Below are 57,292 nucleotides of genomic sequence, written 5' to 3' on the forward strand. Positions count from 1 at the left end.
TGCCGTAATTGCGCGAAGACCGGTTCCATGTGTAGCTCGGCGGCGGGCGCGAAGGGAAAGTCCCGCAATTGCCTGGTATGGGTGGTCACTGAGCTTCTCCTGTCCGTCAAGCGGGGCAGTCCACTCCAGAGCGCCGCCGAACGGCGCACGGCAGGGCCTCCCGTTTCCGAGCCGGCACCGGTCAGGAAACTGCCGTCAAGTGCTGGCCAGGGGCCTCGGGCGGAGTGGGGTCGTTGAACAAGCGGGAGAGGTGGTAGCGCATCAGGTACCGGGCCTGTGCCGCCGACCGCTGCCCGACCAGCACGCTGATCCCGACACCGTGACCGAGACTCAGAAGACGCGCGGCCTCGGCCGATACATCCAGATATGCCGCGATTTCCCCGGCCGCCTGAGCCGTGGCCAGGATGCTGGTGAGCTGTCGCTCAAGACGGTTCGGCCCCTCGATGAAGGGCTGCTCCGCCAGCTCGGGGTCGGTCATTGCCAGTACCGCGTAGGACGTCCACACGAGCTGGAAGGTGTGGCTGTCGGCGTCGACCGGCAGGGCTTCGTCGACCAGCGCTTCCAGGCAGGCCCGGGCCGAACCCGGATCATCCAGGCTCTCGAGCTGCGCCGACCACCGCTCGTGGCTCTGCTGCTCAAGGTGCTGCAGCGCGGCGTGCATCAACTGGGCCTTGGTGTCGAAGTAGTACTGCACCAGGTTCAAGGACATGCCCGCTTCTGCCGCGACCGCACGCATGGTCACCGCATGCAGTCCGTCCCGCGCGGCCACCCGGACCAGGGCATCAGCGATGTGCGCCCGGCGCTGGGCATGGTCAACGCGTTTCGGCATCGTGCCCCCTTCCTGTCTGACCCACTTTCATAGTACCCCTGTACTGTAAAAGCTCGCCGCGACGATGGGGAAGAAACATGGGACAACGCGAAGCCCGTGCCGCCGACGGATCAATCGGCACCAAGGACGAGGCAGGCGCGCTGGCGCCCCGTCAGGCAGCGCTGTTATGGCTGGCCTGCGCGGCACAGTTCATGGTGGTGCTCGACGTGTCGGTGGTGAACGTCGCGCTGCCGTCGATCCAGACCGCGCTCGGCTTCGACGCTGCGGGACTGCAGTGGGTCGTGGGCAGCTACGCGCTGGTCTTCGCGGGCTTCCTGCTTCTCGGCGGCCGGCTCGCGGACCTGTACGGCCGCCGGCGGGCGTTCATGTGGGGGCTGGTGTTGTTCTCCGTCTCCAGCCTGGTGGGCGGACTCGCCGCCGGACCTGGCCTGCTGATCGCCATGCGCGCGGTGCAGGGCCTGGGCGCCGCGGTGCTGGCCCCGGCAACGCTGACCATCCTGACCACGACCTTCCCCGAAGGGCCCGGCCGTACCAGGGCGTTGGCGATCTGGACTGCCGTCAGTTCCGCCGGAGGCGCGGCGGGCAACCTGATCGGCGGCGTCCTGACCGACACACTGTCATGGCGGTGGATCCTGCTGATCAACGTGCCGATCGGCGCCGTGGCCATCCTGGCCACCCTGCGCCTGCTGCCGGCCGATCGCTCCCGCGCGGCGTCCGGCAGGCTCGACGTCCCCGGGGCGGTGCTGGCCACACTGGGCGTCACCGCGCTCGTCTACGGGGTCAACCAGGCCGGAACACAGGGCTGGACGGGGCCGGCCACTTTGACGGGCCTGGCGGTCAGTGCCGTGGCGCTGATCGCGTTCGCGGTGACGGAGGCCCGGTACGCGACAGCCCCCCTGGTGCCGCCGGGCCTGGTGCGGCTACGACCGATCTGGGCGGGCAACATCACCATGCTGCTGGCCGGCGGCTGCTTCATCCCCATGTGGTACTTCCTGTCGCTGTACATGCAGGACGTCCTCCACTACGGGGCCTTGGCCACGGGCGTCGGTTTCCTGCCCCACACGCTGGTCGGTATCGCGGCCGCCCGGCTCGCTCCCACCGTCATGGAGCGCACCGGCGCCCGCGGTCTCATCGTCCTCAGCGCCGCCCTCAGCGCCGTCGGCTTCCTCTGGCAGAGCAGTATCAGCACGGGCAGCGGTTACCTGGACGGCCTGCTCGGGCCCGCGATCGTCATGTCCGCCGGTATGGGGCTGCTCATCACCCCGATCACCACCACCGTCACCTCGGGCATCCGCGAGCAGGATGCAGGGGCAGCCTCCGGGCTGATGAACACCACTCGCCAACTCGGCGGTGTCGTCGGGCTCGCCGCCCTCGTCACCCTCGCGACCGCCGACGGTGGACCGGACCTGTCGTACAGGGCCGTATTCATGGCGACGGCGGCTGTGTGCGCGGGCGTTGCGGTGATGGCCTTGGCTCTGCCTGCGCCACAAGAGAGCCGGGACAAGTCGATGCGGCGGTGAGCTCCCGTCCCGGCCCTCGGCCGCGAGGTGTTGGGCGTACCCTCACTCTCGGTGGCGACGGGCAGGGCGAGCAGCACGGCACCGATGACAATTACAACAGCGAAGGCCATGACGACGGTGCGCGCCGGGTGAGTCGTGAACAGCGGCTGCCGCACCCGCGTCGCGCGCCATCACATCACCGCCCGTTCATGGAGGTCCGACGCCAAGGGATCCAGCTGGGCCGTGGAGGGTGCGAGGAGTTGTTTCACGCCGCGGTGTCCGGGGACTGGCCGTCCCGTGTCCGGTCGCCCAGGTACTGGAAGAGCAGGCCGTAGCGGTCGATTCGCCACAGCTGGGCGAGCACCACCAAGGCCGTCCCCAGGGTGAGCGGCCAGATGTCGAGGGCGATCAGCCCCCAGGCGATCAATGCGAAGCCGAGCAGGCCGGTTGCGATCAGCCAGTTGAGGATCGTCCTGTGCTCGGCCGGAACCTTGCCGTCGACGTGGAGCTGCTCGCCGTAGATGCCCCTCGCGGCCCAGCTCGTGGGACCCACGGGGCCGAACAGGTGCACGTTGAGCCAGAGCCAGGCCACGACCGCGACGACGCCGGCCAGGCACCACCAGCCGAGCCATTGCCGGCTCCACACCACGAGCTCGAAGGCCGGGATGGCGGCGAATCGGGTCCAGACGCTCCAGGGGTTGGCGTGCCGCCTCCAGGACTCGTCGGACATCCCGTGCAAGTCGGCTGCTGCCTTGATCTGGGCCATGAGCGTTTCCTCACTGCTCGGATGTCAACGTCCGTCGGCCACGACGGCCGGTCGCGTTCAGAACTCAACCGTACAGAAGTTTCAGAGATCTGCGAACACTCTGAATGGAGGGGATGCTCGGTTAGGGTGTCGGCATGGGCGACGACAAGCGGCTACGGGACGCGGCGGAGAAGCTGGCGCTGATCCTCGCGCAGGGCGGAATGCAGAAGACCACTGCGCGGGTGATGACCTGCCTTCTGTTCAGCCAGCAGGAGACGCTGACCGCCGCCGACTTGTGCGCGGAGCTGCAGATCAGCTCCGGAGCGGTGTCCGGTGCGGTGAAGCAGCTCGCTCCGAGCGGCCTGCTGGAGCGCGTCCCGGCGCCAGGCAGCCGCAGGGACCACTACCGCTTCCCGGACGGCGCCTGGGCCACGCTCATGTCGCAGCAGAACCAGCTCCTCGCCACCATGGGAGAGGCCGCAGACCAGGGCCTCGCGGCGGCGGGCGACCCGTCCACCCCCGCCGGGCGACGACTGGCGGAGATGAAAGACTTCTACACGTTCATGCTGCGCGAACTGCCCCCGCTGATTGAACGGTGGCGCACGGACTTCACCGCGAAGCACCCCAACCAGGAGACACAGCAGTCCGGTTGAACGATCAGAACGGCCAACAGGCGTGGCAGACAACGACGGCGGCGGCCGCCACTGCTGCGTCACGCCTCCGGCCGCAGGCCCGTGCAGTCGGTCTCCAGCGGATCGAGGCGCTTGAGGCCGGCCAGTTCGATGCTCTTCCGGTCCGGGCACTGCTCATCGAGGACACGGGTGGACAAGACGTAGAAGGTCCACTGGCCGAGGTACCAGAAGGCCGAAGGTCTGCTTGTGCTGGTGGTGCCGCAGGCAGAGGACGTACACGTCCGAGCGCCGCAGCGTCATACAGTGCCGGGCGCTCCCGCTAGCCGAGGCCGCCGTACGTACGCAACACGGACCCTGCGCCCCGCCCGGGCGGGGCACAGTCCGGGTGCCCGAGTACGCGCCGGTGCCAGGGCGACCGGCCTTCGTCTTCCTGCCCGGGTCGGTCGGCGGCGGCACTCCTGTGACAGGCGCTGTTGCGAGCACGCCGAAGCCGGGTCTGCTCGATGGCGGCGTGCTGGACAAGACCGATATCGAGAGCGCCCCACTCTCCGGGGCTTCTCCGCATCGGCCACTGCCGTCGCGGGCTCTCGTGCTCTGGCGCTCGTGCTGGATAGGGTGTGAGGAACGCGTCAAGAAGCGCGCCGGTGTGCCGGGAAGTCTGGTCGGCGGTCAGGGGACAGGTGTCTCCCGACCCTGACTGCTGCCCCGGAGGCGTCCTTCATGCCGGATATACAGCGCGAACGCACTCCATTCCTCGGGGTGCTGCCGTGGAGGGAGCGCCGCGCGGTCAGCGAGGCGTTGCGGACCGAGACGGTCGGCGGGTTGGTCCTGCTGGTCGCGGCGGTCGTGGCCCTGATCTGGGCGAATTCCCCCTGGAACGGTGCGTACGAATCGGTGCGCGAGGCGCATTTCGGGGTTGGCTTCCTGGGGCTGGACCTGTCGGTGGGGCACTGGGTCTCGGACGGTCTGCTGACCGTCTTCTTCCTGGTCGCGGGCATCGAGCTGAAGCGCGAGCTGGTCGTCGGTGAGCTGCGGACCCCAGCGACGGCGGTATTGCCGGTGGTGGCCGCGGTCTGCGGCATGGCCGTCCCGGCCGCCCTGTACGTGGTCGTGTCCTCGGCGGGCGGCGGTTCGCTGTCGGGGTGGGCGGTGCCGATGGCCACCGATATCGCGTTCGCACTGGCCGTCCTCGCCGTCCTCAGCACCAGTCTTCCCTCGGCGCTGCGCGCGTTCCTGCTGACCCTCGCGGTGGTCGACGACCTCGGCGCGATCCTGATCATCGCCGTGTTCTTCACCAGCGGCCTCAACCTCCTCGCGCTCGCCGGTGCCGCCTGCGGCCTGGGAGTGTTCTACGTGCTCCAGCGCAAACGGGTCCGCGGCTGGTGGTGGTACGTACCCCTGGGCGTGGCGATCTGGGCGCTGATGTACAACGGCGGTATCCACGCCACCGTCGCCGGTGTCGCGATGGGGCTGATCCTGCGCGCCACGCCCGACCCCCGCACCACTGCAAGCGCCGGGCCTGAGGCGCTGTCGCCCGGGGACCGGACCGCGCACCTGCTGCGCCCGTTCTCCGCGGGGGTGGCCGTCCCGCTGTTCGCCCTGTTCGCCGCCGGAACGAACATCTCCCTGACCGCCGTGGGCGAGGTGTTCACCCGCCCGGAGCCGCTGGGGGTGGTGGCCGGCCTGGTCCTGGGCAAGACGGCCGGGATCTTCGCCGGGACGTATCTGGCGGCACGGTTCACCCGGGCCCGGCTGAACCCGGAACTGGCCTGGGCCGATGTGTTCGCACTTGCCGTACTGGCCGGCATCGGATTCACCGTCGCCCTCCTCATCGGCGAACTTGCCTTCCCCGATGTGCACGAGGCCGAACACATCAGGGCCGCCGTCCTGACCGGATCCGTGATGGCGGCCGCGATCTCAGCGGTGCTCCTCAAGCGCCGGGACCGCGTCTACCGGCGCCTGTGCGAGGAGGAGGACCGCGATGACGACGCCGACGGCATCCCGGACGTCTACCAGCGCGAACAGGGCGGTGCACTGTGAACCTCCGCCGCGAACAGGCACTGACCGTGACCGCCTGGCTGGCCCTCACCGCTGCCGCCGTGTGGGCGGGAGTCGAGCTCTACCCCTACTGGCTGCAGTTCGCCTGCCTGATCGCCGCAGCCGCCTCCTTGCGCATGGCCCTGCACACTCTGCGGCACCACATCGGCCGTGTCAGCCCAGGAAGGCGGTTCGGAGGCGGCCGCGCGGTCATACGGCTCAAACAACCGGCCACCGGCGAGAACCCGGACCGCGTCACTCAGAATCTGACCGCAGCGCTTGACCCGCCACCGAGCGTGCTGGAGATCAGCCTGACCGGCATCCGCACACTCGGTACGGACGACGCCCAGGTCCTGTTCACGGTCCTTCGTACGGCCCACGAGCGCGGCGTGCCGGTCCTCGTCACCCACGCGAACAGCCATGTCCGAACCGCCCTGCACAGCATGGGCCTGGACCGGTTCTTCAGCTACCCCGACGACAGACCACGCAGCAAGGAGCACCGCGGTGAGCAACTCTGAGGCAACCGATGGCTGCTTCGGCGGTTATACGGAGCTGCTCGCTACGGCAGCCACGACCGGCCGTCGCCTCACCCGTAGCGAACTCAACGCCCTGCGCGCGTTCGGTGAACAGGCTGCCGGAGGCGGGGCGACGTTGCGTCAGGTCGTCGCGATCCATCTCGAAGCGGCCCGTTCGGCGTGGCCGGGTGCCCCCGCTTCGACCGACAGCGTCCTTGCCGTCATGGCCCAGGCCATCGACGCACTGGCCGAGGGCTACGACCGGGCCCAGCACTTCGCCGTCCGGCAGCAGGAAGCCGCCCGCCGCGAATTCATCGACGACCTTCTCTACGGACGCAGCAACCTCGGCCGCCTCGCCGAACGGGCGGAACGTTTCGGCCTGCGCCTGTCCCATGCCCACGCCGTCGCCGTGGCCCAGGGCCCCGACCCCTACGCCGAGGGTGACGAAGTGCCCCGGCGGGTGGAACGCGCGGTGACCGGCCGCTTCGGCGAGCGCCAGATCCTCCTCACCACGAAGGAAGGGCGGCTGATCTGCATCGCCCCCGGTGACCAGCGCGACGTGCTCACCTACTTCGCCAAACAGGCCCACGCCGCGACCGACGGAGGCCGGACCGCGATCGGCCGCGCCCACCGCGGCGCCGGCGGCGTCGTCCACTCCTACGAGGAAGCCCTCAACACCCTCGACCTCGCCGTCCGCCTCGGCATGGACACCCCCGTCCTCAACACCGCCGATCTGCTGGTCTATCCCGTCCTGACCCGCGACCGCCAAGCGATGGCCGACCTCGTCCGCACCACCCTCGGCCCCCTCCTCCAAACACGCGGCGGCGCCCAAACCACCCTCGACACCCTCACCACCTACTTCGACACCGGCTGCAACGCGACCGAAACAGCCCGCCGCCTCTCCCTCAGCGTCCGCGCCCTCACCTACCGACTCGAACGCATCCACCAACTCACCCACGCCAACCCCACCGACCCCCACCACCGCTACGCCCTCCAGACAGCCGTCATCGGAGCACGCCTGCTCAACTGGCCCGAACAGAGCCTCTGACCCAGAACACCGTCCCCGTCACCAACACCACCCCGCTCAGGCAACAGTGCGCATCGTCGCCTCCGCAGCTTGACGGGCAGGTAGACATCACGGACGAGCGGCTACCAGGAGATCAACGACGTAGATCTCCTCCACCACTTCAGCAGGGAAAGCCTCCCGCAGTCGCCTGCGCTCCTCGATAAGGAACGCACGGTTGGCGGCCTGGTCGAGGACAAGGAACGCCGAGCGACTGCTGATATTGGCGAGGTGTGTGCCGAGAGAGACCCTGCGCTGCCAGCGGATCTGTCGGCGCGTGACCCGCAATCCGCTCAGCCCCGCAAGCCGGATGGCCTCGCTGTCGTCGGGACGCACCGCGGAACGCGCGGGAACTCCGCAGTGGTGCGCGATGCGCTCGTGCTGGGCACGGATCCACGGCACATCGAAGGCGGTGGTGTTCCACCAGATTGCCAGCGCGCCACCCGAGCGCAGAACACGCAGCGCCTCAGGGACGGAACGGCTGGTATCGGTCCACTGCCATGACTGCGCGTACGTGATGAGAGTGTGCGAGGAATCGGCGAGCGGCAGGGCATTACCGTCACCCCGGACGACCGGCACATCCGGGAGCACCCGACGAAACTCGACGGCCATCGCGTCACCAGGCTCGACGGCGATCACGTCAGCACCCCGCTCACACAGGAGCCTGGTCGAAATTCCAGTGCCCGCACCGATGTCCGGGACGCGGACACCCGCCAGCGAACGGCTCAGGAACCCCTCAACGGCATCGAAAAGCGCAGGCGGATACGAAGGGCGGCTCGCCTCGTACTGAGCGGCCGCCGAGTTGAACGCATGAGCACGTGAGCCGGCATTCATCTCCTCATCATCGTCCCCTGACCCGGCGCCGGACACCCAGTACTCATGCCGGTGATCGTTTCCGGTCACAGCACAGATCCGTTCACAGTCGCGCTCGGTGTGCATGATGACCCCGCGCACGTCGCCTCCACGCCAGGCACTCCTTGCGCTGCCATACGGCGGTTCCCCACGCCCGGAAAGCGCCGCCGGCACCCCGCCCCAGCGATCACGAACCTGTAGGAGGGAACCGGAGGGCCGGTCAGTGACGGGCAGCAGGAGCAGCGTGGTCCAGGCGGGTGCGGAGAGTGGTGGCGAAGTCCTCGGCTCGGGCCAGCTGGACCCGCAGATCCTCGATCTTCTGGGCGGCGGCCTGCTCGTATCCCCGTACATGCGCCAGGAGTTGCTCCCGCTCCCCGGCGGGCAGCTCCTCATCGGAGTCGAGACGGTCGGTGGCCGCCAGAAGGTCGCGCATTTCATCCAGGGTGAAGCCGAGCGGCTTCATCCGGCGGATGACCATGAGGCGGGCGACGTCGGCCTCGGTGTAGAGCCGGAACCCGCCCTGGGAGCGGGCGGAGGGGATGACCAGACCGGTCTCCTCGTAGTGTCGGATGGTGCGCAGGGACAGCTCGGTCCGCGCGGCGACCTCACCGATCTGCATGTGCTCGCTGCTCACGCGGCGCCCTTCCTCTTCTGTCGCCGAGGCCCCAGGCGGCCGACGCCAATCTCTACCCTAACGTTAGGGTAGAGTGTGTGATCGTGGAGGTCGGCTCCGTGCCGTCCCCCGTTCCCATGGTGCGGGATCGCTCCCGTGACCGTCAGCCGTGCCGGGGCCGACGATGCCCCCGGCGAAGACCGACGCCTGCAGGAGAGAGCGTGCGCATACCCGTGATGCCCGGCGCCGACGCCTGCCCGCCGTGATCCTTCGCCCCTGAGCAGCGCCCGTGCCTGCCGCCCCCTGACTTCAGTCCGCCGTACGCGGGCTTCGCGGATGGCCGCCCCGGCCCTCCTGCGCCTTCTTGCACGCCCGGGGTGATGCCAGGTGTGCCCGAGCACGACAGGTACTTGCTCTTGTCTACGTCCGCACCGTCCCCGGCCGCGCGACTGCGCGGCCTGCGCCCCGACTGGCTGAACAACCCGAAGGTCTGGCGCACCGAGGTCCTCGCCGGCCTCGTCGTCGCTCTCGCGTTGATTCCCGAGGCGATCTCGTTCTCCATCATTGCCGGAGTCGACCCGGCGATCGGCCTGTTCGCCTCCTTCACGATGGCCGTGACCATCTCGGTCGTCGGCGGACGCCGCGCAATGATCTCGGCTGCGACCGGCGCTGTCGCGCTCGTGATCGCTCCGCTGAACCGTGAGCACGGCTTCGGGTATCTCGTCGCCGCTGTGATCCTGGCCGGCGCCTTCCAGATCGTCCTCGGCGCGCTCGGCGTGGCGAAGCTGATGCGGTTCGTGCCGCGCAGCGTGATGGTCGGCTTCGTCAACTCCCTCGCGATCCTCATCTTCATCGCCCAGATGCCGGAGATGCACGATGTGCCCTGGCCCGTCTACCCGCTCATCGTGGCGGGGCTCGCGCTCATGGTGTTCTTCCCGAAGGTCACCAAGGTGATCCCGGCCCCGCTCGTGTCGATCGTCGTCCTCACGGTCGTCACGGTCGCCGCCGGGATCGCGGTGCCGACCGTGGGCGACAAGGGCGACCTGCCGTCCTCCCTGCCCGTCCCCGGCCTGCCCGATGTGCCGTTCACCCCGGACACCCTGACCACCGTCGCCCCCTATGCGCTCGCGATGGCGCTGGTCGGCCTGATGGAGTCGCTGATGACGGCGAAGCTGGTCGACGACATCACCGACACCCGCTCCTCCAAGACCCGTGAGTCCATCGGCCAGGGCATCGCCAACATCGTCACCGGCTTCTTCGGCGGCATGGGCGGCTGCGCGATGATCGGCCAGACCATGATCAACGTGAAGGTGTCCGGCGCCCGCACCCGCCTCTCCACCTTCCTCGCGGGCGCGTTCCTGATGGTGCTGTGCATCGCGTTCGGCCCGGTCGTCTCCGACATTCCCATGGCAGCGCTGGTCGCCGTCATGGTGATGGTGTCGTTCGCGACCTTCGACTGGCACTCCATCGCCCCGAAGACCCTCAAGCGGATGCCTGCCGGCGAGATCGCCGTCATGGTCATCACCGTCGCCTGCGTGGTCGCCACCTCCAACCTCGCCATCGGTGTCGTCGTCGGCTCCGTCACCGCCATGGTGATCTTCGCCAAGCGCGTCGCCCACCTCGCAGAAGTCACCGCGGTCACCGACCCCGACAACACCACCGTGGTCTACTCCGTGACCGGTGAACTGTTCTTCGCCTCCTCCAACGACCTCGTCGGCCAGTTCAACTACGCCACCGACCCCGACAAGGTCGTCATCGACCTGACCGCCGCCCACATCTGGGACGCCTCCTCCGTCGCCGCCCTCGACGCCATCGAGACCAAGTACAAGCAGCGCGGCAAGAGTGTCGAGATCACCGGCCTCAACAAGCCGAGCGCCCGGATCCACGAAAGGCTCAGCGGCGAACTCACCGGCAGCCACTAGGTGCACGGATGGCAGGTGCAACTGTGCAGGGGAAGCCCTTGAGGACTGCCGGGCCGTGCGCCAGCCACCGCCGTGGGGGATGCTGCCGAGCTTTTCGACGCCGACGTGCACCAGCTCAGCGCGGCTGCGCTCAATACGGCATATCGGCTCACCGTCGGCCGGCCAAGCCGGTTCGGCCGTGGCAGATCAGCACGCGGTGAACGGCGGAGGCGGGGCGGCCCGGGATCGGGTTGGCCGGGCCGGGCTTGCGGGCCTGCCGCACATCGCATTCTTCCGTTTTGAGCACTGCTCGGTGCGAGGCCGAGCACGGTTCGCCCGAGCGGTCTCACAGGCCGGGATCTCCAAGCGCCCGTTCAGCATGACCGAGTGCCACCGCGGGACATCGTCGTGCTCGCCCTGCACGAGGGCAAGGAGCGCGGCGGGTCCGAGTTCGCGCGGCTGGTCGCGACCGCCGGCCTGCAGCGCACGCCCCGGCATACTGCTCTGGCCGTCGGCATGTTGATCGCCGGAGCTGACGCTGATGAGCGGCTCAGGTTTCATCGGCGATGCGGGGTGTGCGGACGAACACCGTAGCCAGCGCCACCGCGAGGGGGAACACGGTGAGTACCAGCAGGACTGGGCGGTAGGAGCTGGCCAGGCCCCTGCCGTAGGCGAGGGCCAATGGACCGAACGCAGAAGCACCGACCGTCACGGAATGCACGACCCCGCGGATGGCCCCGAGATGCCTCACTCCGAAGCACCGGGGAAACACCACGGCCTCCAGTGTCCGGACGCCATGGCCAACCGCGCCGAGGGCGAGGCTGTAGCCCAGCACCGAGATGCCAGGTTGCACCCATCCCGCACCTGCAGTCAGGGCGGCGAGGATGAGCATGACCGAGATGATGAGGAAGCGGTCGGAGACCCGGTCGGCGAGCCACCCGAGTGCCAGGGTGGCCGCGAGGCCGGCCACCATCTGGGGCAGGAAGGTGGCTGCGGCCTCGGTGGCACTGAGGCCACGCTCACCGAGCAGGGACACCTGCTGGAAGTTGAGGCCGGTACCGATAAGGCTGCAGACTCCCACCCCCAGCGCAACCACCCAGAACACACCGGTATGCAGCGCTTGGCGCAGGGTCAGATCAGTGAGCTCCGCCTCATCCGCCTTTGCTTCAACTTCCTCCCCCGCCGGAGCGGCGCCTTCGGCTTCGGACGAGTTGGTGCCGCTCTGGGGGCGAGGGGGCAGGAACAGGGCTGCGGGAACAACGAGCAACAACACGGCGAGCCCTTCCAGCACCAGGGCCGTACGCCAGCCCTGGTACTGGATCATTCGCTCCAGGGCCAGAGGTGTGAGCGAGATGATCGCTGTGCCGACGGCCGAAGTGAGGCCCATGGCCAGTCCGCGGCGACGCTCGATGTAGATGGCCACGGCCGTGGTCGCGACGAGGCTGAGTGCCCCTTGCCCGCCTACGCGCATGCCGATGAATGCCATTGTGAGGCTGGGGACGCCCGCGATGAGGCTCGAAGCGATGAGGACTCCGCCGAAGCACAAGGCGACGCCGGCCATCAGGGCACGCGGGCCGAAGCGGTCGATGAGCCTGCCGAGGAACGGCATGACGAAGGCGCCAGAGACAGACCCGATGAGGTAGGCGGTGGAGACAGCCGAGCGGCTCACACCGAGATCCTGGATGAGCGGGTCGACGAAGGCCGAGACGGCCGTGGTCTGTCCGGGGGCAGTCAGGCCGAACGCGATGGAAGTGATGGTGACGATGCGCACCATGGACGAGCGGTCCGGCTGCGAGGCGCTTAACGCCGGTGCGGTGGGGGAGGAAGAGCCGAGAGTCAAGACGATGAGTCCTTCGTGATGGTGAACGTCAGCAGCCTTGTTGTCGGTGTACTCGCCAAAGTGGCTCTGGCAAGATTTTCGTAGCCGGAGATCATCCCGGTGTACGCCGACACTTGTGCCCGGGTGGCCGCGAGGGCAGCCCTTCACCCGGCAGAGACAAGCTGCCCCTGGCGAGTACGAGGAAGGGGGTGGCCCTGGCGATCAGGCCACAGTGTCCGCCGACACGTCAGGATCGAGGCATACCGGACTCTCCGTTTCGATCACGATGACCGACCAGTCCGTGTAATCGGCACCACCCTATTCATTTCAGGACCTTTGCAGGCCTCCTCGGAAACCCGTGGCTGATTCCCTGCGGGTCGCGGTCGCTTCGCCCGGCCTGAAAGACGTTCCCTGCTTTTCACCCACCGTGCATCCAGTGCACTTCGGCGTAATCTGAGATTGCGATGCGCCTGTGACGCAGTGGCCCCTTGAGTCAACTGCATTCGAGCTCAACGTATCCGCGAAATTTGTGGGCCGTCAAGAGCTTTACGATCTCATATAAATGACGGCTGGGTGATATTCAAGATTTCTTCGCGTCAAACTGTTCGGCTGTCAAATACTTGAGAAGCCAGGCCAGTTGGCGTTGCTCCGCTCGGTTCGAGTGAGCGAAAAACTCCTCCTCCAATGCCCCCTGGCCGGTGATCGCCTGTTCCAGCTGTGCCCGCCCGAGTGCCGTCAGACCGACCGTGACCAGGCGCCGGTCGTGCTCGGCGGGGGTGCGGTATACAAGGCCTTTCACCTCAAGCGTGTTCACAACCCTGGAGATGGCGGCCTGGGACGCGTCGGACAGGCGGGCGATCTCGCGCACTTCCAGGTCGTCGGTGGCCCAAAGTATGTTCAGCACACGGAACCCCGCCCAGCTCCAGCCAAACTGCCGGTGATGGGCATCGAGCTTCCGCGACAGGCAAGCGAAGACCGGCGATTGCCGCGAGTATCGGCTTTCGCCGGGCCCTGCCTCCTGCCTGCGGCTGGCGGATTGCTTCAGGCCCATTCGACAGTCAGGGGCCCGTCGGGCAGCCAGCCGTCCCAGTAGCCCTCGACAATGTCCGCGAGTTCCGTTGGGTGGGTGGGTCTGTGCGATTGGCGCACCTGCCCAAGGTTCCACCATCGCACCTGCAATTGGGCTGGTTCGGACCTCGGCCGCAGCGGGTGTGTGACGGTGGCCATCAGCAGTCGCCGTTCGGTGCGGCGGCCGCGGTCAGCACCCGGCGGTGTGGCCCACGCGTGTCCGATGACCGGGACAGCCTCCCAGGACGTCAGGCCCCACCAGGTGCCCGCCGCCTGTGTCGCAGCCTGGTGATAGCTCTGCCGTGTGCCGCAGACGATATGAGGGGGAGTCAGGGCGTCAGCGGCGTCGCGCAGCAAGACACGGTGACGACGGTGGTCCAGCAGCAGAAGGTGTGCGATGCGGGTCAGGCGCGGGGAAGGGAGAGGCATGCTTCTAAGATCACAGCCTGCCATTCCAATGGCACCCGGTGTGGCCCGTACGGGTATCCCGCGCCCAGTACCGCCTGTGCCCTGTGCGGCGGCACCTCCGCGCGGGTCAGCGCGGCCCCGCCGCCCGGCGGTGGGGGTCTCCTGGTGGGACGTCGCCGGTTCTTGAGTCCGGACATCCAGGAGCGGATGTTGACCGAGCGGGGAGCGCTTGCCTTGGGCCGGACCCGCGCGTGGGAATGAGGCGGGCCAGGGCGGTCGGCCTGTTTCTCGGTGGCGGTCTCAGCCCGCTTCTGGGCCCGAGGCGGCGCTGAGGCGGAAGAGCACGTGGCGGGCCTTGCGGTGGATTTCTTCCAGCAGGCCCTGGCCGACCATGTCGCGCAGGGCCTGGCGGACGTCCCGGCGTGAGGGGGCTCCGCCGATGGCCACGCGGACGTCTTCGGCCGACCACAGCCTCTGGGGGGCTTGGCCCATGAGGCCGAGGATCGCCCCGGTGTCCAACTGCTGTTCGGACGAGGCTGGTTGCGCGGACGCGGTGGTGCCGGGCAGGACGACTGCCAGGTCCGGCGGGTTGGCGACGAGTTCGTCCCACAGTTGCCCCAGTCGCGGGATGTCGGCCACGGTGTCGCGCATGCGTTCGTACATGCGAGCCTCAGCCGCCGCCTCGCCGGCGCGGCGGTCGAACTCTGCGCGCAGGGCCTGTGCGTCGGCCGGGGTCTTCACATCGCACCAGGACCGAAGAGTTTCCACGATCGGCACGGTAGCCGTGGGCCCGGCCCGCGCAAAGCCGTCCGCTGCCGCCGTCCCCCGTACTGGTGAAAGATCGCATGCGGCCGCTACCGGTCCAGGGCGTGCTGCCCGTCGGGCAGCCATTCCTGCAGGTAGCTGTGGAGGAAGGCCGCGAGCTCGGCCAGCAGGGCGGCCACCTCGCCGGCGAGAAGGCATGCGACGGGCCACCAGGACGTGCGGTGCGTTCCGGACCCGGTATGCGGGCGCGGTGGTGCCGGGCGGCAACAGGGGCCGTTTCGCCGCGTGGCTGTGACCCGCCGGCACGGGTGGGTGCGTCCAGGGAATCCCTGCGGTGCTGGCGATCGGCGCGTGCCGGAGCCCCCACCGGTGGCGGGCGGCATTGCGCACGGCGCGCACGGCGGGCCGGCAGGACTGGCCGGTGCGCACCTCAGCCTGTGGCGGCTGCCGGAAGGGCGTGTGATCGCGCAGCAGCACCTCGGCGCACGAGTGGTCCACCGGGGCCAGGGCAGCCGCGGTGAGGACACTTCGATGCCGGTCACACTGCCTTTCTTATCTTGGAATGGCGCCTTGGCGGAGCCTTCCGGGTGGGTCCGTAGTGTGGGCTTCCCACAGCGGGTGCGTCAGCGCTTTGCTGCCCCTGTGGGCTGCGGCCGTCGCCGCGGTGAGGGTCTGATCACTCGTCAGGGTGGAGAGATGTGATTGCGTGGCCGCACACTGTGACCGCAGTCCTAAGGTGTCTGCATGGACAGGATCAGCCTGACCTGGGAAGCCGCGCTGGCCGATCCGCCTGCCGCCGCTGCGCTGCTCAGAAGGCTCGAAGAAGAGGCCGAGGCCTACATCGCCCGGTCGCGCACGCTGCGCCAGTGGCTGGAGAACGTTCCGCCGCTCACCGCGATGGGGGCCTTTCTGCCGACCGCCGAACCCGAGGATCACAGCTCGCAGACTCCGGAGCCCGGGACGAGAACTGACAGCACGTCAAGTGGGGGCGGCATGGGCGGCGGGCCGCGGACGCGGGAGGGGAGAACGCACGCCGGACCGCAGGGCGGCGGCCCGGGCTGTCCTGGTGACGCACCCTCGTCTGCGGCATCCGGAGACGAGCCGCCGGCCCGGCCGCACGAGGGCCGTGATGGGGGCCGGGGCGACGCAGGTGCGGGCACGGTCCCGTCCCAGCGCCGGGCGGCCGGACGCGAAGAAGCCGGGCCCGGCCCGGCTGACGGCCAGGACACCGCGCAGGTGGCACCACCCGGTGGCCAGCAGCCGACGCTGTACGAGCGCGTCGAGGCCCTCCTGGTGAGGTTCAGGCCCGGTGCTCCCCAGACCGCCCGGGGCATTGCCCAGGAGATCGGCCACGCGAACCTGCGGAGCCTGCGGCCCATTCTGGACCGCATGGCCGCGCAAGGGCTGCTGGTGAAGACCGAACTCCACCCGCGTGCCGTGGTCTACCACCGCCCGGAGACCGAAGGATCAGCGAAGGAGGCGACGATGTTCTGACTCCGCGCCCAGTTCACGATCAAGGGGACCGGGCCGCCGCCAACTCTCACATCAGCGGCGGCCCTGAGCGACCCGGACCCCAGCAAGCCACCTTTTCACAGTGTCCCGTTGCGCTGCCCGTGGGCTGCGCAACGGGACAGGCAGTGCGGCCCGGTCGTCGTCGGCACTCTAGCGCGAGCACCGCGCCAGAGTGCCGGGTACGGCCGTGCCGTCATCCCATCGGGTGGCCCGCCGACGGTGGGCCACCCCGTCGAGGACGGTCACGATGCCACCACCTTCCCCCGTGCCGCGCAGTCGCGGCACCTCACACCTCCCGGCCCGGCCACAGGTCGCGGTCCAGGGCCTTCTCCAGGCTGGCGACGGTCAGCAGGTCCGGCCAGACCCGCCCCTCCAGAACATTGGCGATGGTCAGCCGGCTGACCCCGCTGTGACGCGACAGCTTGGCCACCGACCAGCCTGTGCTCTCCAGTGCCGAGGCGAGTGCGAGGGCCAAAGCCTGGGCGACCTTGGCCCCGTGATGGTCAGTCAACGCAGCTCTTGGCCAGAGCCCGCCATGGACGAATCCACGCGGGCAAACGGAACGGCTGTCTCCTCGGGGCACATGCCCCAGTCTCACCCATCCGGATCTCCCGGGTCGCACGGCGTCCCCCAGCACCCAGCATGGTATTCCAATGGCACCCCGCCGGGGGTGTTCGTCTGGAGGATGCTGATGGAGCGTCGGATCGCGCAGTACCAACCCTCGAACAGACCACCTGCCTGGGAACGCGTTGCCGACGAGGTCCGCACCACCGTCGCCCGCGCCACACCCACAACCACCCATCGCGCCCGGGACCTCCTCACCGCCCTGACCCGGATCGCCGTCTACGCCGACCAGCAGGGTCACCGGGCCGACGCCCGCCTGTGGCTGGCCCCCGCGATGGTCGAGCAGTTCGCAGCGGCAGGCTGCCCTGAGGTCACCCAGGCCACCCGCGCGAACTACCGCGCCTGCCTCACCGCTCTCAGGACCGCCGTCTTCGGGCCCGACCTGCCCGGCGGACGCCCCGTCCCGCTCTCCTCGTCCGACCCCTCCCAGCCCTACAGCCCGAACGAGAAAGCCGGCCTGTGGGCCTGGGCCGGCGGCCAGTCCACCGCCGAACTCCGGTACGGACTGCGGCTGCTGCTGGCCCTCGGCCTGGGCTGCGGCCTCGACACCACCGAAATCATCCCTTTGCGCGGCCCCGACGTACGCGTCCTTCAAGACGGCTCCTGCGTCCTCGCGGTCCGGGGAAACCGCACCCGCCTGATCATCTGCTCACGCCCCTACGAGCGCACCCTGGCCCAGGCCGCCGGGCACGCAGGCACCGGCCACCTCTTCCGGCCTGCCTGCTTCGCCCGGTCCAGCAACACCGTCACCGACCTCATCTACCGCGCCGTCCGCGACCCGCGCGTACCGCACCTGGTCCTGGGCCGCTGCCGCGCCACCTGGCTGGTCGAGCGCATGAACATCCCCATCCCGCTGCCCGTCCTGCTCGCCGCGGCCGGCCTCGACTCGCTCCACGCCCTCTCCCGCCTCCTGCCCTACCTCAAAGGCACCGGCGCCGAGCAGGCCCACACCATCCTCAGGGAGATGCCGTGACCCCCACCCACAACCCCCGCCCACTCCCGCACGGCCACACCGGCACACCCGCATGGCTGTACCAGCTGCGAGAACGCCGCCAGAACGTCAAAGCCGCCGACTTCACCCGCGCCCACCAGCTCGTCGAACGCTCCGGCATCATCCCCCTGCTCCACCAAGCACAGCAGCGCGCCCGCAAATCCAACGCCGGACGCACCCGCACTGTCAGCCTGAGGGCCCTGTTCATCGCCATGACCCTGGACTCCTGGCGCAACCACGGACGCGTCGTCCTGGCCGAGGTCGCCGACATCCTTGCCCATCAGCTCACCCCTGCCGCACGCGCCCAACTCGCCCTGCCCGCATGGCCCGACAACGCCGACGGCTTCGAGTCCGCCTACCTGGCTGTGCGGCGCGCCTTCCACGCCGCCGAGGCGGTCATGGACCCCTCCCCACTTCCCAAGCGCCGCCTCCCGCGCGCAGACGCCCTGCGTCTGGAGCAGCAGGCCGACCAAGAGCAGCTCGCCGCACGCCGCCAACTGCTCGTGGAGGTCACCAACCGCATCGTCGAAGCCTCCCTCGCCCCGGCCAGAGCCGTCATCGAAGAATTCTGGGACGGCTCGGCCGCCGTTGACGCCACTCCGATCCGGACCTTCTCACGCGGCGTGAGCGCCACCGGCCCGGACACCGCCACCGACCCCGACGCCGCCTGGTACGTCCGTGAGGGCAACCACCGTGACCCCGCAACCGCCCCGCAGGCATGCAACACCCACAGCGGGGGGAAGACCCGCAAGGCCAAGCGCTACCTCTTCGGCTTCGAAGCCACCCTCGTCGTCACCGGCGACACGTCCGCCGCCCCGCCCGGCAGCACCTCGGCAGCCGCCCGCGACCACAGCCAGCACCTGCCCGCCCTCGTGCTCGCCTTCACCGTCCACAAACCCGGACACGACCCCGCCGGCAACGCCATCACCGCACTCCGGGACATGCGGCGCCGCAACTACCCCACCGGCTGGCTCGCCGCCGACCGCGCCTACAACGCCGCCCTGCCCGAAAATTTCCACATCCCCGTCCGCGACCTCGGCTACCGCCCCATCTGGGACTACCGCATCGACCAGCTCGGCATCCAGGGCACCCACGCCGGCGCCCTCCTCATCGACGGCACCTGGTACTGCCCCCACCTCCCCGAAACCCTCACCACCACCACCGCCGACCTCCTCAACAAAAAGATCGACAGAAACACCTGGCGCGCCCGCATCGACGCCCGCGCCTCCTACCGCCTGCGCCCCAAAGCCGCCCCCGACCACCGCGGCGCCCGACGCATGCTCTGCCCCGCAGCAGGCACCCACCCCACCGTCGCCTGCCCCGTCAAACACCGCAGCCTCGGCCGCGACCCCCGCCTGCCCCTCATCGACATCACCCCCACCCCGACAGGACACCCCGAAATCTGCCGCCGCGAGTCCCTCACCTTCACCCGCGACATCGGCATCCGCCACTGGCAGGAACTCGACCACGGCCTCGCCCCCTGGGTCCACCACTACTTCCGCCTCCGCAACCGCGTCGAGCACTTCAACGGCTACGCCAAGGACCACGAAGCCATCGAACGCTCCCGCACTCGCCGCATCCGTGGGATCGCCGCCCAGTCCCTCCTCCTCGCCTTCCAGATCGCCCACGCCAACCACCGCAAACTCGCCAGCTGGCTCGACACCCTCCAGACCAACAACCAACCCGCCCGCCGCCGCCCCTCCAACCGCCACAAACTCAAGAACCCCCGCCGCTGGACCCCCAACGGATACCTCCCCGACACCACCCCGGAAACCTGACCCACCCCACCTCCCACACCCCACCTGAACAGCACAAACACATCTGGCCCTCTGCGAACCCGCAGAGGGCCAGATCACGTCCACCACAACAACAAAGCCGGTCAAAGCGACAAAGTGTCGCTTTGACCGGCTTCATTTGGTCGGTTGACCTCTGTGTCCGAGGGGGGACTTGAACCCCCACGCCCGATAAAGGGCACTAGCACCTCAAGCTAGCGCGTCTGCCATTCCGCCACCCGGACAAGGTGTCTGTCTCGCGGGCTCCGGCCCGTTCCGACGTGGAAAACAATAGCAAACATTCGAAGGTGCTCGATCACGCCCCGGACCGTGTGAAGGGCGCATGACGAGGGGCGGGTGCCCTTGGGCCTGCGGGCCCGGCGCGGGAGGATGAGGGGGAGCACCACAGCGACGGTGGAAGGAAGCAGCGTGAGCGAGACCAGCACGGCCCGGACCGGCTCCGGTGAGGACGAGGTCGTCGACCTCTGTCGTGAGCTGATCCGGATCGACACCAGCAACTACGGGGACCACTCGGGACCGGGGGAGCGGGGCGCGGCCGAGTACGTCGCGGAGAAGCTCGCCGAGGTCGGGCTGGAGCCGCAGATCTTCGAGTCCCACAAGGGGCGTGCCTCGACCGTGGCGCGGATCGAGGGCGAGGACCCGTCCAGGCCCGCGCTGCTGATCCACGGCCACACCGACGTGGTTCCGGCCAATGCCCACGACTGGACGCACCACCCGTTCTCGGGCGAGGTCGCGGACGGCTGCGTGTGGGGCCGGGGCGCGGTCGACATGAAGGACATGGACGCGATGACCCTCGCGGTCGTCCGCGACCGGATGCGCAGCGGCCGCAAGCCCCCGCGCGACATCGTGCTGGCCTTCCTCGCGGACGAGGAGGCGGGCGGTACGTACGGCGCGCGGTACCTCGTGGACAAGCACCCGGGCCTCTTCGAAGGAGTCACCGAGGCGATCGGCGAGGTCGGCGGCTTCTCCTTCACGGTGAACGAGAAGCTCCGGCTCTACCTCGTCGAGACGGCCCAGAAGGGCATGCACTGGATGCGGCTGACCGTGGACGGCACCGCCGGCCACGGCTCGATGACCAACGACGACAACGCGATCACCGAGCTCTGCGAGGCGGTCGGGCGGCTCGGGCGGCACAAGTGGCCGGTCCGGGTGACCAAGACCGTACGGTCCTTCCTGGACGAGCTGTCCGACGCGCTCGGCACCCCGCTCGACCCGGAGGACATGGAGGCCACGCTCGCCAAGCTGGGCGGCATCGCCAAGATGGTCGGCGCCACGCTCCGCAACTCCGCCGCTCCCACCATGCTCGGCGCCGGCTACAAGGTGAATGTCATCCCCGGCCAGGCCATCGCCCATGTCGACGGCCGGTTCCTGCCCGGTTACGAGGACGAGTTCCTGGCCGATCTGGACCGGATCCTCGGGCCGCGGGTGAAGCGCGAGGACGTGCACGGCGACAAGGCGCTGGAGACCAGCTTCGACGGCTCGCTCGTCGACGCCATCCAGGTCGCCCTGAAGGCGGAGGACCCGATCGCCCGCGCCGTGCCCTACATGCTCTCCGGCGGCACCGACGCCAAGTCCTTCGACGACCTGGGTATCCGCTGCTTCGGATTCGCCCCGCTGAAGCTGCCGCCGGAGCTCGACTTCGCGGGCATGTTCCACGGAGTGGACGAGCGTGTGCCGGTGGACGGTCTGAAGTTCGGCGTGCGGGTGCTCGACCGTTTCATTGACAACTGCTGACGTCTTGCCGGTTTTCCACCGACTTTCCGCATCAACAATCGTCAGCATGTGCGTATTTGACCGGAACGAGTGAAAGAGACCATACGCTCGTAGCTCGATTACCTCTTCCTCGTTACAAGTGATGCGGTCCGCGGCTGGGACCGCATTGCCAACTAGGAGGAATAATGATCAAGAAGGTCGTCGCTGCTGCGGCTGTCACTGGTGGTCTGGTGCTCGCGGGTGCGGGCATGGCCGTCGCGGACTCCGGTGCCCAGGGCGCCACTGTCGGCAGCCCCGGCGTGATCTCGGGCAACAACGTCCAGGTGCCCATCCACGTCCCGGTGAACGTGTGCGGCAACACGGTCTCCGTGATCGGGCTGCTGAACCCCGCCTTCGGCAACACCTGCACCAACGCCTGACGTTGTGCGTCAACCCGTAAGGGTTTGAACCCGGTCGGCCCCGTAGTGCACGCCATGCACTCCGGGGCCGCTGGGTACCCCGCCCCCGCACGGTCAAGTCCGGGGGTATTCCGGAAGGCAGAAGGCAGGGAACAACCTATGCGACAGGTCACGCGTAAAGGCCTGATCACCATGGCGGCAGCGGGCGGCGCACTCGCGCTGAGCGGCGGCTACGCGCACGCGGACGCGGGAGCGTCCGGCGAGGCGACGAATTCCCCGGGGGTGCTGTCAGGGAATTCGGTACAGATCCCGGTCCACGTACCGGTCAATGTGTGCGGCAACTCCGTGGACGTCGTGGCACTGCTCAACCCGGCGTTCGGAAACACTTGCGAAAACGGTTCGCAGGACGACTCCCAGGGCAAGCACGTCTCCGGCAGTCACGTCTCCGGCGACCTCACCCAGGCGAGTCGGCCCGGCACGGGCAAGCACCGGGCCCCGATCGGCGGCGGGGCGACGGCCCAGGGCGTCGCGAAGGGCTCGCCGGGGGTGCTGTCCGGCAACAGCATCCAGGCGCCCATCGACATCCCCGTGAACGCCTGCGGGAACAGCATCACCATCGGCGGTCTGCTCAACCCCACCTCCGGCAACGACTGCGGGAACAGCACGGACGTCGTCACGCCGCCGCCGGTCACTCCAGTCACTCCGGTTACTCCGGTCACCGAGCACAAGCCCCCGGCGCCGGAGAAGCCGGCCGTGCCCAACGTGCCCGAGGCGCAGAACGTCGCGCAGCTCGCACACACGGGAGCGGGCGGGCTCGACCTGCTGATCCCGGCGAGCGCGGGCCTGCTGCTGGCGGGTGCGGGCACGGTGCTCTACCGCCGCGCCCGGACGGCCGCCTAGGCCCCAGGGGCCCGGGACGGCGACACGAGTACGACGAAGAGGGCGGGTCCCGCGACTGCGGGGCCCGCCCTGCCTCACCACGTGGCCCGGAGCTGGCGGATGATCCGTCGTCGCAGACGCACCCTGCGGCTGCCGTCGTGGCGCAGCGTCAGCCGGTCCAACTCCCAGTGACCGTACTCGGCGTGGTCGGTCAGCAGGCGGGCTGTCTCCTTCCGGGACACCCCGCGCGGTACGTACACATCGACAAATTCGTATTCCGGCATCGCATCTATTGTGCGGGCAGAGCCCGTGTACGGATAGCGTCTGCACTATGTCTGATGCTGCGCAGCCCACCGCTGCCGAGGTACGCGCCGCCGCCGAGGCGGTCAAAGCCGCGCTCGACCACCACCTCGCGGCCGTCGAACGCCGGACCGGGGACGACGACGCGGCCGTCTACGACGCGTTCAACGCACTGGCCGCTGCCGCCGAGTTCTACGACGAACTGCTCTACGACCGATACGACGAAGTCACCCCTTTCGAGATCCCGGGTGCGGAGGATTCACTGCCGCCGTACACCGGCCCCGAGGAGCCGAACGCACTGAGTGTGCTCATCCGGCGCGACTACGCGGTGGTGGAGCCACCGAGGCTGCTCGCACAGGCCCAGCGGATCGCCGACCTCGATCCGGACGAACGCGGCGGGAGCGCCGCGGTGGTCGGCTCCAGCGTCCACGCGGCGCTCGGAGTGCTCTTCGGGGAGTACGAACCGGACGAGATCGCTTCCCGGCACGCGGAGTTCGGCCTGGAGGAGGGCGACTCCACGCTCTGGGTCACGGCCGCCGAGGAACTCCCCGAGGCGGGGGAGTGGCTGGGCGCGCCCTTCGACGACGCGGATCCCCAACTGGTGGTCTGCCGCTTCGACGCCAGCGCCGTCTTCGACGAGGACGAACCGGACGAGGAACCGGCCCGCCTGGTGGTGGACGGCTCCTGATCCGCCGGCCGGACGGGCTCGCTGCCGAGCCCGTCCGGTGAGGTCCTCGCCGACCCGACCCGGCCCCGTCAGCGGGCCGCGGTCTCCAGCAGGGTGCGCAGCCGCGTCGTGCGGTCCTGGGCCGGGGACTGGGCGACCGCGTGCTGGAGCGCCTGATCCACCCCGTGCACCACGGACAGATGCCGCTCCCCGCGGCTGAAGGCGGTGTACACCCAGGAGCGGCTCAGCCCCTGCGCCGCGTCGCCCGGCAGCACGACGACCACCGCGGGCCACCGCATCCCGGCCGCCTGGTGGGCGCTGAGGGCCCAGCCGTGGCGCACGCAGGACGCCACCCGCTCCTGGGCCACGACGACCTCCGTGCCCGCGCAGTCCAGACGCAGGCCCTCGGCGTCCGCCGAGACGACCACCGCCGGCACGGCCCTGCCGGGCGCCGGGACGTGGACGACGCGGTCGCCCGGGTCGAAACCGGCGAACCGGCCCGGTCCGGGGTTGAGCCGCTGCTTCAGCGCCGCGTTCAGTGCCCGGGTGCCCGCCGAGCCGCCGTGGCCGACGGTGACCACCTGGGTGTCGGACGACGGTACGCCGATGGCGCGCGGCACCGAATCGGCGACCAGCTGCACGGTGCGGTGCACCGCCTCGCCCGCATCGCGGACGGGGACGATCACCACCTCCTTGCCGGGCGCGTCGACCTGGTTCAGCTCGCCGATGCCGATGCCGGAGACCAGCTCACCGATCGGCCCCGGATCCGGTGTGCGGGAGACGATCTGGGGGCACGCACGGGCCGCGAGCACATCCGCGAACACCCGACCCGCACCGGCCGAGCCCAGCACGCCGGGATCGCCGCTGAGCACCAGACGGGTGCCGTCGGCCAGCGACTCGACCAGGATCGCAGCGGTCTCGACGTCCAGCTGCGGGGCGTCCAGCACGACGAGCAGGTCGACGGCGATCGCCCCCTCCTCGTCCCGCCCCGGGCCCTGTTCGCCCGAGAGCAGACCGGCCAGGGTGACGGCCGTCTCCGGATCGCCGGTCGCCTCGGCCAGCCGACGCCTGCCGTCGGCGCTGTGCACGGCGCCCAGGGCACGCAGCCCGAGGCCGCGGGCCGCGGTGATCAGGGCGGCGGGCTCGGCCCTGGCGGCCTCGCCCCCGGTGTGCGCCACGAGGCCGTGGGCCGCGACCGCGCGGATCAGCTCGGCCGCCGACGGGGAGCCCGCGGCGGAGGCGGCCTGTGTCCAGTCCGCGTCCTTCTCACAGGCGTTGACCAGGCGGGCCAGGCCGTCGGCGAGGCTCTCCTCGGCGAGTGCGTACCGGTCGAGGCCGAGCAGCACCTGCACCGGCTCGCGCCCGGCGTCCGGGCCGGTGTCATCGCCGGGTTCCGCGGACAGGCCGGATTCCTGGCCGTCCTGGTCCCCCTGGTCCTCCTGGCCGTCCTGGAAGACCAGGACCACTCCCTCGGCGACGGCGTGCTGCACGGCCGCGTCGGGGTCGGTCACCGATCGCTCGGCGAGCGCGGCGCGTACCTCCGAGGCGTCCAGCGCCGTGTGGCCCCGCAGCGCGGCCCGCTCCAGCAGCCAGCCCACCAGGGCGGCGGTCCGCCGCTCGTCGTCGGGGCCGCACTCGGCACCGAGGAGGGCGCGCGCGAATCCGTCCGCCTGCTCGGGCCTGACGCCCGGCACGGTCAGCAGTTGCCAGGGGTCGGCGCGCAGGACATCGGCCGCCTGCGCCCCGAGGGTCTCGGCCGCAGGTCCCGCCAGCGCCGCCGGAGCCCCGCCCTCGGCCAGCACGGCGGCGGTCGCGGCGACGGCCTCCGGCGGGGCGCCTTGCGGCGTCCGTGCCGGTTCGGGGGCGCGGGGGCGGGCCGGAGCGGGCGTGGGCGCGGTCCGGCGTGGGGCGGCGGGCGAGGGCGAGTCGAAGAACGAGGTGGCGGGCTGCTCGCCGCTCTCCACCGCGCGCACGGCCGCCAGCAGATCGGCCGCCCTGCCGCTCAGCTTCCCCCCGGCGGCGATGGGGCCTTCCTTCTCGGCCTTGCGCTTCTCGATCCGCTCCCGGAGCTCCCGCTGGGCGGCGAGCTCGGCCTCGGCCTCGCTGAGCGCCGCGGGCGCGGTCTCCGCCGGGTCCCCGGAACCATCCCCGGAACCATCCCCGGAACCTTCCCCGCCCCCGGGTTCCTCCCCGTTTCCGGAATCGTCCCCGTTCCCGTCCCCGGCGGACGGGGCGGGCACGGCGGCGGAGGGGGTCGCGACGACGCCGTCGTCGTCGGCGGCCGGGGAACCGGGGGTTTCCCCCCGGGGAAGCGCAGTCACAGCGTGCTCCAGTCCTGGTCGGGATAGCGGTGCACGGGCACCGACACATCGTCGAGCGCCTGGCAGATCTCGTCAGGAAGACTAAGCGCCTCCACTGACAACGCCTCCGTGAGCTGCCGCGCGTTGCGCGCGCCGACGATCGGGGCCACCACCCCGGGCCGGTCCCGCACCCAGGCGAGAGCCACCTGGAGCGGCGTCGTGGCCAGGCCGTCCGCCGCGGTCGCCACCGCGTCCACGACGCGGCCCGCCGGTTCGTCGAGATACGGCTCGACGAACGGGGCCAGCAGCTCCGAGGCGCCGCGCGAGTCCGCCGGAGTGCCCGACCGGTACTTCCCGGTGAGGACCCCGCGGCCCAAAGGGGAGGACGGCAGCAGTCCGAGACCGAGATCGAGGGCGGCGGGCAGCACCTCGCGCTCCACGCCCCGCTGCAGAAGCGAGTACTCCATCTGTGTGCTCGCCAGCCGGGTGCGCACCCCGGGCGAGGCGAGCTGCCAGGTCGCCGCCTTGGCCAGCTGCCAGCCGCAGAAGTTCGACACCCCCGCGTACCGGGCGCGCCCGCTGGTCACCGCCAGGTCGAGCGACTGAAGGGTCTCCTCCAGCGGAGTCACCGGGTCGAAGGCATGGATCTGCCACAGATCCACGTGGTCCGTGCCGAGCCGTTCCAGCGAGGCGTCCAGCGCGGCCAGCAGATGCCCGCGCGAGCCGTCGAACCGGCGGTACGGGTCGGCCACGCTGCCGGCCTTCGTCGCGATGACCAGATCGTGCCGCGGCACCAGGCCGCCGACGAGCTGCCCGAGCAGATATTCGGCCTCCCCGCCGCCGTACGCATCGGCCGTGTCGACCAGTGTGCCGCCCGCCTCCCAGAAGGCTTTCAGCTGTTCGGCGGCGTCGTGCTCATCGGTGTCCCGGCCCCAGGTGAGGGTGCCGAGCCCGATCCGGGACACTCGAAGGCCGGTGCGGCCGAGATGCCTCTGCTCCATGGGGGCTGAGATTACTGGCCAGAACCCCACTCGGCGGAAGCCTGTGGACAACCCGGCGTCAAGTCGCCCCTGCCGGATCACGTCGCCGCGCGCTAGAGTCCGGAACCCAGGAACGTTACTGATCGGTAAGGGGAGCGGCTATGCGGCTCGGCATCAATCTCGGTTACTGGGGCGCGGGAATGGACGGCGACAACCTCGCCGTCGCCCAGGAGGCCGACCGGCTCGGCTACGACGTCTGCTGGGTGGCCGAGGCGTACGGCTCCGACGCGCCGACCGTGCTCTCGTGGGTCGCCGCCCGGACCGAGTCCATCGACGTCGGCTCCGCGATCATGCAGATCCCGGCCCGCCAGCCCGCCATGACGGCGATGACCGCAGCCACCCTCGACTCGCTCTCCGGCGGCCGGTTCCGGCTCGGCCTCGGCGTGTCGGGACCGCAGGTCTCCGAGGGCTGGTACGGCGTCAAGTTCGACAAGCCGCTGTCCCGCACGCGGGAGTACGTCGAGATCGTCCGCAGGGCGATGTCCCGCGAGCGGCTCTCGTACGAGGGACAGCACTGGACGCTGCCGCTGCCGGACGGTCCGGGCAAGCCCATCAAGCTGACCGTCCACCCGCAGCGCGAGCACATCCCGCTCTACATCGCCGCGATCGGCCCGAAGAACCTGGAGCAGACCGGCGAGATCGCGGACGGCGCGCTGCTGATCTTCCCCTCTGCCGAGCACCTTGAGGACACCGCGATGAAGTACCTGCGGGCGGGCCGCGAGAAGGCCGGCCTGACCATGGAGGGCTTCGATGTCTGCCCGACCCTGCCGCTCGCCGTCGGCGACGACGTCAACGGTCTCGCGGACATCTTCCGTCCGTACACCGCCCTGTACGTGGGCGGCATGGGCAGCCGCAAGCAGAACTTCTACAACCAGCTCGCGCAGCGCATGGGCTACGAGAAGGAAGCGGCCGAGATCCAGGACAAGTACCTGTCCGGCGACAAGAACGGCGCCGCCGCCGCGGTGCCGCACCAGCTGATCGACCAGACCGCGCTGCTCGGCCCGGTCGAGCGGATCGCCGAGCGGATGCAGGCCTACGCCGCCGCGGGTGTCACGACGCTGACCCTGGCCCCGGCCGGGTTCACCCTCGAGGAGCGGCTCACGGCCCTGCGGGCCGGCACCGAGGCGCTGGAGCGCTCCGGGCTCGCATAACGGGGCTCCGCCGCTCCCGGGAGCGGCACTGCGGCCGTGGTGGGGGCTCGGGGCCTCCCCGCCACGGCCGTTACGCATATCAACGCGCGCACGGCCCGGCGGTTACGGCGGCACGCGCCCCATCCGGCGTAGCCGGGGCCCGTTCCTGTTGCCCGGGTGGGTGTGCCGCACTTGACTGTCGCTCGGCGGATGCGCACGGAGGTGGCAGTGATGCTCTCGGCAAGGATCCTGTTCCAGGAGATTCTCGACGACGACGAGTCGTTCCGGCTGTTCTGTTCCATCGCGGCCGGCGGAGAGTCCCAGGGCGGCTGGGAGAACGGCCGCATCGCCGCCCTGGTGCCCGAGAGCCAGCGCGCCCTGGCGCCCAAGATCGCACGGCACGGCGCCGACGAGGACAAGCACGGCAGGATCTTCAGCGCGCTGCTGAGGAAGCGCGGGCTGCGGCCCGTGGAGGTCCCGCACGAGACCGACTACACGATGCTGCTGGAGAAGCACGGCATCGGCCTCGCGCATGAGCAGCTGCGGGGCGAGGAGCGGCTCTCCGAGCGCGACATCATCACCTACCTCGCCCACAGCCGGGTCACCGAGCAGCGCGCCTCCGAGCAGATGGCCCTGCTGCGCAAGCACTTCGCCGACCACCCCGACCTCGGCCGCGCCGTGAAAATGATCTCGGACGACGAGGACAACCACCTGGCGTACTGCCACGAGGAGCTGCTCCGCTTCGCCCGGGCCGGACACGGCCGCACCATCCAGCGCATCCTGCGCGAGTGCGCGCTCGCCGAGATCCGGGTGTACCGCGACGTCAGCCTCGCCGTGATGGACCACATGGGCCGCATCCTGGGCTGGTCCCGGGCCAGGGCGGCGGTGCTGGCCGCCGGGATCCACGGCGTCTACGCGTACGAACGGTTCGTGGGGTGGCGGCGGATGGTGAGCCTGGAGCAGCCCGAGCGGCGCGACGCGCTGGGCGGTCCCGCCGCGCCGGAGTTCGGCCCCGCCTGAACCGGGCGGCGCGTCGGCCCGTCCGTCAGAGCCAGCCGCGGCGCTTGAACTGCCGGTACAGCCCGAAGACCACGGCGGCCATCAGCGCGATCACCGCCGGATAGGCCCACACCCAGCGGAGCTCCGGCATGTGCTCGAAGTTCATGCCGTAGATCCCCGCCACCATCGTCGGCACGGCGGCCATCGCCGCCCAGGCCGAGATCTTGCGCATGTCGTCGTTCTGCCGCACGCCCACCTGGGCCAGATGGGCCGAGAGGATGTCGGAGAGCAGCCGGTCCAGGCCCTCCACGTACTCGTTGGCGCGCGTCAGATGGTCGCCGACGTCGCGGAAGAACGGCTGCGAGTGCTCGTGGACGAACGGCACGTCCGCGCTCGCCAGCCGGGCCATGGGGGCGCTCAGCGGCCCGGCGGCCCGGCGGAACTCCAGGATCTGCCGCTTGAAGGTGTAGATGCGGGACGCGGTGCTCTTGGTGTCGCCGACGCCGGTCGGCGCGAACACCTCGGTCTCCAGCTCCTCCAGATCGACCTGGAGCTCGCCCGCGACCACTATGTAGTGGTCGACGACGGCGTCGCTGATCGCGTACAGCACCGCGGTCGGCCCGTGCTTGAGCACCTCGGGCTCGGCCTCCAGCCGGCGGCGCACCGCCGCGAGCGGCGCGCCCTCCCCGTGCCGAACGGTCACGACGAACGAATCGCCGATGAAGGCCATCAGCTCGTCGGCGGTGACCGTGTCGCTCGCCTGCTCGTACACCACCGGTTTGATGACGGCGAACAGCGAGTCGTCGTACACCTCCAGTTTGGGACGCTGGTGTGCGCTCAGCGCGTCCTCCACCGCCAGCGGATGCAGTCCGAACTCGCTGCTGACGAGCTCGAACTCCTTCTCCGTCGGCTCGTGCAGCCCGATCCAGAGGAACGCGTCCCCGGTGGCCCGTGCCTCGTCGAGGGCGTCGGAGAGGTCGGCGGGGCCGTCGGTGCGGCGCCCGTCCCGGTAGATGGCACAGTCCACGATCACGGCGCGCATTCTTCCCTGCCGCGGTCCTGGGCGCACCTCATCGGCGGCGGCGGCCTACGCTGGCCCCTATGCCCACCCTGATCCTCGTACGCCATGGACGCTCCACCGCCAACACGGCCGGGGTGCTCGCGGGCCGCACCCCGGGTGTCGCGCTCGACGAGCGCGGTGCCGAACAGGCCGCGGCACTGCCCGGACGGCTCGCCGGGCTGCCGCTGGCCGCGGCCGTCAGCAGCCCCCTGCAGCGCTGCCGGGAGACCCTGCGGCCGCTGCTCGCCGCCCGGCCGGAGCTGGAACTGCACACCGAGGAGCGGATCAGCGAGTGCGACTACGGCGACTGGTCGGGGCGCAAGCTCGCGGAACTCGCCGACGAACCGCTGATGGGCGTCGTGCAGCAGCATCCGTCGGCCGCGGCGTTCCCCGGCGGCGAGTCGATGCGCGGCATGCAGGCGCGCGCGGTCGACGCGGTGCGGGACTGGAACGCCCGCATCGAGGCCGGGCACGGCGACGACGCCGTCTACGTGATGTGCTCGCACGGCGACATCATCAAGGCGCTGGTCGCCGACGCGCTCGGCATGCACCTCGACCTCTTCCAGCGGATCCACGCCGACCCCTGCTCGGTCACCGCGATCCGCTACACCAGACTGCGGCCCTTCCTGCTCCGGCTCGGCGACACCGGGGACCTCGGATCGCTGGCGCCGCGCGAGCAGTCCGGCCCGGCGGACCACGGCGGGCGCCCGGAGGCGGACGCCGACGCGGCTGTCGGCGGCGGCGCTGGGGCGCCGTGATCGCTTCGCGCAGTAGGGTGGACGCTCCGTAGGCGCCTTGCCCCGGGGAACCTCCCGCGGCCCCGGCCGCCCTCATCCACCGTCGATCTCAAGGGAGACAGGACGTGTCCCGTCAGGTGTTCCTCTACGACCCCCCGGACCGCTTCGTGGCCGGTACGGTCGGGTTGCCTGGACGCCGTACGTTCTTCCTGCAGGCATCCTCAGGCGGACGTGTCACCAGCGTGGCTCTGGAGAAGACCCAGGTCGCCGCACTCGCCGAGCGGATCGACGAACTGCTCGACGAAGTGGTGCGGCGGACCGGCGGAAACTCCCCGGTGCCCGCCGTGGCGCCGATGGACGTCACCGACACCGCGCCCCTGGACGTCCCCGTCGAGGAGGAGTTCCGGGTCGGCACGATGGCGCTGGCCTGGGACGGCGAGGAACAGCGCATGATCGTCGAGGCGCAGGCGCTGGTCGAGCTGGACGTGGACTCCGACGAGGATCTCGCCGAGGCCGAGGAGCGGCTGCTCCAGGACGAGGAGAACGGTCCGCCGATGCTCCGGGTCCGCCTCAGCGGCGCACAGGCCCGGGCCTTCGCCAAACGGGCCCTGGACGTGGTGAACGCCGGGCGTCCGCCGTGCCCGCTGTGCAGCCTCCCGCTCGACCCGGAAGGACACGTATGCCCGCGCCAGAACGGATACCGTCGCGGAGCCTGACCGGCACCGAGCTGGTCGCCCTGCTCACCGAGGGGGAGCTCACCGTCCTCGGACAGATACGCGAGGCCTCCAACGCCGTGCTGTACTGCACGGTCGCGCGCGACGGCGAGGAGGCGGCCTGCGTCTACAAGCCCGTGGCCGGCGAACAGCCCCTGTGGGACTTCCCGGACGGCACGCTCGCCGAGCGCGAGGTCGCCGCGTACGAGATCTCCGAGGCGACCGGCTGGGGCCTCGTGCCGCCCACCGTGCTGCGGGACGGTCCGTACGGCGAGGGCATGTGCCAGCTGTGGATCGACGCGGAACCCCAAGACGACGAGGACGACGGGGCGGCCGAGCCCCCGTTGCTCGCGCTGGTCGAGGACGAGGAGCCCGGGGAGGGCTGGAAGGCCGTTGCCCACGCCGAGGTCGGCGGGGGGAGGACGGCCCTGCTGGTCCACGCGGACGACGCGCGGCTGCGGCGGCTGGCCGTCCTCGACGCCGTGATCAACAACGGCGATCGCAAGGGCGGCCATCTGCTGCCCGCACCCGGCGGCCGGCTCTACGGCATCGACCACGGTGTGACCTTCAACGCCGACGACAAGCTGCGCACGCTGCTCTGGGGGTGGGCGGGGGAGCCACTGACGGCCGAGGCCGTCGAGGTCGTCGAGCGGCTGGGGACGGAGCTCGCGCCCGGGGCCCCGCTCGTCACCCGGCTGGGCGAGCTGATCACCGAGGTCGAGATCGAGGCGTTGCGGGGCCGCGTGGCGGGGCTGAGGGCGACGGGGCGGCACCCGGAGCCGAGCGGGGAATGGCCGTCGATCCCCTGGCCGCCGGTCTGAGCGGAGCAGGGGTTACGTGGTGTCCGAGGAGGGCGGAGCGCGGTTCCGGGGCCGCCCCCGGAAGCAGATGGGGCCGCACGGCGCAAGACCGCCTCTTCGGACAGGATCCGGTATCCGGTTCGTATCCGGAACATGCATCCGGTTACGCTCGTGGCATGCATGCCTGGCCCGCTTCTGAGGTCCCCGCCCTGCCTGGCAAGGGCCGCGACCTTCGGATCCACGACACCGCGACCGGCGGACGGATCACCCTTGACCCCGGTCCCGTCGCCCGCATCTACGTCTGCGGCATCACGCCGTACGACGCGACCCACATGGGTCATGCGGCGACCTACAACGCGTTCGACCTCGTTCAGCGCGTGTGGCTCGACACCAAGCGGCAGGTTCACTACGTCCAGAACGTGACCGATGTGGACGACCCGCTGCTGGAGCGGGCCGTGCGCGACGGGCAGGACTGGACCGAGCTCGCCGAGCGCGAGACGGCCCTGTTCCGCGAGGACATGACTGCCCTGCGCATGCTTCCGCCGAAGCACTACATCGGTGCCGTGGAGGCGATACCCGGCATCGTTCCGCTGGTGGAACGGCTCCGCGACGCCGGCGCCGCCTACGAGCTCGACGGCGACGTGTACTTCTCCGTCGAGACCGACCCGCACTTCGGCGGGGTCTCCCACCTCGACGCCGAGGCGATGCGGCTGCTCTCCGCCGAGCGCGGCGGCGACCCGGAGCGCCCCGGCAAGAAGAACCCCCTCGACCCGATGCTCTGGATGGCCGCCCGTGAGGGCGAGCCGAGCTGGGACGGCGCCTCGCTCGGCCCCGGCCGGCCCGGCTGGCACATCGAGTGCGTCGCCATCGCCCTGGACCACCTCGGCATGGGCTTCGACGTCCAGGGCGGCGGGTCCGACCTCGCCTTCCCGCACCACGAGATGGGTGCCTCGCACGCCCAGGTGCTGACCGGCGAGTACCCCTTCGCCCAGGCCTATGTGCACGCCGGAATGGTCGCCCTGGACGGCGAGAAGATGTCGAAGTCCCGGGGCAACCTGGTCTTCGTCTCGAAGCTGCGCCGCGACGGCGTGGACCCGGCGGCGATCCGGCTGGCGCTGCTGTCCCACCACTACCGGTCCGACTGGGAGTGGACGGACCAGGTGCTCGCCGACGCGGTGGAGCGGCTCGCCCGGTGGCGGTCCGCGGTCTCCCGCCCCGACGGTCTGCCCGCCGAAGCCCTGGTCGACGAGGTCCGCGAGGCCCTCGCCGACGATCTGGACGCGCCGGCCGCGCTGGCCGCCGTGGACCGCTGGGCCGAGCGCCAGAACGCCGAGGGCGGTACGGACGAGGGCGCGCCCGGCCTCGTCTCGCGCACCGTCGACGCGCTGCTGGGCGTCGCGCTGTAGCGCCGCCCAGGGTGGTAACCCGCTGATATCCACCGGACGTTCCGGACGGACCGGCCTTGGACTTCTCGACGAAGTTCAGGGCCGGTTCCGTTTTATCCATGGTCAAGTGCTCGATGCTACGCTAAAAGCGCTCTATGCAATCATCAACGCGCATCAGAACGGCGGCAGTTGCAGCCTTGCTGGGGTTGCTCGCCGTCCTCGCGGGCCCCGGCGCGGCCCAGGCCGGCGCGCCGAACCGGACACCACGGCCGGCGATCTCACCGGATTCTCCGCCGACGGAGCCGTGTACCACCTGAAGGCCGGTGCCGCCGAGGCGTGGGTCAGCCAACTGTGGTGAGCGCCACACCTTGGACGCCCTGAAGGTCGCCGACGGCTACGTCGAGAACGACATGCCGAACGGCTGGATGCTCGTCAACGACGGCTACGGCTGCGGTCACGAGGACCTCGCCGAGACCGCCGAGGGCCTCCAGGACCGCGGCATGCAGCTCGGCCTGTGGACCCAGGACGGCATCGACAAGATCGCCGACCAGGTCAAGGCCGGCCAGCGGGTCGCCAAGCTGGACGTCGCCTGGGTCGGCGCCGGCTACAAGTTCGCCCTGGACGGCTGCAAGGACGCGTACCGGGGCATCGAGGACAACAGCGACGCCCGCGGCTTCACCTACGCCCCCGAGAGCTGGGCGGGCGCGCAGCGCTGCGGAGTGCAGTGGTCCGGCGACCAGTACGGCACCTGGGACTACATCCGCTGGCAGATCCCGACCTACGCGGGCGCCACGATGTCCGGCCTCGCCTACACCACCGGCGACGTCGACGGCATCTTCGGCGGCAGCGCCAAGACGTACACCCGTGACCTCCAGTGGAAGATGTTCCTGGGGACCACGATGACGATGGACGGCTGGGCGGCCAGCGACAAGCAGCCCTTCCGGTACGGGGAGCCGTACACCACCATCAACCGCGACTACCTCAAGCTCAAGGAGTCGCTGCTGCCCTACCAGTACTCCTACGCGCACGAGGCGACGAAGACCGGCGTCGGCATGGTCCGCCCGCCGTCGACGTCACCGCGGGCAGCGCCGATGTGACGGACGCCCAGGTCGGCCTGGAGGTCCCCGAGGGCTGGCAGGTCGCCCGGACCGCGACGGTGGACCGGATCCCGGCGGGCACCACCCGGCGGGTCGAGGTGTCCCTCACCCCCGCCAAGGACGCCACGGCGGGAGAGGCACGGATCACCGCACTCGTCCGCTACCGCTCGGCAGGCGAATCCAGGACCGCCACGCAGCGGTTCGCGACCGGGGTGATGCCACCGCCGCCCACCGGCGAGGCCTGGGCGAGCGATCTGGTGTGGCTGAAGTCCACCAACGGCTACGGACCGGCCGAACGGGACCGCAGCAACGGCGAGTCCGGCGCGAGCGACGGGCACCCGCTGACCCTCGCCGGGAAGACGTACGAGAAGGGGATCGGTACCCACGCCGACCCCGGCATCGAGGTCTATCTCGGCGGGCGCTGCACCGCGTTCACCGCCGACGCGGGGATCGACGACGAGATCAACGGCTACGGCGAAGTGGCTTTCTCCGTCGAGGCGGACGGCAAGGTGCTGTGGACCTCGCCGAAGGTGACCGGAGCCTCGGCGACCGTGCCGGTCGACGTGAAACTCGACGGTGCGCGCCATGTGCACCTGAAGGTCACGGACACCAACGGCTCCAAGACCGGTGACCACGGGGACTGGGCGGCGGCCCGGTTCAGCTGTTCCTGAATGTCCCCGGCAGTGAGGGGGCGCCGGGCGGTGGCGTACCCGCCCGGCGCTCCACCGGTCCCGTCGGCCCTCCCGGGAGCGTCAGTCCTCCGGGGAGTCCTCCGACGAACCCTGCGGCCCGTCGCCGTCGCCGTAGTCGTCGCTCTCCCGGCCGCCCGTCGGCTTCCGGCCGGGCCCGCCCGCGGGCGGTGTGCCGGGTCCGGTCTCGGGGCGCAGCGGCTTCGGTGGACGGGTGCGGCCGCTGGAGGTGTCGCGGAGATACGAGGTGTCGCCGCTCTCCGTCGCGTGCCCGCCAGGGGCCTGGCCCGGACCGATGTCCCTGCGGCGCAGATAGCGCTCGAACTCCCGGGCGATGGCCTCGCCGCTCGCCTCGGGAAGCTCGGCGGTGTCCCGGGCCTCCTCCAGCGTCTGCACGTACTCGGCCACCTCGCTGTCCTCGGCGGCCAGTTGGTCGACGCCGAGCTGCCAGGCGCGCGCGTCCTCAGGCAGTTCGCCCAGCGGGATGCGCAGACCGATGAGGTCCTCCAGGCGGTTCAGCAGCGCGAGCGTGGCCTTCGGGTTGGGCGGCTGCGACACATAGTGCGGCACCGCCGCCCACAGGCTCACCGCGGGCACGCCCGCGTGCGTGCAGGCCTCCTGGAGGATGCCGACGATGCCCGTCGGTCCCTCGTACCTGGTCTCCTCCAGGTCCATGGTCCGCGCCAGGTCCGGGTCGGAGGTGACTCCGCTGACCGGCACCGGGCGGGTGTGCGGGGTGTCGCCGAGCAGGGCGCCCAGGATCACCACCATCTCCACCCCCAGCTCATGGGCGAAGCCCAGGATCTCGTTGCAGAACGAGCGCCAGCGCATGGATGGTTCGATACCGCGGACCAGGACGAGATCGCGGGGCTTGTCCCCGCCGACACGGACCACGGATAGCCGGGTGGTCGGCCAGGTGATCTTGCGCACCCCGCCGTCCAGCCAGAGCGTCGGCCGGTTGACCTGGAAGTCGTAGTAGTCCTCGGCGTCCAGCGCCGCGAACACCTCCCCCTTCCACTCCCGGTCCAGGTGCGCCACCGCCGTGGAGGCGGCGTCCCCTGCGTCGTTCCACCCCTCGAACGCGGCCACCATGACCGGGTCGATCAGCTCGGGAACCCCCTCGAGCTCGATCACCCAGGCCTCCTTCCGAAGTTCCCTTGTGTACCCATCAACCTTACGGCTTTCGGCCACTCGTGCCGCAGTCTCCGCGCACAGCCGGGCGAACCCGGCCCACGAGGGTGCATCACCGGTCGAATCAGGGCATCAGATTATGGATACATCCGAGCTGTGTCCGGCAAATTTCGATCAAGCCCTGGACGTTGGCGCGCAGATGGCGCTATACATCGGATGACCAGAACAGAGGTCCGATGTTATTCCCCTGGGGGCGCACATGAGTCAGACCGTCACGGATTTCGAGGTCCACGACATCCGTTTCCCGACCTCGGAACAACTGGACGGCTCGGACGCCATGAACCCCGATCCCGACTACTCGGCTGCCTACGTCGTACTGCGTACCGATGTCCCCGACCGCACGGACGGCCCGGACAGCGGCAGCGGCGGCATCGAGGGACATGGCTTCTGTTTCACCATCGGGCGCGGCAACGAAGTGATGGCCGCCGCCATCGACGCGCTGCGCCCCTACCTGGTGGGGCGCCCGGCGCCCCGCACCGCGGCCGATCTCGCCGCACTGCACCGCGAGCTCACCCACGACTCCCAACTGCGCTGGCTCGGCCCGGAGAAGGGCGTGATGCACATGGCGGCCGGCGCGGTCGTCAACGCCGCCTGGGACCTGGCGGCCAAGCTGGCGGGCAGACCCGTCTGGGAGTTCCTCGCCGGGATGACGCCCGAGGAACTCGTCTCCCTCGTCGACTTCCGCTACCTCAGCGACGCCCTCACCCCCGACGAGGCCCTGGCGATCCTGCGGGCCGCCGAACCGGGCCGGGCCGAGCGCGCCGCACGGCTGCGCGCCGAGGGATACCCGGCGTACACCACCTCGCCCGGCTGGCTGGGCTACAGCGACGACAAGCTGGTCAGGCTGGCCAAGGAAGCGGTCGCCGACGGCTTCACCCAGATCAAGCTGAAGGTCGGCGGCAGCCTCCACGACGACGTCCGCAGGCTCGCCCTGGCCCGTGACGCGGTCGGCCCCGGCATCCGGATCGCCGTCGACGCCAACCAGCGCTGGGACGTCACGGACGCGGTCGAGTGGATGACCGCGCTCGCGCCGTACGACCCGCACTGGATCGAGGAGCCGACCAGCCCCGACGACATCCTCGGCCACGCCGCCGTCCGGGCCGGACAGCCGGTCAAGGTCGCCACCGGCGAACACGTCGCCAACCGGGTCGTGTTCAAGCAGCTGCTCCAGGCCGGCGCCGTCGACTTCGTCCAGATCGACGCGGCCCGCGTCGCGGGCGTCAACGAGAACCTCGCGATCCTGCTGCTCGCCGCGAAGTACGGCGTACCGGTCTGCCCGCACGCGGGCGGGGTAGGACTCTGCGAGCTGGTGCAGCACCTCTCGATGTTCGACTACGTGGCGGTCTCCGGCAGCTGGGACAACCGCGTGATCGAGTACGTCGACCATCTCCACGAGCACTTCGCCGACCCCACCGTGATCGAGGCCGGCCGCTACACCGCGCCGAGCTCCCCGGGCTTCTCCGCCCGGATGCTCCCCGAGTCGATCGCCGCACACCGCTATCCGGAGGGCGCCGTATGGCAGGCCCGCCGCACCGAGGAGGCCAACCGATGACCACAACGAGCGACTTCGAGGGAATGGGCGCCCTGGTCACGGGCGGCGCCTCCGGCATCGGGGCCGCCGTCGCGACCATGCTGCTGGCGCGCGGCGCACGGGTGGCCGTACTGGACCGGGAGACCGCCGGCGCCCCCGCGGGCGCCCTCGCCGTCAAGGCGGACGTCACCGACGACGAGGCCGTGCGCGAGGCGGTCGACCGCGCCGCCGCCGAACTCGGCGCACTGCACACCGTCGTCTCCAACGCGGGCATCGGCTCCATCGGCACGGTCGAGGACAACGCCGACGACGAGTGGACCCGGGTCCTGGACATCAACGTCCTCGGCATGGTCCGCACCGCCCGGCACGCCCTGCCCCATCTGCGGCGCGCCGCGGCCGACCGCCCCGGCGCCGTCTCGATCACCCAGACCTGCTCCATCGCGGCCACCGCCGGGCTGCCGCAGCGCGCCCTGTACAGCGCGAGCAAGGGTGCGGTCCTCTCGTTGACCCTGGCGATGGCCGCCGACCACGTCCGCGAGGGAATCCGGGTCAACTGCGTGAACCCCGGCACCGCGGACACCCCGTGGATCGGCCGGCTCCTCGGCCAGGCCGACGACCCGGACGCCGAGCGGGCCGCGCTCAACGCCCGCCAGCCGCTGGGACGACTGGTGTCGGCCGACGAGGTCGCCGCCGCGATCGTCTACCTCGCGAGCCCCGCCGCCGCCTCGGTCACCGGCACGGCCCTGGCCGTCGACGGCGGCATGCAGGGGCTGCGCCTGCGCCCCGCCGAGAGCTGACCGGGGGAGCGGTCCTAGCCGCGTCATGGGGCCGCACCCCCGCGCACGATGCACCTCCGCTTTGCCGACAGAGCTCCGAGCCGGTACTCACAAAGGACGGGACACCAATGAGAGTGCGTACGACGAGTGCGGCGGCCTGCGCCGTACTGCTGGCAGTCACCGCCCTCGCGGGCTGCAACCGCGAGTCGACCGACGACGGAGCGGGCGGCGGGAAGGTGGGGATCGACCTGCCGCGCAGCGACAGCGACTTCTGGAACTCGTACCAGAACTACGTGGAGAAGGGCGTCGAGGAGGGCGAGGTCAAGGCGCTGCCGCTGACCAACTCCCAGAACGACATCGGCAAGCTGGTCGCCAACGTCCAGACCTTCACCGACCAGGGCGCCAAGGCCGTCGTGATGGCACCGCAGGACACCGGCGCGATCGCCGAGTCGCTCAACATGCTGAACGAGAAGAAGATCCCGGTCGTCAGCGTCGACACCCGCCCCGACAAGGGCGACATCTACATGGTGGTGCGCGCCGACAACAAGGCGTACGGCACCAACGCCTGCAAGTACCTCGGCGAGCAGCTGAAGGGCAAGGGCAAGGTCGTCGAGTTCCAGGGCGACCTCTCCTCGATCAACGGCCGCGACCGGTCCGAGGCGTTCAAGGCCTGCATGGACAAGGACTTCCCCGGCATCAAGGTCTTCGAGCTGGCCACCGACTGGAAGGGCGACGTCGCCTCCGCCAAGCTCCAGGCCACCCTGGCCGCCAACCCCGACATCAACGGCATCTACATGCAGGCCGGCGGTGTCTTCCTGCAGCCCACCCTCGCCCTCCTGGAGCAGAAGGAGCTGCTGAAGCCGGCCGGTACGCCGGGGCACATCACGATCATCTCCAACGACGGCATTCCCGAGGAGTTCGACGCCATCAAGGCCGGAAAGATCGACGCGACGATCTCCCAGCCCGCCGACCTGTACGCGAAGTACGCGCTGTACTACGCCAAGGCGGCCCTGGACGGCAAGACCTTCAAGGAAGGCCCCACCGACCACGACTCCAACATCATCAAGATCCCGAACGGCTTCGAGGACCAGCTCCCCTCGCCGCTGGTGACCAAGGACAACGTCGACGACCCGAAGCTGTGGGCCAACCAGCTGGAGAAGAAGAGCTAGCCATGGACCAGGCACCACCTGCCGTACAGGCGGAAGGCGTTGTCAAACGCTTCGGGCCCACCGTGGCGCTCGACGGGGTCCGGCTCACCGTGCAGCCGGGCGAGTCCCACGCCCTGGTCGGGCGCAACGGCGCGGGCAAGTCGACGCTGGTCAGTGTTCTGACCGGACTCCACAAGGCGGACGCGGGCACGGTCGCCTTCGGCGGGGAGCCCGCGCCCGCCTTCGGTGACACCGCGGCCTGGCAGTCCAGGATCGCCTGTGTCTACCAGAAGTCCATGGTCGTCCCGGACCTGACCGTCGCGGAGAACCTCTTCCTCAACCGCTTCGACGACAACGCCCGCTGGATCAGCTGGGGCAGGCTCCGCAGACGCGCCGAGCGGCTGCTGGCCGACTACGGCGTCCAGGTCGATCCCAGCACCCGGGCGCGCGACCTCGCCGTCGAGCAGCGGCAGTTCGTCGAGATCGCCCGGGCGCTGTCCTTCGGTGCCCGGCTGATCGTGCTCGACGAGCCGACCGCCCAGCTCGACGCCCGGGGCATCGGACGGCTCTTCGGCAAGCTGCGCGAACTGCAGGCCCAGGGAGTGGCGTTCCTCTTCATCTCCCACCATCTGCAGGAGGTGTACGAACTGTGCACGGCGGTCACCGTCTACCGCGACGCCCGCCATGTGCTGACCGCCCCGGTCGCCGACATCGCCAAGGCGGAGCTGGTGGCGGCGATGACCGGCGAGCAGTCCGCCGGCGCCACCGCCTGGCACGCGGGCGGTGACGGTGCCGCGGCACCGGACGAGTCGGCCGAACCCGTGCTGCGTACCGAAGGGCTCACCGTCCAGGGCCAGTTCGAACCACTGGACCTGGAGGTCCGCCCCGGCGAGGTGCTCGGCCTCGCCGGCTCCGCCGCCAGCGGCAACACGGCCCTGGGCGAGACCCTGGCCGGCATGCGGAAGGCGGGCGGCGGCACGGTTCGCGTGCACGGCAGGGCCGTGCGCTCCGGCAGCGTGCCGCACGCGCTGGACGCCGGGATCGGCTACATCCCCGAGGACCGGCACGACCAGGGCCTCGTCCTGGAACGCAGCGTCGCCGAGAACGCCACCCTCACGGTCACCGACCAGCTCGGCCCGTGGGGGACCGTACTGCCCTCCCGTACCAGGGAGTTCGCGCGCTCGGTGATCGCCTCGCTGGACATCAAGACACAGGGGCCCGAACAGCCCGTCTCCGGACTCTCCGGCGGCAACCAGCAGAAGGTGGTGGTCGCCCGCGCGCTGGCCCGCGAGCCGAGCGTGCTGGTGGCCGTCCGGCCCACCGCGGGCGTGGACATCAAGTCCAAGGACTCGCTGCTCGGAGTCGTGCGACGGGTCGCCGACGAGGGGAACGCCGCAGTGATCATCTCGGACGAGCTGGACGATCTGCGGGTCTGCGACCGGGTGCTCGCCCTGTTCCACGGACGCGTGGTCGCGACATTCGCAAGCGGGTGGAACGACGGGGAGCTCGTCGCCGCCATGGAAGGTGTGGGGGAGAGGGAATGACCGGCACGGTACGGCCCCTGGCGGCCGACGGCATCGACAGCGGGCCGAAGGGCTCCCCGGCCGGCGAGAGGCCGCTGGACCGGCTGAAGCTGATCAGATGGAGCGACTTCTCGCTCGTACCGGTGATCCTGGTGCTGATGCTGATCGGGTTCATCGTCTCGCCGGTGTTCCTGACCTCCGAAAACCTGATCAGTGTCGTCCAGCAGTCCTCCGAGCTGAGCCTGCTGGTGCTGGGCCAGGCGCTGATCCTGATCTGCGGGCGGATGGACCTGTCCCTGGAGTCGACGATCGGCATCGCGCCGGTCGTCGCGATGTGGCTGGTGCTGCCCTCCGAGGGCGGCCGCTTCGCGGGCCTCGGCCTGCTGCCCACCTGGTCGGCGATCCCGCTCTGCCTGCTGGTGGGCCTCGCCATCGGCGCGGTCAACGGCTTCCTGATGCTGAAGCTGAGGGTCAACGGCTTCATCGCCACACTCGGCATGCTCACCATGCTGCGCGGCCTCCACATCGGGATCACCGAGGGCAAGTCCATCACCGACGTCCCGGAGTCCTTCCGCTACCTCGGCAAGAGCGAGTGGCTCGGCGCACCGGCCGCCGTCTGGATCTGCCTGGCCCTGTTCGCCGTCGGCGGCGCCGCGCTGGCCTGGCTGCGCCACGGGCGATCGCTGTACGCCATCGGCGGCAACCCGGAGGCGGCGCGCGCCGCGGGCATCAGGGTGGACCGGGTCACCTGGATCGTGCTGGCCATCGGCGGCCTGCTGGCGGCCTTCGCGGGCATCCTCTACACCGGCCACTACGGATCGGTCGCGGCGACCCAGGGCAACGGCTGGATCTTCCAGGTGTTCGCCGCGGCGGTCATCGGCGGCATCAGCCTCAAGGGCGGTCGCGGCACCCTGTTCGGCGCGCTGACCGGTGTGCTGACGCTCCAGCTGGTGGTCAATGTGATGACCCTCGGCGGTGTTCCGGCGCTGTGGAACCAGTTCCTCAACGGCGCGATCATCATCGTCGCCCTGGTCATCTCCCGCTTCGCGAGCGGCGAGAAGCAGGACTGAGGCCCGCTTCCCGAACGCCGGACGGGGCAGATCCAGCCCGTCCGGCGTTTGAGGACCGGGGTCCGGGGCGAGCCCCGGGGCCGCCCCGGACCGCGTCACAGCGTCGACCGCAACCACTGCTCCACGCTCGCCACATGCACCGTCGCCCACGCCCGCGCAGCCTCCGCGTCCCGGTCCCGCAGCGCCGACACGATCGCCCGGTGCTCGTGGAGCGTGCGGGTGACCGCGTCCTCCTGCGTCAGCCCGCGCCAGACCCGCGCCCGGGTCGTCGGCCCCGACAGCCCGTCGAGCAGCGAGCAGAGCACCGAGTTCCCGGACGACTGCACGATGCCGCGGTGGAACTCCAGATCACAGGCGACCAGCTCCTCCACCGAGGGCTGCGCCCCCAGTGCGTCCAACTGCGAGCTGAGCAAATCCAGTTGGGCCTCGCTGATCCGGGTGGCCGCCATCGCCGTCGCGGCGGGCTCCAGGATCCTGCGGACCGCGAGGAACTCCAGCACGGTGTCGTCGCGGTGGAAGTCCACCACGAAACTCAGCGCCTCCAGCAGCAGCTGCGGATCGAGGCTGGTCACATACGTGCCGTCGCCCTGGCGCACATCGAGGATGCGGATCAGCGAAAGGGCCCGCACCGCCTCGCGGAGCGAGTTGCGGGAGAGCCCGAGCTCCGCCGCGAGCTCGCTCTCCTTGGGGAGCCGGTCGCCGGGGCGCAGCGCACCCGAGACGATCATTCCCTTGATCTTCTCGATCGCCTCGTCGGTGACAGCCATGACGGTCCTCCTGGATCCGGAGTGGAATCAGACATCCGATGTATCCCTTCATTATGCGGGTCGGATGAGCCGGATGAGCGAGGTCTGCCACAGGCCGTCCCGGGTGCGGGCCCGGCGGACGTCCGCCGGGTCAGTCCCAGAGCGTGGACGGCGCCTCGCGGCGTACCACCGGAGCGATCTCCTCCGCGAACCGCTGGAGCGTCTCGGTCTGCTTCTCCCGCTGGAGGTCCCACTGCCGCTCCTCGTCGAGCCCGAAGAGGCCGAAGTGACCGGCCTCCGCGCCCTTTCCGACGACGAGCTCGATGCGGCCCCTGGAGATCTGGTCGAGCGTCGCGAAGTCCTCGGCCACCCGCACCGGATCGAGGATCGCGACGACCGTGACACCGGTCAGCAGCCGGATGGTGGAGGTACGGGCCGCCGGCGCGCCGAGCACCACGCTCGGGCTGGAGGAGAGGAAGGGACCGGCGTGCCGTTCGCCGATCGCGTAGGCGTCGAATCCCAGCCGTTCCGCGACGACACCGGTTTCGATCACTTCCTCGAACCGTTCGGCGGGGAAGGGGAGTCGTGGTCGAGCGGGTGCGGGGCGTGGCCGATGAGGGAGAGCACGGAGAACTTCATGGCTCAACTGTCCTCGCCCCGTATTGCGCCTGTATGGCGGCCGTATGGCGCGTTCACCGGACCGGGGCGCCCCGGAAACACGCGCCGGGGGGCGCCTCCCGCGCGGGAGCCGCCCCTCGGCGCGTGTCAGGACCCGTCAGCCCCGGTCGCCGAGCATCGACTCGACGCCGGCCCGGATCTCGTCCGTCGCCAGGCCCCGGATCGTCAGCGTGGTGCGGCGGCGCAGCACGTCGTCCGCCGTCTCGGCCCACTCGTGGTCCCGGGCGTAGGCGACCTGCGCCCAGATCTCCGGCGCGTCCGGGTGGATGCGCTCGGCCAGGGCCGGGTTCTCGTTCGCCATCCGGGCGATGTCGAAGGAGAGCGAGCCGTAGTGGGTGGCGAGATGCCGGGCGGTGTCGGCCGCCATCCGCGGGCCGGGCGTGCCGCCGTCGACCAGCAGCCGGTGCGCCACCGCGTTCGGGTTGGCGATGCCGGGCAGCGGGAGCTTCTTCGGCAGGTGCGCGATCGGCTCCATGTCCTCGGCGAGCGGGTGCCCGGGGAGCGCGGCCAGCTTGTTCATCACCGTACGGCCGATGTGGCGGAACGTCGTCCACTTGCCGCCCGCGACCGACAGCATCCCGCCGCGGCCCTCGGTGACGACCGTCTCGCGCTTGGCCTTGGAGGTGTCGCCGGGGCCGCCGGGCAGCACCCGCAGCCCGGCGAAGGAGTAGGTGATCAGATCGCGTGACAGCTGCTGGTCCCGGATGGAGAACGCCGCCTCGTCGAGGATCTGCGCGGTGTCCTTCTCGGTGACCGCGACATCCGCGGGATCGCCCTCGTACTCCTCGTCCGTCGTGCCGAGGAGCAGCATGTCCTCCCACGGCAGGGCGAAGGTGATGCGGTACTTGTCGATCGGGGTGGCCAGCGCGGCCTTCCACGGGCGGGTGCGCTTCAGTACGAGGTGCGCGCCCTTGGACAGGCGTATGGAGGGCGCCGCGTCCGGGTTCTCCATCCTGCGCAGGTGGTCGACCCACGGCCCGGTGGCGTTCAGCACCAGCCGGGCGTTGACGCCGAACTCCGTGCCGTCCGTGCGGTCCTGGAGGTCGGCGCCGGTCACCCGGCCCTTGGTGAACCGCAGCCCGGTCACCGCCGCGTGGTTGAGGACGACCGCACCCGCTTCGACGGCCGCGCGCACGGTCATCAGCGCCATCCGGGCGTCGTTCATCTGGTCGTCGCCGTAGACCGCGACGGCCTTCAGGTTGTCGGTACGCAGCTCGGGCACGTCGCGCCGGGCCCGCGCCGGGCTGATGACGTGCCCGACCCCGTCGCCGAACGCGGAGAGCGCCGAGTACGCGAACACGCCCGCGCCGAGCTTGGCCGCGCCGTGCGGCCCGCCCTTGTAGACGGGCAGGTAGAAGGTGAGCGGATTGGCGAGGTGCGGGGCGACCTCACGGGACACCGCGCGCCGCTCGAAGTGGTTCTCCGCGACCAGCTTCACCGCGCCGGTCTGCAGGTAGCGCAGACCGCCGTGGAGCAGCTTGGAGGAGGCGGAGGAGGTGGCGCCGGCGAAGTCGCCGGCGTCCACCAGGGCCACCCGCAGCCCGGACTGCGCGGCGTGCCAGGCGGTGGAGATGCCCAGAATGCCGCCACCGATCACCAGGAGGTCGTACGCCGCCTTGGACAGCTGTTCCCGGGTCTCGGCACGGCTCGGGAGGGAGCCGGAGGCCGGGTGGGTCCCGAGGGCCGGGACGCTCTGCAGGGTGGTCATGTCGATTACTCCTCGTCTTCGATCCAGCCCATGGTCCGTTCCACGGCCTTGAGCCAGCTCTTGTACTCGCGGTCGCGGGTGTCCGCGTCCATGCGGGGGGTCCACTCGGCGGCCCGGCGCCAGTTGGCGCGCAGCGCGTCGGTGTCCGGCCAGAAGCCGACGGCGAGGCCGGCGGCGTAGGCGGCGCCGAGGCAGGTCGTCTCGGCGACCATCGGCCGCACCACGGGTGCGTCCAGGAAGTCGGCGAGCGTCTGCATCAGCAGGTTGTTGGAGGTCATGCCGCCGTCGACCTTGAGGGCGGTCAGCTCGACCCCCGAGTCCTTGGTCATGGCGTCGGTGATCTCGCGGGTCTGCCAGGCGGTGGCCTCCAGGACGGCACGGGCGATGTGCGCCTTGGTGACGTACCGGGTCAGACCGGCGATGACGCCGCGGGCGTCGGAGCGCCAGTACGGGGCGAACAGGCCCGAGAACGCGGGCACGAAGTACGCGCCGCCGTTGTCCTCGACCGACAGCGCCAGGGTCTCGATCTCGGCCGCCGACTTGATCAGGCCCATCTGGTCGCGCATCCACTGCACCAGCGAACCGGTGACGGCGATGGAGCCCTCCAGGGCGTAGACCGGCTTCTGGTCGCCGATCCGGTACCCGACGGTCGTCAGCAGTCCGTTGTACGAGTTGACGGGTGTCTCACCGGTGTTCATCAGCATGAAGGTGCCGGTGCCGTACGTGGACTTGGCCTCGCCCTCGGAGAAGCAGGTCTGGCCGAAGAGGGCCGCCTGCTGGTCACCGAGCGCGGACGCCACGGGGACCCCGTCGAGCACGCCGCCCTTGGCGTTCCCGTACACCTCGGCGGAGGAGCGGATCTCGGGGAGCACCGCGGCCGGGATCTCCATCGAGTGGAGGATCCGCTCGTCCCACTGCATCTCGTGCAGGTTCATCAGGAGCGTGCGCGAGGCGTTGGTGACGTCGGTGACATGGACGCCGCCGTCGGTGCCGCCGGTCAGGTTCCAGATGACCCAGGAGTCCATGGTGCCGAAGAGGATGTCGCCGCGCTCGGCGCGCTCGCGCAGCCCCTCGACGTTGTCGAGCAGCCAGCGGACCTTGGGGCCGGCGAAGTACGAGGCCAGCGGCAGACCGGTCTCGCGGCGGAAGCGGTCCTGGCCGACGTTGCGGCCGAGCTCCTTGCAGAGCGCGTCCGTCCGGGTGTCCTGCCAGACGAGGGCGTTGTGGACGGGCTCACCGGTGTTCTTGTCCCAGAGCAGCGTGGTCTCACGCTGGTTGGTGATGCCGATCGCCTTCACGTCGGCGGCGGTGATGCCGGCCTTGACGATGGCGCCGGCCACGACCTCCTGGACGTTCTCCCAGATCTCGGTCGCGTTGTGCTCGACCCAGCCCGGCTTCGGGAAGATCTGTTCGTGCTCCTTCTGGTCGACGGAGACGATCCGGCCGTCCTTGTCGAAGACGATGCAGCGGCTGGAGGTGGTGCCCTGGTCGATGGCCGCGATGAACGGGCCGGTGGTGTGTGCGTCGGTCACGGTGTGCTCCCGGAGGTCTGTGTGGTCGTGAGGGTTACGGCTCTGGGCCCCGCGGCTCAGGCGAAGGCGACGTTGTAGAGCCCGCCCGCGATCGCGCCGCCGATGAGCGGTCCGGCGACCGGGATCCACGCGTAGCCCCAGTCGGAACCGCCCTTGTTCGGCAACGGCAGCAGCGCGTGCACGATACGCGGGCCGAGGTCGCGGACCGGGTTGATCGCGTAGCCCGTCGGGCCGCCGAGCGAGAGACCGATACCGACGACCACCAGAGCGGTGATCAGCGCGCCGAGCGTGCCCAGACCGTCGCCGCCGTTGTTGAGGCCCTGGGTGAGTATCGCCAGGACGAGCACGACGGTGGCGATGATCTCCGTGACCAGGTTCTGCACGGCGTGGCGGATCTCGGGGCCGGTGGAGAAGATGCCCAGGACCGGGCCGGCCTTCGGGGCGGAGGCCTTGTCGACCATGCCCTCTTCACCCGTGTGGGCGGCCAGGATCTCCGGATCGGTGAGATGCGCCCGGAACTGTCCGTAGTACGTCAGCCAGACCAGCACCGCGCCGATCATCGCGCCGAACAGCTGGGAGCCGAGGTACAGCGGTACGTCGCTCCACTCGGTGCCGCCCTTGATCGCGAGGCCGATCGTGACCGCCGGATTGAGATGCGCGCCCGAAACGCCGCCGGCCAGATACGCGCCGGTCAGCACGGCGAAACCCCACCCGAAGGTGATGGCCAGCCAGCCGGCGTTCTGCGCCTTGGAGCGCTTGAGAGTGACGGCGGCACAGACACCGCCGCCGAGCAGGATGAGCACGGCGGTACCTATGGTCTCGCCGATGAAGATGTCGGAGCTGGACACCCGCGACTCCTTTGTCCTTCGTCCAGGGAAGCCGAACCCCGGGTCCCTCCGGTGGTCCGCGCCCTCGTGTGAGGGCGTTTTCCGGCCCTTGGCGCTGTCACACCCTAACGCTTGTTTCCGTTTGGTGTTCGACAATGCCGACCGGTGAACGGCAATGCTTCCCCCAGGTGAATCAGGCGTCAAGAGTTGTGTGGCCTATAACTCGATCGTTACCGGCACGGTCCGCCGCAGTGGTCAGAACCGTCCGGCGCCCAGGTCCCTGGAGACCGCCCGCGCGCAGTCGCGCACCGCGGCGATCAGCTCCGGACGCAGCTCCCCGTCCGCGCAGACCCGTTCCACGGCACCGGTCACGGCCACCGCGCCGACCGGCATCCGCCGCCGGTCGTGGATCGGGGCGGCCACCGCGGCCACGCCCTCCCAGGTCTCCTCCACGTCGGCCGCCCAGCCGCGCGCCCGGATCAGGTCGAGCATCGCCTCGAACTCCTGCGCGTCGGTGACGGTGCGCGGGGTGAAGGGCTGCCGCTCGGCCTCCAGGGCCTCGGTGTGCGCCACCGGGTCGTACGCCGAGAGCACCTTGCCCAGAGCTGTGGAGTGCAGCGGCTGCATGGCCCCGACCTCCAGGACCTGCCGGCTGTCGTCGGGGCGGAACACGTGGTGGACGATGAGGACGCCCTGCTGGTGCAGCACGCCGAGATGGGTGCTCTCGCCGCTGGAGCGGGCCAGGTCGTCCGTCCAGACCAGCGCGCGGGCCCGCAGCTCGTGGACGTCCAGATAGCTGTTGCCCAGGCGGAGCAGCTCGGCGCCCAGCTGATAGCGGCCGGACGCGGCGTCCTGCTCGACGAATCCCTCGTGCTGGAGCGTGCGCAGGATGCCGTGTGCGGTGCCCTTGGCCAGGCCCAGTGAAGAGGCGATGTCGGACAGTCCCAGCCGACGCTCGCCGCCTGCCAGCAGACGCAGCATCGCCGCCGCCCGCTCCAGCGACTGGATGTTCTTGGCCATCGCGCCGTACTCCTCCACCTTGGTTCGACAATGCTGAACACTATCGGTCGATGTCGACCCTCGCTCGATCGCGCGGCAAAACCGCGACACCGCTGCGAACCGGACATCCCCCCGCACAGCATGCAGTCCGCTCCGTGGGACGGAGTGACGGCCCCGGGCGCCGCCCGGCTAGGCTGGCCTGGTGCGCCTTCCACCGGAGGCGCAAAGCCGACAGCCGTCGCATCCCAGGGAGTACATCCATGGCCTCGTCGCCGACCCCTTCCGCCGACAGCCGGAACCGAGCCGAAGCCCTCCGCGAGGCGCTCGCCACCCGTGTGGTGGTGGCCGACGGTGCCATGGGCACCATGCTCCAGGCACAGGACCCGAGTCTTGAGGACTTCCAGAACCTCGAGGGCTGCAACGAGATCCTGAACGTCACCCGCCCCGACATCGTGCGCTCGGTGCACGAGGAGTACTTCGCCGTCGGCGTGGACTGCGTCGAGACGAACACCTTCGGCGCCAACCTGGCGGCCCTGGGCGAGTACGACATTCCCGAGCGGGTCTTCGAGCTCTCCGAGTCCGGCGCGCGCATCGCCCGCGAGGTCGCCGACGAGTTCACCGCCTCCACCGGACAGCAGCGCTGGGTGCTCGGCTCGATGGGCCCGGGTACGAAGCTGCCGACGCTGGGCCACGCCCCGTACACCAAGCTCCGCGACGCCTATCAGCAGAACGCCGAGGGCATGATCGCCGGCGGCGCCGACGCCCTCCTGGTCGAGACCACCCAGGACCTGCTCCAGACCAAGGCCTCCATCATCGGCGCCCGCCGCGCACTGGAGGCCACCGGAGCCGACCTCCCCGTGATCTGTTCCGTCACCGTCGAGACGACCGGCACCATGCTGCTCGGCTCCGAGATCGGCGCGGCGCTCACCGCCCTGGAGCCCCTCGGTATCGACCTCATCGGCCTGAACTGCGCCACCGGCCCCGCCGAGATGAGCGAGCACCTGCGCTACCTCGCCCGGCACTCCCGCATCCCGCTCTCCTGCATGCCCAACGCAGGCCTCCCCGTGCTCGGCAAGGACGGCGCGCACTACCCGCTGTCCCCGGCCGAGCTCGCCGACGCGCAGCAGACCTTCGTCCAGGAGTACGGCCTCTCGCTGGTCGGCGGCTGCTGCGGTACGACCCCGGAGCACCTGCGCCAGGTCGTCGAGCGGGTCCGCGGCGCGGCCGTCACCCCCCGCACCGCGCACCCCGAGCCGGGTGCCGCCTCCCTCTACCAGACCGTTCCGTTCCGCCAGGACACCTCGTACCTCGCGATCGGTGAGCGTACGAACGCCAACGGGTCGAAGAAGTTCCGCGAGGCCATGCTCGAAGCCCGCTGGGACGACTGCGTGGAGATGGCCCGCGACCAGATCCGGGAGGGCGCGCACATGCTCGACCTCTGCGTCGACTACGTGGGCCGCGACGGTGTGGCGGACATGGAGGAGCTGGCCGGCCGGTTCGCCACCGCGTCCACCCTCCCGATCGTGCTGGACTCGACGGAGCTGCCCGTACTGCGGGCCGGTCTGGAGAAGCTGGGCGGCCGTGCCGTCCTGAACTCGGTCAACTACGAGGACGGCGACGGTCCCGAGTCCCGGTTCGCCAAGGTCACCGCGCTGGCCGTGGAGCACGGCGCCGCGCTGATCGCACTGACCATCGACGAGGAGGGCCAGGCCCGCACCGTCGAGCACAAGGTCGCCGTCGCCGAGCGGCTGATCGCGGACCTGACCGGCAACTGGGGCATCCAGGAGTCGGACATCCTCATCGACACCCTGACCTTCACCATCTGCACCGGGCAGGAGGAGTCGCGGGGGGACGGCATCGCCACGATCGGGGCGATCCGCGAGCTGAAGAAGCGCCACCCCGATGTGCAGACCACGCTGGGCCTGTCCAACATCTCCTTCGGCCTCAACCCGGCCGCCCGTGTCGTGCTGAACTCCGTCTTCCTCGACGAGTGCGTCAAGGCCGGCCTCGACTCCGCGATCGTGCACGCCTCCAAGATCCTGCCGATCGCCCGCCTGGAGGAGGAGCAGGTCAAGGTCGCCCTCGACCTGATCTACGACCGCCGCGCCGAGGACTACGACCCGCTCCAGAAGCTCATGGAGCTCTTCGAGGGCGTCAGCACGAAGTCCATGAAGGCGGGCAAGGCCGAGGAGCTCCTGGCCCTGCCGCTCGAAGAGCGACTCCAGCGCCGCATCATCGACGGTGAGAAGAACGGCCTGGAGAGCGACCTCGACGAGGCGCTGCAGACCCGCCCGGCCCTCGACATCGTCAACGACACCCTCCTGGAGGGCATGAAGGTCGTCGGCGAGCTCTTCGGCTCCGGCCAGATGCAGCTGCCCTTCGTCCTCCAGTCCGCCGAGGTCATGAAGACCGCGGTGGCGTACCTCGAACCGCACATGGAGAAGTCCGACGCCGAGGGCAAGGGCACCATCGTCCTGGCCACGGTCCGCGGCGACGTCCACGACATCGGCAAGAACCTCGTCGACATCATCCTGTCCAACAACGGCTACAACGTCGTCAACCTCGGCATCAAGCAGCCCGTATCCGCGATCCTGGAAGCCGCCGAGGAACACCGGGCCGACGTCATCGGCATGTCCGGCCTCCTGGTCAAGTCCACCGTGATCATGAAAGAGAACCTGGAGGAGCTGAACCAGCGCAAGCTGGCCGCCGACTTCCCCGTCATCCTCGGCGGCGCGGCCCTCACCCGGGCCTACGTCGAGCAGGACCTCCACGAGATCTACGAGGGCGAGGTCCGCTACGCCCGCGACGCGTTCGAGGGGCTGCGCCTGATGGACGCGCTGATCGCGGTCAAGCGCGGTGTCCCGGGTGCGGTCCTGCCCGAGCTGAAGCAGCGCCGGGTGCCCAAGCGGGACACCGCGGTCCTGGAGGTCGACGAGCCGGAGGAGGGCGTCCGCTCCGACGTCGCCGTCGACAACCCGGTCCCCGAGCCGCCCTTCTGGGGCACCCGGGTCGTCAAGGGCATCCAGCTCAAGGAGTACGCGTCCTGGCTCGACGAGGGCGCCCTCTTCAAGGGCCAGTGGGGACTGAAGCAGGCCCGTGCCGGCGACGGACCGACGTACGAGGAGCTGGTGGAGACCGAGGGCCGCCCGCACCTGCGCGGCTGGCTCGACAAGCTCCACACCGAGAACCTCCTGGAAGCCGCCGTCGTCTACGGCTACTTCCCGTGCGTGTCCAAGGGCGACGACCTGATCCTGCTCCACGAGGACGGCTCCGAGCGGACCCGCTTCACCTTCCCGCGCCAGCGCCGCGGCCGCCGCCTCTGCCTCGCGGACTTCTTCCGCCCCGAGGAGTCCGGCGAGAAGGACGTGATCGGTCTCCAGGTCGTCACCGTCGGCTCGAAGATCGGCGGCGAGACCGCGAAGCTCTTCGAGGCGAACTCCTACCGCGACTACCTGGAGCTGCACGGCCTGTCCGTACAGCTGGCCGAGGCCCTCGCCGAGTACTGGCACGCCCGGGTCCGCTCGGAGCTGGGATTCGGCGGCGAGGACCCGACCGATGTCGAGGACATGTTCGCGCTGAAGTACCGGGGGGCACGTTTCTCCCTCGGCTACGGCGCCTGCCCCGATCTGGAGGACCGGGCGAAGATCGCCGAGCTGCTCCGGCCGGAGCGGATCGGGGTGCACCTCTCGGAGGAATTCCAGCTGCATCCGGAGCAGTCCACCGACGCGATCGTCATCCACCACCCGGAGGCGAAGTACTTCAACGCGCGGTAAGGCGCCGTTCAACGCGCGGTAGCAGGACAAGTCGTACACTTGTCGGTCCAGTGCAGGCCGGTCGCCCCTTCCCACGGGAAATGGCGGCCGGCCTTCTCGTCCCTTACGGAAGGTGTGCCGGATGACCAGCACGGTCCCCGCGTCCTTGACCCGCACGGCCGAAGGCGCCGCGCTCCAGGCCGTCCTCCTCGACATGGACGGCACCCTCGTCGACACCGAGGGCTTCTGGTGGGACGCGGAGGTGGAGGTCTTCGCCGAGCTCGGTCACCGGCTCGACGAGGCATGGCGGGACGTGGTGGTCGGCGGGCCGATGACCCGCAGCGCGGGCTACCTGATGGATGTCACCGGCGCGGACGTCACCCTCGACGAACTCACCGTGCTGCTCAACGACCGCTTCGAGAAGCGCATCGGCCGCGGTGTGCCGCTGATGCCGGGCGCGGCACGGCTGCTGGCCGAGCTGGCCAGGCACGAGATTCCCACGGCCCTGGTCTCCGCCTCGCACCGCCGGATCATCGACCGGGTGCTCGACTCGGTGGGCCGTCACCACTTCGCCCTCACCGTCGCGGGCGACGAGGTCATCCGCACGAAGCCGCACCCGGAGCCCTACCTCACCGCCGCCTCCGGCTTCGGCGCGGACCCCGAGTGCTGCGCGGTGATCGAGGACACCGCGACCGGTGTCGCGGCCGCGGAAGCGGCGGGCTGCCGGGTGGTCGCCGTACCGTCCGTCGCTCCCATCGCCCCCGCGTCCGGCCGGGTGGTCGTGCGTTCCCTCGAAGAGGTCGATCTCGATTTTCTCCGGCGCCTGGTCACGGGAAAGCGGTGATCCGCGTACCGAGAGTGTTTCTGTGAATAAACAGAAAAGCTCCTGGTGGTGGATGGTGCATTTTCTGTCGCGCGCACGTGTGGGCGAGTCGGGTGAGAAGTAAAGGATTCGAACAGCCCGGTGCGTGAGCTTTCTCACCCGAATGCACTTCGGGCTGCTTTCAGGATCGCCCGACGTGTCCGTTTTGAGGCATTGAAATGTCCCGGTTCATATGGATATTGGCGAAGCCCTTTCGGTACGGGAAACGGCTCGCCGCTAATTCGCATCACCATCCGATTAGGCGCCGGCACTTCTCCGGTCCGGCATTGCCGACGCCGCCTACTAATGTCGCTTTCTCCATGCCCGGATGAGGGAGAGCGTCCAAGATGAACCGCAAGACTCTGGTGCTGCCGGCCGTCGTCGGCCTGCTCGCACCCGTACTCGCCGCCTGCGGCGCGTCGGGTGACGGGAGCGATGGCAGGGCTGCCATCGTTGTCGGCACCACGGACCAGTTCGTCGCCTCGAAGGACAACCCCGCGCCGCTCGATCCCGCCATCGGCTACGAAGCCGGCGTGTGGAACGTGCTCCGGCAGACCGTGCAGACCCTGGTGCATGTGCCGCGCGGCGGCGGCGAGCCGGTGCCCGAAGCCGCGGAGAGCTGCACCTTCACGGACACGCAGAACGAGAGCTACCGCTGCAAGCTGCGCAGCGGTCTGAAGTTCTCCGACGGCAAGGCCGTCACCGCCGACGACGTGAAGTACTCCATCGACCGCGTCATCCGCATCGATGCCCCCAACGGGCCCGTCACCCTGCTCGACAACATCGACACGGTCGAGACACAGGGCGAGCGGGAGATCATCTTCCATCTGCGCGCGCCGGACGCCACGTTCCCGTACAAGCTCGCCACCCCGGTCGCCGGGATCGTGCCGCGGAGCCAGTACGCGGCGAAGTCCGCGCGTACCGGATTCCAGGTGGACGGCTCCGGCCCGTACACCATGAAGCCGGAGGTCGAGCACCACCAGCTCGTCAAGGCGGTCTTCACCAGGAACCCTCACTACAAGGGGGATCTGAAGGTGCGGAACGAGAAGGTCGAGCTGGACGTCTTCCCCGACCCGAAGGCCATGGGCAAGGCCCTCGACAGCCAGAAGATCGACATGATGGCCCGCTCCATGTCGCCCGAGCAGTCCCAGCAGATGCTCGAACAGCCCAAGGACGGAATCAAGCTCACCGAGATGCCCGGCCTCGCCATCCATTTCCTGGGCTTCAACACCAACGACCCGGCCGTCAAGAACAAGGCCGTCCGCCAGGCCATGGCCCAGATCATCGACCGCGGTGAGATCGCGAGCAAGGTGTACGGCACCACGGCCGAGCCGCTGTACTCACTGATCCCGTCCGGAATCACCGCGCACGCCAACTCGTTCTACAACAAGTACAGCGAACCCAGCACCGAGAAGGCCGCGGCGATCCTGAACGCCGCGGGTGTCGACACCCCGGTGAAACTCACGCTCCACTACCCGACCGACCGCGTCGGCGCCGGCACCGCCGCCGAGTTCGGAACCCTCAAGAAGCAGTTCGACGACACCGGGCTGTTCGACGTCTCCGTCCAGGGAACCCCGTGGGCCAAGTACCGCCCGGCACAGCTGCGCGGCGACTACGCCGTCTACGGCATGGGCTGGTTCCCCGACTTCCCGGACCCCGACAACTTCACGGCGCCGTTCCTCGACCGGAAAAACTTCCTCAACTCGCCCTACACGTCGGCCCTGGCGCAGAAGACGCTCATCCCGCAGTCCCGCCGCGAGACCGATCGCAGCGCCGCGGCCAAGACCTTCCAGCGGCTCCAGGACGTCGTCGCAACGGACGTGCCCGTACTGCCGATCTGGCAGGGCAAGCAGTACGCCGCCTCGCGCGACGGACTCACCGGCGTCGAATGGGCGGTCAACTCCTCCGCCGACCTCCAGCTGTGGGAGCTCGCGAAGGATGCCCGCTGAGCCAGGACGGCACCCCGGTCCGGGCGAGGAACCCCCGCCCGGACCGGGGTCGGGTCACTACTGGGCGCCGGGGCGCACCAGACCGCTCTCGTACGCGTACACGGCGGCCTGCACGCGGTCGCGCAGCCCGAGCTTGGTCAGCACATGGCCGACATGCGTCTTGACCGTCGTCTCGCTGACGAACAGATCCGCGGCGATCTCCGCGTTCGACAGACCGCGTGCCACCAGCTTCAGCACCTCGACCTCGCGGTCGGTCAGCGTGTGCAGGGTGTCGGGCACCGACTCCTCGCCGGACGGCAGATGGTCCGCGTACTTGTCGAGAAGCCTGCGGGTGATGCTCGGCGCGAGCATCGCCTCGCCCGCCGCGACCACCCGGATGGCCTGCACCAGCTCATTGGCCGGAGCGTCCTTCAGCAGGAAGCCGCTGGCGCCGGCGCGCAGGGCTTCCACCACGTACTCGTCGAGATCGAACGTGGTCAGCACCAGCACCTTCGCCGGGCCGTCGCGGCCCGGCCCGGTGATCTGGCGCGTCGCCTCCACGCCGTCCATCCGTGGCATGCGGATGTCCATCAGCACCACATCGGGCTGCAGCGCCCGCACCTGGTCGAGAGCCTGGAGACCGTCACCGGCCTCGCCCACCACCGCCAGATCGCCCTCCGCCTCCAGAATCATCCGGAAGCCGGTACGCAGCAGCGGTTGGTCGTCGACCAGTAGGACGCGGATAGCCACAGGGTCTCCTTCACGGTCCTTCGAGGGCCACAGGCCGGCCGGCCTCAGCGCGGACCGGATCCATTCTGCCCTGCACATCCTGCCCCGGCTCCGCCGGGCGGACCGTCAACGGATAGACCGGGGGAGTACCACCGAATTCAGGACAAACCGACTGGTGGTCGCACCAGCCACAGAGCTTCGTCGGCCGGGGCCGCCACTCGCCCGTCTCCGTGGCCAGCCGGATCGCGTCCCACAGCGCCAGCAGCTTGCGCTCCACCCGCTCCAGGTCCGCCACCACCGGGTCGTACGTCAGGATGTCCCCGCTGCCGAGGTAGACCAGCTGGAGCCGGCGCGGCACCACACCCTTCAGCCGCCAGATCACCAGGGCGTAGAACTTCATCTGGAAGAGCGCACCCTCCGCGTACTCCGGGCGCGGCGCCTTCCCCGTCTTGTAGTCGACGATCCGGACCTCGCCCGTCGGCGCCACGTCGATCCGGTCGATCACCCCGCGCAGCCGCAGCCCCGACTCCAGCTCCGTCTCGACGAAGAGCTCCCGCTCGGCGGGCTCGAGGCGCGTCGGATCCTCCAGCGAGAACCACCGCTCCACCAGGCCCGCCGCCTCCGAGAGCCAGCGCGAGAGCCGCTCGCCCCCGGCATCCTCGGCGAACAGCTCCGACAGCTCCGGCTTCGACTCCAGCAGCCGGTCCCACTGGGCGGGG

The 57,292-nt window shown here is 70.1% G+C and carries 48 protein-coding genes, 1 tRNA gene and 2 pseudogenes (2 of these 51 running past the window's edge); 28 read left to right on the forward strand and 23 right to left on the reverse strand.

Annotation, left to right across the window (positions count from 1 at the left end):
* Together BT364_RS07645 and BT364_RS07650 are read right to left on the reverse strand one after the other, a co-directional pair.
* Positions 1-89: the 5' end (the start) of a cytochrome P450 gene (locus BT364_RS07645; RefSeq protein WP_256259627.1), read on the reverse strand. Its footprint begins 1,117 nt before the window's first position; only the first 89 of its 1,206 coding nucleotides appear in the window; it begins with the start codon at positions 87-89; its stop codon lies off the left edge, out of view.
* Positions 90-181: 92 nt separating this feature from the next.
* Positions 182-829: a TetR/AcrR family transcriptional regulator gene (locus BT364_RS07650; protein ID WP_072484354.1), complete on the reverse strand. Its 648-nt coding sequence runs from the start codon at positions 827-829 to the stop codon at positions 182-184.
* A 77-nt stretch (positions 830-906) separates the two neighbouring features.
* Between BT364_RS07650 and BT364_RS07655 the strand changes: the two genes are divergently transcribed.
* A complete protein-coding gene (locus BT364_RS07655) occupies positions 907-2,349 on the forward strand; it encodes an MFS transporter (RefSeq protein WP_079179356.1) in 1,443 nt (480 codons plus the stop codon).
* 244 nt (positions 2,350-2,593) lie between these two features.
* Here the strand turns inward: BT364_RS07655 and BT364_RS07660 are convergent, their stop codons facing one another.
* Entirely contained in the window at positions 2,594-3,094 is a 501-nt protein-coding gene (locus BT364_RS07660) for a DUF6653 family protein (RefSeq protein ID WP_072484355.1), read from the reverse strand.
* Between the two features lie 134 nt (positions 3,095-3,228).
* On the opposite strand from BT364_RS07660, the gene BT364_RS07665 reads away from it, so the two are divergent.
* From BT364_RS07665 to BT364_RS07685, 4 genes are all read left to right on the forward strand, one after another.
* On the forward strand, positions 3,229-3,726 hold the full coding sequence (locus tag BT364_RS07665; protein WP_072484356.1) for a GbsR/MarR family transcriptional regulator: 498 nt from the start codon (positions 3,229-3,231) through the stop codon (positions 3,724-3,726).
* A 699-nt stretch (positions 3,727-4,425) separates the two neighbouring features.
* A complete protein-coding gene (nhaA, locus tag BT364_RS07675) occupies positions 4,426-5,745 on the forward strand; it encodes a Na+/H+ antiporter NhaA (RefSeq protein WP_072484357.1) in 1,320 nt (439 codons plus the stop codon).
* A complete protein-coding gene (locus BT364_RS07680; protein ID WP_072484358.1) occupies positions 5,742-6,260 on the forward strand; it encodes an STAS domain-containing protein in 519 nt (172 codons plus the stop codon). The genes nhaA and BT364_RS07680 overlap by 4 nt, the downstream gene beginning before the upstream one ends.
* Positions 6,247-7,305: a PucR family transcriptional regulator gene (locus tag BT364_RS07685; RefSeq protein WP_072484359.1), complete on the forward strand. Its 1,059-nt coding sequence runs from the start codon at positions 6,247-6,249 to the stop codon at positions 7,303-7,305. Before BT364_RS07680 ends, BT364_RS07685 begins: the two co-directional genes overlap by 14 nt.
* A gap of 87 nt (positions 7,306-7,392) precedes the next feature.
* Here BT364_RS07685 and BT364_RS07690 read toward each other — a convergent pair whose 3' ends face one another.
* Together BT364_RS07690 and BT364_RS07695 are read right to left on the reverse strand one after the other, a co-directional pair.
* Positions 7,393-8,154, reverse strand: a complete 762-nt coding sequence (locus BT364_RS07690; protein WP_072484584.1) for a class I SAM-dependent methyltransferase — start codon at positions 8,152-8,154, stop codon at positions 7,393-7,395.
* 238 nt (positions 8,155-8,392) lie between these two features.
* The gene (locus BT364_RS07695) at positions 8,393-8,806 is read right to left on the reverse strand and encodes a MerR family transcriptional regulator (protein WP_072484360.1); all 414 of its coding nucleotides are present in this window, start codon (positions 8,804-8,806) and stop codon (positions 8,393-8,395) included.
* A gap of 359 nt (positions 8,807-9,165) precedes the next feature.
* On the opposite strand from BT364_RS07695, the gene BT364_RS07700 reads away from it, so the two are divergent.
* Complete coding sequence (locus tag BT364_RS07700; RefSeq protein WP_107408187.1) at positions 9,166-10,707, forward strand: SulP family inorganic anion transporter; 1,542 nt, start codon at positions 9,166-9,168, stop codon at positions 10,705-10,707.
* 529 nt (positions 10,708-11,236) lie between these two features.
* Here the strand turns inward: BT364_RS07700 and BT364_RS07705 are convergent.
* The 3 genes from BT364_RS07705 to BT364_RS07715 all read right to left on the reverse strand — a co-directional run bounded on the left by BT364_RS07705 (position 11,237) and on the right by BT364_RS07715 (position 14,749).
* Positions 11,237-12,460: an MFS transporter gene (locus BT364_RS07705; protein WP_072484362.1), complete on the reverse strand. Its 1,224-nt coding sequence runs from the start codon at positions 12,458-12,460 to the stop codon at positions 11,237-11,239.
* A gap of 625 nt (positions 12,461-13,085) precedes the next feature.
* The gene (locus BT364_RS07710; protein WP_072484363.1) at positions 13,086-13,556 is read right to left on the reverse strand and encodes a MarR family winged helix-turn-helix transcriptional regulator; all 471 of its coding nucleotides are present in this window, start codon (positions 13,554-13,556) and stop codon (positions 13,086-13,088) included.
* Positions 13,557-14,281: 725 nt separating this feature from the next.
* On the reverse strand, positions 14,282-14,749 hold the full coding sequence (locus tag BT364_RS07715; protein ID WP_143166462.1) for a hypothetical protein: 468 nt from the start codon (positions 14,747-14,749) through the stop codon (positions 14,282-14,284).
* Between the two features lie 741 nt (positions 14,750-15,490).
* On the opposite strand from BT364_RS07715, the gene BT364_RS07720 reads away from it, so the two are divergent.
* Positions 15,491-16,240 carry a hypothetical protein gene (locus BT364_RS07720; protein WP_072484365.1) on the forward strand — a complete coding sequence of 250 codons (750 nt, stop codon included), beginning with the start codon at positions 15,491-15,493 and terminating at the stop codon, positions 16,238-16,240.
* 304 nt (positions 16,241-16,544) lie between these two features.
* Here the strand turns inward: BT364_RS07720 and BT364_RS07725 are convergent, their stop codons facing one another.
* Entirely contained in the window at positions 16,545-16,769 is a 225-nt protein-coding gene (locus BT364_RS07725; protein ID WP_030595758.1) for a helix-turn-helix domain-containing protein, read from the reverse strand.
* A 180-nt stretch (positions 16,770-16,949) separates the two neighbouring features.
* Between BT364_RS07725 and BT364_RS07730 the strand changes: the two genes are divergently transcribed.
* Both BT364_RS07730 and BT364_RS07735 read left to right on the forward strand, forming a co-directional pair.
* Positions 16,950-17,855, forward strand: a complete 906-nt coding sequence (locus tag BT364_RS07730) for a hypothetical protein (protein ID WP_072484366.1) — start codon at positions 16,950-16,952, stop codon at positions 17,853-17,855.
* Positions 17,852-19,651: a hypothetical protein gene (locus tag BT364_RS07735; protein ID WP_079179359.1), complete on the forward strand. Its 1,800-nt coding sequence runs from the start codon at positions 17,852-17,854 to the stop codon at positions 19,649-19,651. Before BT364_RS07730 ends, BT364_RS07735 begins: the two co-directional genes overlap by 4 nt.
* 154 nt (positions 19,652-19,805) lie before the next feature.
* Here the strand turns inward: BT364_RS07735 and BT364_RS07740 are convergent.
* Positions 19,806-19,890: transfer RNA gene (locus BT364_RS07740), tRNA-Leu, on the reverse strand.
* 184 nt (positions 19,891-20,074) lie between these two features.
* Here BT364_RS07740 and BT364_RS07745 point away from each other — a divergent pair.
* The 3 genes from BT364_RS07745 (at position 20,075) to BT364_RS43940 (ending at position 22,677) form a co-directional block, all read left to right on the forward strand.
* The gene (locus tag BT364_RS07745; RefSeq protein WP_072484367.1) at positions 20,075-21,400 is read left to right on the forward strand and encodes a M20/M25/M40 family metallo-hydrolase; all 1,326 of its coding nucleotides are present in this window, start codon (positions 20,075-20,077) and stop codon (positions 21,398-21,400) included.
* A gap of 164 nt (positions 21,401-21,564) precedes the next feature.
* On the forward strand, positions 21,565-21,798 hold the full coding sequence (gene chpH / locus BT364_RS07750) for a chaplin ChpH (RefSeq protein ID WP_072484368.1): 234 nt from the start codon (positions 21,565-21,567) through the stop codon (positions 21,796-21,798).
* A 138-nt stretch (positions 21,799-21,936) separates the two neighbouring features.
* Positions 21,937-22,677 (forward strand): chaplin, encoded by a 741-nt coding sequence (locus BT364_RS43940; RefSeq protein ID WP_072484369.1) that lies wholly within the window; start codon positions 21,937-21,939, stop codon positions 22,675-22,677.
* Between the two features lie 74 nt (positions 22,678-22,751).
* Here BT364_RS43940 and BT364_RS07760 read toward each other — a convergent pair whose 3' ends face one another.
* Positions 22,752-22,940, reverse strand: coding sequence for a DUF5703 family protein (locus tag BT364_RS07760; protein ID WP_072484370.1), 189 nt, complete (start codon positions 22,938-22,940; stop codon positions 22,752-22,754).
* Positions 22,941-22,987: 47 nt separating this feature from the next.
* On the opposite strand from BT364_RS07760, the gene BT364_RS07765 reads away from it, so the two are divergent.
* On the forward strand, positions 22,988-23,644 hold the full coding sequence (locus BT364_RS07765) for a hypothetical protein (protein WP_072484371.1): 657 nt from the start codon (positions 22,988-22,990) through the stop codon (positions 23,642-23,644).
* A 68-nt stretch (positions 23,645-23,712) separates the two neighbouring features.
* Here the strand turns inward: BT364_RS07765 and BT364_RS07770 are convergent, their stop codons facing one another.
* Entirely contained in the window at positions 23,713-25,944 is a 2,232-nt protein-coding gene (locus tag BT364_RS07770) for an ATP-dependent DNA helicase (protein ID WP_072484372.1), read from the reverse strand.
* A complete protein-coding gene (locus BT364_RS07775; protein WP_072484373.1) occupies positions 25,941-26,924 on the reverse strand; it encodes an aldo/keto reductase in 984 nt (327 codons plus the stop codon). The genes BT364_RS07770 and BT364_RS07775 overlap by 4 nt, the downstream gene beginning before the upstream one ends.
* Before the next feature lie 140 nt (positions 26,925-27,064).
* Between BT364_RS07775 and BT364_RS07780 the strand changes: the two genes are divergently transcribed.
* Positions 27,065-28,114: an LLM class F420-dependent oxidoreductase gene (locus BT364_RS07780; RefSeq protein ID WP_072484374.1), complete on the forward strand. Its 1,050-nt coding sequence runs from the start codon at positions 27,065-27,067 to the stop codon at positions 28,112-28,114.
* 210 nt (positions 28,115-28,324) lie between these two features.
* Entirely contained in the window at positions 28,325-29,113 is a 789-nt protein-coding gene (locus BT364_RS07785) for a hypothetical protein (RefSeq protein WP_072484375.1), read from the forward strand.
* 25 nt (positions 29,114-29,138) lie between these two features.
* Here the strand turns inward: BT364_RS07785 and corA are convergent, their stop codons facing one another.
* Positions 29,139-30,134 carry a magnesium/cobalt transporter CorA gene (gene corA / locus BT364_RS07790; protein WP_072484376.1) on the reverse strand — a complete coding sequence of 332 codons (996 nt, stop codon included), beginning with the start codon at positions 30,132-30,134 and terminating at the stop codon, positions 29,139-29,141.
* A 59-nt stretch (positions 30,135-30,193) separates the two neighbouring features.
* Between corA and BT364_RS07795 the strand changes: the two genes are divergently transcribed.
* The 5 genes and pseudogenes from BT364_RS07795 to BT364_RS39035 all read left to right on the forward strand — a co-directional run.
* Entirely contained in the window at positions 30,194-30,910 is a 717-nt protein-coding gene (locus BT364_RS07795; RefSeq protein ID WP_072484377.1) for a histidine phosphatase family protein, read from the forward strand.
* 104 nt (positions 30,911-31,014) lie between these two features.
* Positions 31,015-31,605, forward strand: coding sequence for a DUF3090 domain-containing protein (locus BT364_RS07800; protein ID WP_072484378.1), 591 nt, complete (start codon positions 31,015-31,017; stop codon positions 31,603-31,605).
* Positions 31,569-32,423 carry an SCO1664 family protein gene (locus tag BT364_RS07805; RefSeq protein ID WP_072484379.1) on the forward strand — a complete coding sequence of 285 codons (855 nt, stop codon included), beginning with the start codon at positions 31,569-31,571 and terminating at the stop codon, positions 32,421-32,423. The genes BT364_RS07800 and BT364_RS07805 overlap by 37 nt, the downstream gene beginning before the upstream one ends.
* Before the next feature lie 155 nt (positions 32,424-32,578).
* The gene (gene mshC, locus BT364_RS07810; protein WP_072484380.1) at positions 32,579-33,808 is read left to right on the forward strand and encodes a cysteine--1-D-myo-inosityl 2-amino-2-deoxy-alpha-D-glucopyranoside ligase; all 1,230 of its coding nucleotides are present in this window, start codon (positions 32,579-32,581) and stop codon (positions 33,806-33,808) included.
* 320 nt (positions 33,809-34,128) lie between these two features.
* Positions 34,129-35,555, forward strand: a pseudogene (locus BT364_RS39035) (NPCBM/NEW2 domain-containing protein); the annotation flags it as partial.
* 81 nt (positions 35,556-35,636) lie between these two features.
* Here the strand turns inward: BT364_RS39035 and BT364_RS07825 are convergent.
* A complete protein-coding gene (locus tag BT364_RS07825) occupies positions 35,637-36,707 on the reverse strand; it encodes a PAC2 family protein (protein WP_072484383.1) in 1,071 nt (356 codons plus the stop codon).
* 256 nt (positions 36,708-36,963) lie between these two features.
* Here BT364_RS07825 and BT364_RS07830 point away from each other — a divergent pair, with 256 nt between their 5' ends.
* The 5 genes from BT364_RS07830 (at position 36,964) to BT364_RS07850 (ending at position 42,812) form a co-directional block, all read left to right on the forward strand.
* The gene (locus tag BT364_RS07830; protein ID WP_072484384.1) at positions 36,964-38,316 is read left to right on the forward strand and encodes an enolase C-terminal domain-like protein; all 1,353 of its coding nucleotides are present in this window, start codon (positions 36,964-36,966) and stop codon (positions 38,314-38,316) included.
* Complete coding sequence (locus tag BT364_RS07835; protein WP_072484385.1) at positions 38,313-39,092, forward strand: SDR family NAD(P)-dependent oxidoreductase; 780 nt, start codon at positions 38,313-38,315, stop codon at positions 39,090-39,092. Before BT364_RS07830 ends, BT364_RS07835 begins: the two co-directional genes overlap by 4 nt.
* A gap of 107 nt (positions 39,093-39,199) precedes the next feature.
* Positions 39,200-40,240: a sugar ABC transporter substrate-binding protein gene (locus tag BT364_RS07840; protein WP_072484386.1), complete on the forward strand. Its 1,041-nt coding sequence runs from the start codon at positions 39,200-39,202 to the stop codon at positions 40,238-40,240.
* A gap of 2 nt (positions 40,241-40,242) precedes the next feature.
* Complete coding sequence (locus tag BT364_RS07845) at positions 40,243-41,763, forward strand: sugar ABC transporter ATP-binding protein (RefSeq protein WP_072484387.1); 1,521 nt, start codon at positions 40,243-40,245, stop codon at positions 41,761-41,763.
* Positions 41,760-42,812, forward strand: a complete 1,053-nt coding sequence (locus BT364_RS07850; protein ID WP_072484388.1) for an ABC transporter permease — start codon at positions 41,760-41,762, stop codon at positions 42,810-42,812. The genes BT364_RS07845 and BT364_RS07850 overlap by 4 nt, the downstream gene beginning before the upstream one ends.
* 95 nt (positions 42,813-42,907) lie before the next feature.
* On the opposite strand, the gene BT364_RS07855 is transcribed toward BT364_RS07850, so the two are convergent.
* The 6 genes and pseudogenes from BT364_RS07855 to BT364_RS07880 all read right to left on the reverse strand — a co-directional run bounded on the left by BT364_RS07855 (position 42,908) and on the right by BT364_RS07880 (position 49,323).
* Complete coding sequence (locus tag BT364_RS07855) at positions 42,908-43,579, reverse strand: FadR/GntR family transcriptional regulator (RefSeq protein WP_072484389.1); 672 nt, start codon at positions 43,577-43,579, stop codon at positions 42,908-42,910.
* 178 nt (positions 43,580-43,757) lie between these two features.
* Positions 43,758-44,197 (reverse strand): annotated as a pseudogene (locus tag BT364_RS07860) (LLM class flavin-dependent oxidoreductase); the annotation flags it as partial.
* Positions 44,198-44,333: 136 nt separating this feature from the next.
* Positions 44,334-45,944, reverse strand: coding sequence for a glycerol-3-phosphate dehydrogenase/oxidase (locus BT364_RS07865; RefSeq protein ID WP_072484390.1), 1,611 nt, complete (start codon positions 45,942-45,944; stop codon positions 44,334-44,336).
* Between the two features lie 5 nt (positions 45,945-45,949).
* The gene (gene glpK, locus BT364_RS07870; RefSeq protein ID WP_072484391.1) at positions 45,950-47,476 is read right to left on the reverse strand and encodes a glycerol kinase GlpK; all 1,527 of its coding nucleotides are present in this window, start codon (positions 47,474-47,476) and stop codon (positions 45,950-45,952) included.
* Positions 47,477-47,532: 56 nt separating this feature from the next.
* Positions 47,533-48,324, reverse strand: a complete 792-nt coding sequence (locus BT364_RS07875) for an MIP/aquaporin family protein (RefSeq protein WP_072484392.1) — start codon at positions 48,322-48,324, stop codon at positions 47,533-47,535.
* Between the two features lie 234 nt (positions 48,325-48,558).
* Positions 48,559-49,323 (reverse strand): IclR family transcriptional regulator, encoded by a 765-nt coding sequence (locus BT364_RS07880; RefSeq protein WP_256259628.1) that lies wholly within the window; start codon positions 49,321-49,323, stop codon positions 48,559-48,561.
* A 239-nt stretch (positions 49,324-49,562) separates the two neighbouring features.
* Here BT364_RS07880 and metH point away from each other — a divergent pair, with 239 nt between their 5' ends.
* The 3 genes from metH to BT364_RS07895 all read left to right on the forward strand — a co-directional run bounded on the left by metH (position 49,563) and on the right by BT364_RS07895 (position 55,865).
* Positions 49,563-53,075: a methionine synthase gene (gene metH / locus BT364_RS07885; RefSeq protein WP_072484394.1), complete on the forward strand. Its 3,513-nt coding sequence runs from the start codon at positions 49,563-49,565 to the stop codon at positions 53,073-53,075.
* Positions 53,076-53,196: 121 nt separating this feature from the next.
* Positions 53,197-53,898, forward strand: coding sequence for an HAD family hydrolase (locus tag BT364_RS07890; RefSeq protein WP_072484395.1), 702 nt, complete (start codon positions 53,197-53,199; stop codon positions 53,896-53,898).
* Positions 53,899-54,263: 365 nt separating this feature from the next.
* Positions 54,264-55,865 carry an ABC transporter substrate-binding protein gene (locus BT364_RS07895; protein ID WP_072484396.1) on the forward strand — a complete coding sequence of 534 codons (1,602 nt, stop codon included), beginning with the start codon at positions 54,264-54,266 and terminating at the stop codon, positions 55,863-55,865.
* Positions 55,866-55,922: 57 nt separating this feature from the next.
* On the opposite strand, the gene BT364_RS07900 is transcribed toward BT364_RS07895, so the two are convergent.
* Positions 55,923-56,594 carry a response regulator gene (locus tag BT364_RS07900; protein WP_072484397.1) on the reverse strand — a complete coding sequence of 224 codons (672 nt, stop codon included), beginning with the start codon at positions 56,592-56,594 and terminating at the stop codon, positions 55,923-55,925.
* A gap of 10 nt (positions 56,595-56,604) precedes the next feature.
* Positions 56,605-57,292, reverse strand: partial view of a RecB family exonuclease gene (locus BT364_RS07905; protein ID WP_256259641.1) — the 3' portion only. The gene runs 158 nt beyond the window's last position; only the last 688 of its 846 coding nucleotides appear in the window; its start codon lies off the right edge, out of view; its stop codon occupies positions 56,605-56,607.

It is taken from the genome of Streptomyces atratus (assembly GCF_900119365.1).
Lineage (GTDB): Bacteria > Actinomycetota > Actinomycetes > Streptomycetales > Streptomycetaceae > Streptomyces > Streptomyces atratus_B.

What these genes read in the sequence shown, in the direction of transcription:
- BT364_RS07650 (WP_072484354.1), bottom strand. Translation starts at nt 829, where the DNA reads ATGCCGAAACGCGTTGACCATGCCCAGCGCCGGGCGCACATCGCTGAT.
- BT364_RS07655 (WP_079179356.1), top strand. Translation starts at nt 907, where the DNA reads ATGGGACAACGCGAAGCCCGTGCCGCCGACGGATCAATCGGCACCAAG.
- BT364_RS07660 (WP_072484355.1), bottom strand. Translation starts at nt 3,094, where the DNA reads ATGGCCCAGATCAAGGCAGCAGCCGACTTGCACGGGATGTCCGACGAG.
- BT364_RS07665 (WP_072484356.1), top strand. Translation starts at nt 3,229, where the DNA reads ATGGGCGACGACAAGCGGCTACGGGACGCGGCGGAGAAGCTGGCGCTG.
- nhaA (WP_072484357.1), top strand. Translation starts at nt 4,426, where the DNA reads ATGCCGGATATACAGCGCGAACGCACTCCATTCCTCGGGGTGCTGCCG.
- BT364_RS07690 (WP_072484584.1), bottom strand. Translation starts at nt 8,154, where the DNA reads ATGAATGCCGGCTCACGTGCTCATGCGTTCAACTCGGCGGCCGCTCAG.
- BT364_RS07700 (WP_107408187.1), top strand. Translation starts at nt 9,166, where the DNA reads ATGCCAGGTGTGCCCGAGCACGACAGGTACTTGCTCTTGTCTACGTCC.
- BT364_RS07705 (WP_072484362.1), bottom strand. Translation starts at nt 12,460, where the DNA reads ATGGTGCGCATCGTCACCATCACTTCCATCGCGTTCGGCCTGACTGCC.
- BT364_RS07710 (WP_072484363.1), bottom strand. Translation starts at nt 13,556, where the DNA reads ATGGGCCTGAAGCAATCCGCCAGCCGCAGGCAGGAGGCAGGGCCCGGC.
- BT364_RS07720 (WP_072484365.1), top strand. Translation starts at nt 15,491, where the DNA reads ATGGACAGGATCAGCCTGACCTGGGAAGCCGCGCTGGCCGATCCGCCT.
- BT364_RS07730 (WP_072484366.1), top strand. Translation starts at nt 16,950, where the DNA reads ATGGAGCGTCGGATCGCGCAGTACCAACCCTCGAACAGACCACCTGCC.
- chpH (WP_072484368.1), top strand. Translation starts at nt 21,565, where the DNA reads ATGATCAAGAAGGTCGTCGCTGCTGCGGCTGTCACTGGTGGTCTGGTG.
- BT364_RS43940 (WP_072484369.1), top strand. Translation starts at nt 21,937, where the DNA reads ATGCGACAGGTCACGCGTAAAGGCCTGATCACCATGGCGGCAGCGGGC.
- BT364_RS07760 (WP_072484370.1), bottom strand. Translation starts at nt 22,940, where the DNA reads ATGCCGGAATACGAATTTGTCGATGTGTACGTACCGCGCGGGGTGTCC.
- BT364_RS07765 (WP_072484371.1), top strand. Translation starts at nt 22,988, where the DNA reads ATGTCTGATGCTGCGCAGCCCACCGCTGCCGAGGTACGCGCCGCCGCC.
- BT364_RS07775 (WP_072484373.1), bottom strand. Translation starts at nt 26,924, where the DNA reads ATGGAGCAGAGGCATCTCGGCCGCACCGGCCTTCGAGTGTCCCGGATC.
- BT364_RS07780 (WP_072484374.1), top strand. Translation starts at nt 27,065, where the DNA reads ATGCGGCTCGGCATCAATCTCGGTTACTGGGGCGCGGGAATGGACGGC.
- BT364_RS07785 (WP_072484375.1), top strand. Translation starts at nt 28,325, where the DNA reads ATGCTCTCGGCAAGGATCCTGTTCCAGGAGATTCTCGACGACGACGAG.
- corA (WP_072484376.1), bottom strand. Translation starts at nt 30,134, where the DNA reads ATGCGCGCCGTGATCGTGGACTGTGCCATCTACCGGGACGGGCGCCGC.
- BT364_RS07795 (WP_072484377.1), top strand. Translation starts at nt 30,194, where the DNA reads ATGCCCACCCTGATCCTCGTACGCCATGGACGCTCCACCGCCAACACG.
- BT364_RS07805 (WP_072484379.1), top strand. Translation starts at nt 31,569, where the DNA reads ATGCCCGCGCCAGAACGGATACCGTCGCGGAGCCTGACCGGCACCGAG.
- mshC (WP_072484380.1), top strand. Translation starts at nt 32,579, where the DNA reads ATGCATGCCTGGCCCGCTTCTGAGGTCCCCGCCCTGCCTGGCAAGGGC.
- BT364_RS07830 (WP_072484384.1), top strand. Translation starts at nt 36,964, where the DNA reads ATGAGTCAGACCGTCACGGATTTCGAGGTCCACGACATCCGTTTCCCG.
- BT364_RS07835 (WP_072484385.1), top strand. Translation starts at nt 38,313, where the DNA reads ATGACCACAACGAGCGACTTCGAGGGAATGGGCGCCCTGGTCACGGGC.
- BT364_RS07840 (WP_072484386.1), top strand. Translation starts at nt 39,200, where the DNA reads ATGAGAGTGCGTACGACGAGTGCGGCGGCCTGCGCCGTACTGCTGGCA.
- BT364_RS07845 (WP_072484387.1), top strand. Translation starts at nt 40,243, where the DNA reads ATGGACCAGGCACCACCTGCCGTACAGGCGGAAGGCGTTGTCAAACGC.
- BT364_RS07850 (WP_072484388.1), top strand. Translation starts at nt 41,760, where the DNA reads ATGACCGGCACGGTACGGCCCCTGGCGGCCGACGGCATCGACAGCGGG.
- BT364_RS07855 (WP_072484389.1), bottom strand. Translation starts at nt 43,579, where the DNA reads ATGGCTGTCACCGACGAGGCGATCGAGAAGATCAAGGGAATGATCGTC.
- BT364_RS07865 (WP_072484390.1), bottom strand. Translation starts at nt 45,944, where the DNA reads ATGACCACCCTGCAGAGCGTCCCGGCCCTCGGGACCCACCCGGCCTCC.
- BT364_RS07880 (WP_256259628.1), bottom strand. Translation starts at nt 49,323, where the DNA reads ATGGCCAAGAACATCCAGTCGCTGGAGCGGGCGGCGGCGATGCTGCGT.
- metH (WP_072484394.1), top strand. Translation starts at nt 49,563, where the DNA reads ATGGCCTCGTCGCCGACCCCTTCCGCCGACAGCCGGAACCGAGCCGAA.
- BT364_RS07890 (WP_072484395.1), top strand. Translation starts at nt 53,197, where the DNA reads ATGACCAGCACGGTCCCCGCGTCCTTGACCCGCACGGCCGAAGGCGCC.
- BT364_RS07895 (WP_072484396.1), top strand. Translation starts at nt 54,264, where the DNA reads ATGAACCGCAAGACTCTGGTGCTGCCGGCCGTCGTCGGCCTGCTCGCA.